Origin of the sequence: Saccharothrix algeriensis (assembly GCF_016907655.1) — a bacterium.
GTDB lineage: Bacteria > Actinomycetota > Actinomycetes > Mycobacteriales > Pseudonocardiaceae > Actinosynnema > Actinosynnema algeriense.
On the sequence record NZ_JAFBCL010000001.1, the window covers coordinates 3,411,558 to 3,468,159 of the forward strand.

Genomic DNA, 56,602 nt, shown 5'->3' on the forward strand with positions numbered 1-56,602 from the left:
CCCGCTCCGGCGGTCCCGCCTCAGGAGCCCGGCAGCGCCGGGGGCTGCACCGGCTTCCCGTTGTGCACACCGCCCGTGCACTGCCAGGTGGCGCCGTCCTGGCCCGGCAGCGGCAGCCCGCCGCCCAGGAAGCACTGCAGCGGCGTCAGCTCGGCCTGCTGCGCCACCGCGGGCGCGGCGGCCCCGACCGCCACGCCGAACGCCAGCGCGGCCGCCGCCGCCATCGTCGTCACCCGTCGCACCATGATCGCTCCCGTCCCCGGCCGCGTGTCGGCGGACCCCGGCTACCCGCTCCGGCGGGACAACTGCGCGACTTCACCCGCACGTGTGACGCCCGAGCACGCCGGCGCGGGGAGCCCCCCGGTCAGACCGGGACGGGGGCCTCGCGCCGCGGCCGCAGGCGCAGCACCCGCTCGTCCGGCGCGCCGTCGAGGAACCCGCCGCACGGGTCGTCGTCGCCGGCCCGCCGCACCAGGTCCCGCGACGGCCGGTAGACCTCCCGCACGACCAGCACGCACAGCGCGACCACCGCGACGTCCCGCACCACCACCGCGCCCAGGAACCAGTCGATCGGCAGGCCCTTGTTGTCCGTGCCCAGGTAGAAGAACATCCGCGGCACCCAGACCAGCGCGTCCACCACCATCCACGCCAGCAGCAGCCGCCAGCGCGGCAGCGCCAGCACCGCCAGGGGCACCAGCCACAGCGAGTACTGCGGGCTCCACACCTTGTTCGTCAGCAGGAACGCCGCGACCACCAGGAACCCGAGCTGCGCCAGCCGGGGCCGGGTGGGCGCGGACAGCGCCACGTACCCGATCGCCGCGCAGCACAGCAGGAACAGCACCGCGCTGACCGTGTTGAGCACCTCCGGCGCCTGGCCCTGGACCAGGCCGGGGTCGAAGCCCTCCCAGCCGGTCCACTGCGCCACCACGTTGTACAGCGAGTCCGGGTCGACCCCGCGCTCGGTGTTGAGCCGGAAGAACTCCCGCCACCCGTCGGGGTAGAGGTAGGCGATCGGCGCGTTCACCGCCGCCCACGTCGCCAGCGCGGTGCCCAGCGCCGTCAGCCCCGCGCGCATCCGGCCGGCCCGCCAGCACAGCAGCAGCAGCGGCCCGAGCAGGAACAGCGGGTACAGCTTCGCCGCGCCGCCCAGCCCGAGCAGCACACCGGCCAGCACGGGCTTGCGGCGCGCCCACGCCAGCAGGCCCGCCGTCGCGAACGCCGTCGCCAGCGTGTCGAAGTTGGTGAACGCGTGCACCACCACCAGCGGCGACACGGCCACCATCGCGGCGTCCCACGGCCTGCGCCGGGCCAGCCGCAGCACCGCCCAGGTGGTCACCAGCCACGCCAGCGCCAGCCACAGCGCGGTGATGTCGAAGTACACCACCACGGTCATCGGGTTGGGCAGCCAGCCGGACTCGGCGATCCGGGTCCAGCCCTGCGCCATCCGCGCGTTGAACCACTGGAACACGCCGGTCAGCACCGGGTACTCCATGTACCGGACGTGCGCGGTCGGCTTGCCCTCGTCGTCGATCCAGGACGTCTTGTAGGGGAACGTCTCCGGCTTGTCCAGGCGCTCGGCCGTGTACAGCGGCACGGTGTCCGAGTAGCACATGGCGGTGAACTGCTTGCTGCCCCGCCAGTCCAGCTGCACGACCCCGTTCTGGTCGACGTACTGCTGGATGCACGGCGACTTCTGCACCCACGCGAACGCCAGCGTCACCACCGCCAGCAGCAGCACCACCCGCAGCGGCGTCCAGAACCACTGCCTGCCGACCGAGGCGTGCCTGCCGACCGGCCCGCCGAACGGCTTGGCCGCCGCCCGGGCCAACGGCTCGGTCCAGGTGGGGCGGACGCGCTCTGCGGGGCTGAGCGAATCGGTGTCGTCGTCGTTCGCCGTCTGCTGCGAAGGGCTGGCCACCTGCCGGATGCTACGGGCCGGGGCGGACAGCCGCGGTGAAGCCGCTCGGGTCGCGCCGGCGCCGGGTTCGGGGCGGAACGGGACGAGGCGCGCACCCCGGGGGTGCGCGCCTCGCCGTCATCGGTCGACCGGGGCTATCTGGTCGGTGGACCGCCGCCGCCGATCGGGTCGGGATCCGGGTCGGGCACCGTCGTCGTCTGGCACAGCCGGCCGATGCACGTCGGCGGCGTCGGCCGCGTCGTCGTCGGGGGCGTCGTCGTCTCCTCGGTGGTCGGCCGCGTCGACGTGGTCGTGGTCGGCTTCTGCTCTTCTTCCTTCTTGGGCGTGGTCGTCGGGACGGTGGTGACGACCCGGCGCTTCTCGTACTCGCCCATCGGGTTGGCCTTCGGGAACTTCTCCGGCTGCGTCCCCTCCAGCGCCCGGTCCATGAACTTCCGCCAGATCTCGCCCGGCAGGTCCGAACCGAAGATCGCCTTGCCGTTGGCGTCCACCAGCGCCTCGTTGCCCTGGTCGCGTCCCATCCAGACCGCCGTGGACAGCGACGGGGTGTACCCGACCATCCACGCCTTCGAGTTCTGCTCGGCCGAGCCCGGCAGCTCGTGGGTGCCGGTCTTGCCCGCGCACTCGCGCCGGCCCGCGCAGTCCAGCTCCGAGTACTTGATGACGGGCTTGAGCGACTCCGTCACGTTGTCGGCGATGTCCCGGCTCTTCTGCTGGTCGTCGCCGAACGCGCTGCGCGTCACGTCCTCGTGCTGCTTGAGCGGCTCGCCGTCGGCGCTGGTGATCTTCTTGATGAAGTACGGCTCGTGGTAGACGCCGCGCGCCGCGAACGACGCGTAGGCCGAGGCCATGTCGAACGGCCGCACCTGCGCCTCGCCACCACCGATGGCGATACCGGTGCCGGGAGGGCCGCCGTTCTCGCCGACCAGGAGCTGCTTCTCCCGGCCGTCGACCTTCACCGTGCGCGGGATGCCCGCCTGGAACGCCGCCTCGGCCACTGCCTGCGGGCCGATCTCGTTGGCGACCAGGTCGTAGAACACCGTGTTCAGCGACATCTCCATCGCCTCGCGCAACGAGCACTGCTTGCCGCAGGAGTTGTTGCGGTCCGACGAGTTGCGGATGACCACGTCGTCGGCCGGACCGGGCCCGCCCGGGAAGGTCTTCGGGGAGACGCCGTCGTAGGTCGAGCCGAGGCCCTTGCCCCGTTGCAGCGCGGCCACCAGGTCGAACGGCTTGAACGACGACCCGGCCTCCTGGACGATGCCGCGCGCGTAGTCGATCCCGTTGCCGTCCATGCCCGCGTGGTAGGCCCTGACCGCGCCCGTGTGCGGGTCGATCGCGGTCAGCGACTGGCGCAGGCCCTCCGTCTGGCCCTCCATCACCTCTTTGATGACTTCTTCCGCGGCGGTCTGCATCTCCGGGTCGATGGTGGTGTGGATCGTGATGCCGGACTGGTGGGCCTGCTTCATGTCCCAGCCCAGGCCGTTCTCCTTGTCCTCCAGCTCGGCGAGGACCTGGTTCTGGATCAGCAGCCGCGGGCCCTCCAGGCCGCTCTGCTGCACCTCGGCCAGCGGTCGCAGCGGCGGCGGGGTCCGCTCCGCCTCCCGGTACTCCTTGGTGATCCAGTTGAACCGCAGCAGCTGGTCCATCGCGTGGTTCCAGCGGAAGGTGACGTACTCGGTGTCCTCGGACAGGCTGGGGCTCTGGATCATGCCCGCGAGCAGGGCGCACTCGGACGGCGTGAGGTCGTTCAGGTTCTCCTTGTTGAAGTAGACCTTCGCGGCCTCCTTCACGCCGTACGCGGAGCGGCCGAGGTAGATGGTGTTCAGGTAGGCGGTGAGGATGTCCCTCTTGTCCTGCTGCTCGGACATCTTGTACGCCTTGACCAGCTCGGTGAACTTCCGGCTCAGCGTGTTGTCGTCCTGCTGGCTGGCCTGCTTCACGTACTGCTGGGTGAGGCCCGAGCCACCGCTGTTCCGGTCGGTCACCTGGTACCAGACGGCGCGCGCGATGGCGGTGAAGTCGAAGCCCGGGTTGGTCTCGAAGGTCGGGTCCTCGACCGCGAACACGGCCCGCTTGAGCTGTTCGGGCAGGTCCTCGTACTTGACCAGGGTCCGGTTCGCGCCCGACGGCGCGATCTTGGTCATCACGGACTCGTCGTCGTAGAGGATGGTGACGACCTTGGCCTGCTCGGCCGCGACCTGCTCCGGGTTCGGGACGATCACCAGCTGGTAGGCGATGGCGAACGCGACGATCGGCCCGAGGATCAGCAGGAACAGGCCGACGTAGCCGATGCGGCGCACCCGGCGCCAGACCTTGCGCCGGCGGAGGGCCTTGGCCTCCTCCGGGGTCGGCTCGTCGTCGTACTCGTCCTCGTAGAACGGCTCGATCGCGATCTCGTCCTCGCGGTGCGTGAGGAGTTCGGGCTCGCGGGCGACGGTCTGGTGCACCGGGGGGAGCAGGTCGGTCGGCTCCTCGCCGGGCCGGCGGGGGCCGCCGGGCACGGCCGGGCCGCCCATCGGGGGGCGGCCGGGCGGGACGGGGCCGTGGGGCCGGCGGATGCCGCCGGGGGGCGTGCCGGCGCGCCCGGCGCCCCTGGGCACCTGCCGCGTCGCGTTGGGGTCGGCGCCCGCCGCGCCGGGCGGCGGGGTGTTCGGGCCGCCGGGGCGGGCCGGGCCGCCGGGCCTGCCGCCCGGCGCGCCGGGGCCGCCCTGCTCGGGGCGACGACCGGGGCCGCCCTGGGGGATGCCGCCCGGCGGGGTGCCCGCGCCGCGGGGACCGCCGCCCTGCGGGATCCCGCCCGGCGGGGTGCCCGGCGGGCGACCGCCCTGCGGACCGCCGGGGGGCGGGGTCCGGGGGATGCCGCCGGGGGGCGTGCCGGGGCGGGGACCGCCCTGCGGGCGCGCGAAACCACCTGGTGGGGTGTTCGGACGCTCCGGCTGATCCCCGGCTCCGCGGCGTGGTGCGTGCGCTCCGCCGTCCGGGTCCTCCCCGGTCGGCCACTGCGGCTCGCCGCCACGTTGCCTGTCGTCATGCTGGTCGTTCACGAAAAAGCCTCCCAGACCGGCGTGCCGTCGCACGCGGTTCGGTGGTCGTACGCCGTCGCCCTGGTGGACGACGCCCGGGGTCGGGAGTGGTTCACTCCGCCGCGGTCCTCCTCCGTGGCTTCCGAGAGCTCACGCCACGCGTTCCCAGGACGTATGACTGCACCAGGTGGTTCCAACTGCATGTGCGGCAAACTTCCACGACGTACACGGTGAACTCCTCGAAGAGGCTCGCCATGCGCGTCAGCTCGTCGACGGTGCGCGCGGAGCCGGCCGCGTGCTTGAGCTCGTCGCCGTAGACCCAGGACACCAGGGTCAGGGGTTCCTTGCGGCACACCGGGCAGGTCACGTCGCTCGGCCGGCCGTGGAACTTCGCAGCTCGCAGCAGGTACGGGCTCGCGTCGCAGACCTCCATGGTGCCCACTCGGCCCGCGTAGACCTCCGCCAGCAGCGCTCGGCGCTGCAGCGCGTAGTCCACGACCTGCCGTTGGGTCAGCACGGGACCAGAGTACGTGGCGGCCCGTCACCTTCGTTGGGCCGTTCAGGGCAGTGGCCGTGATCACGGTGTGACCTGGTGCGATGCGCCACTTCTCGAGTCGTGGGCGGATGTATCGCACCGATATAGTCGGGACACCCATCGGCGGTGCGTGCGAGGAGGTGTGCGTGCTGGAGTTCGCGATCCTCGGCCTGTTGCACGAGGCGCCGATGCACGGCTACGAGCTGCGCAAGCGCTTGCACGAGCTGTTGGGCGCGTTCCGCGCGTTCTCCTACGGGACGCTCTACCCCACGCTGCGCCGGTTGCAGCGCGAGGGGTGGATCGCCGAGGAGGCGCCTCAGGAGGCCCGTTCCTGGGGTCGCCGCGCGCGCAAGGTGTACGAGCTGACCGCCGAGGGCAAGGAGCGGTTCGGTGACCTGCTGGTCAACGCGGGGCCCCAGACCTGGGACGACGACTCGTTCGGCGTCCACCTGGCGTTCTTCTCCCGCACGCCCGCGGAGATCCGGGTGCGGATCCTCGAAGGCAGGCGCAGGCGGGTCGAGGAGCGCCGGGAAGGGCTGCGGACGGCCTTAACGGGCGCGAGCGAGCGGATCGACCGCTACACGCGCGAGCTGCACCGCATGGGGCTGGACAGCACCGAGCGCGAGGTGCGGTGGCTCAACGAGCTGATCGCGCACGAACAGGCAGAACTGCGCGAGCGGGACGAATAGCCCACTGGGCACTGACGTAGAGAACAAGAAGGAGGACTCGGCATGGGCGACAACCGCCGCACTGTTCGAGTGGCCATCGTCGGGGTCGGCAACTGCGCGGCGTCGCTGGTGCAGGGCGTCCACTACTACCGCGATGCCGACCCGAGCGGTCGGGTGCCCGGCCTGATGCACGTGGAGTTCGGCGACTACCACGTGCGCGACGTGGAGTTCGTGGCCGCGTTCGACGTCGACGCCAAGAAGGTCGGCGTCGACCTGTCCGAGGCGATCGGCGCGAGCGAGAACAACACGATCAAGATCGCCGACGTGCCGCCGCTGGGCGTCACGGTGCAGCGCGGGCACACGCTCGACGGGCTGGGCCGGTTCTACCGGGAGACCATCGAGGAGTCCGACGAGCCGCCGGTCGACGTGGCCCGGGCGCTGCGGGACGCCGAGGTCGACGTGCTGGTGTCCTACCTGCCGGTGGGCTCGGAGGAGGCGGACCGGTACTACGCGCAGGCGGCCATCGACGCGCGGGTGGCGTTCGTCAACGCGCTGCCGGTGTTCATCGCGTCCGACCCGGAGTGGGCGCGCAAGTTCGAGGAGGCCGGCGTCCCGATCGTCGGCGACGACATCAAGTCCCAGGTCGGCGCGACCATCACGCACCGCGTGCTGGCCAAGCTGTTCGAGGACCGGGGCGTCCAGCTCGACCGCACCATGCAGCTCAACGTGGGCGGCAACATGGACTTCCTGAACATGAAGGAGCTGGAGCGCCTGGAGTCCAAGAAGGTCTCCAAGACGCAGGCGGTCACCTCCCAGGTGGACCGGGACATGGGCAAGCGGAACGTGCACATCGGCCCGTCGGACTACGTGTCCTGGCTGGACGACCGCAAGTGGGCCTACGTGCGGCTGGAGGGCCGGGCGTTCGGCGACGTGCCGCTGAACCTGGAGTACAAGCTGGAGGTGTGGGACTCGCCGAACTCGGCGGGGATCATCATCGACGCGGTGCGGGCGGCGAAGATCGCGCTGGACCGCGGCGTGGGCGGCCCGATCCTGTCGGCGTCGTCGTACTTCATGAAGTCGCCGCCGGTGCAGTACTCGGACTCCGAGGCGCACGAGGCCGTCGAGGCGTTCATCCGCGGCGACGCGGAGCGCTGACCCGGCGCCGACGCGTTCCGGGCGCGTCCCCCGCACCCGGCCCGCCGCCGGCCGGCCACCCCACCGGACCCCCTCGTCCCCGCGCGCCGAGGGGGTCCGGTCGTCCCCGGGGTCACCCCGCCGTCGCGGCGCGCGGTGTTCCACCCGATCGGCGGGTGTGCGGTTGGACGGGGCACGCGCGGGCACCCCGGCGCCACCGGTGCCGTCCCTCACACGCGTGGTGCCGGTACCACTCACAGCGGTGGGTGGGTCCGAGGTGGGTGGCGGGCGCCGTCACGGGCCGCAGCACACCGGGCATGATCGGCATTTGTGCTGGTCAGCGCGTTTTTCCACCGAGCGGTAGACACAGCGGGTGCCGGAGCACCCGATGGCTCCGGGTTGTCCGTCCCTCCGCTCGGAAGGGGTTTGCCCCATGGTTTCCACCGCTCTGCGCCTGGCCCTGGTGGCGCCGGTGCTCGCCTTGGCCGCGGTGCTGCTGCCCGTCGTGACCGCGCAGGCCGCCCAGCCGCCCGGCGCGGCCGACCCCGGCCCCCCGACGCCCGCGATCACCCGCTGCGACGCCCCGAACGTCTGCGCCTGGACCAAGCCCAAGGGCCTGGGCACCGGGTGGCAGCGCAGCCAGTCCGGCTGCCACAACACACCGTGGGCGGCGTTCTCGGTGAGCAACCAGTCGAACAAGTACGTCACCTTCTACGAGGGCAAGAACTGCAACCCCGCGACCAACTACTTCGGGCTGAACGCCCGCACGTACAGCGACTACGCCGGTGGCCTCAAGACCGGCGTCAAGAGCTTCTACATCCCGTAGCGAGCCCCGGGGAACCCCCCGGTGCGCCGTCCCACGGCCGCGCACCGGGGGGTTCGCCGCATCCGGGCGCCGCCCCCCGAAGTCCGACGCCGGGAGGTTCACCTCATCGGGCGCGGCACGGCCCCGTGCGCGGGGCGTCGCCCGGCGGGTCGGCGGAGAGGGTCCCCCGCGGGGGCGGCGTCCGCGCCACTCACAGCGGTGGGTGTCCGCCGAGCGGGGCAGCGGGCGTCGTCACGGGCCGCAGCGCTGCCGCTGCCGGCACATCGGCGCTGGTGAGCGGTCCGCACGGGCGGGCGGTAGACACAGGGGCGCCGGGGTCCCGTCGGCTCCGGGAGTCCTGTCGCCACTCTGAGGAAGGGTTCTCCGATGACCTCCACCGCCCTCCGCTCGGCCCTGCTGCTGCCGGTGGCCGCGCTCGCGGTCGTGCTCGCCCCCGCCGCGCAGGCGCAGTCCGCCTCCCCGCCGGAGACGACACCCGGACGGGTCGTGCCCTGGCCGCCCAACGCCTGCGAGAGCGGCTACACCTGCGTCTGGTCCGGCACCTACGGCTCGGGGAAGAAGTGGAAGACCGGCGCGGCGGGTGATCACCACGTGGCGCTCGCCGACCGGCTCGGGAAGGACGTCCCCGCGCGCTCGGTCTACAACAACTTCCCGAAGAGCACGAAGAAGGTCGTCACCTTCTTCGCGGGCTACGACGCCAAGGCCAAGAAGTGCAGGGGCAGCAGCTTCACCCTGGGCCCGGGGCACGGCAGCGGCGAGGCCGGCGGCGCGCCGATGGGCTCGAAGGTGCTGTGCTTCCGCGTCCCGTGACGGGGACGACCGTGTGAGCACACTTACTTAGCTACCCTAATCAAATTCTGTTAGGGTGGCTAAGTGAATTTCCTCGACCAACCCCGTCAGGTGTGGGTCACGGCGTTCGCCGCGGTCATCGCGTTCATGGGCATCGGGCTCGTCGACCCGATCCTGCTGTCGATCGCGGAGGGCCTGCACGCCACCCCGTCCGAAGTCACCCTCCTGTTCTCCTCCTACCTCGGCGTCCAGGTGCTGGCCATGCTGTTCACCGGGGCGGCGAGCGCGCGGTTCGGCGCGAAGCGCACGCTGGTCGCCGGCCTGGCGCTGATCGTCGTCGCGACCGCCCTGTGCGCGCTCGCGTCGGACATCACCCAGCTCGTCGGCCTGCGCGCCGTCTGGGGCCTGGGCAACGCCTTCTTCATCGCCACCGCGCTGAGCGTCATCGTCGGCGCCGCCACCGGCGGCCAGGGCAGGGCGATCCTGCTCTACGAGGCCGCCCTCGGCCTCGGCCTCTCCGTCGGGCCGCTGCTCGGCGCGCTGCTGGGCAGCTTCTCGTGGCGCGGGCCGTTCATCGGCACCGCCGTCCTGATGGCCGTCGCGTTCGTCCTGTGCTCGGTCTTCCTCGCCGGCGACGGGCCGCGGAGCCCGATCGGCCTGCTCGACCCGCTGCGCGCGCTGCGGCACCCCGGCCTGCTGCGCACGGCCCTCGGCTCCGCCCTCTACACCGCCGCCTTCTTCACCGTCCTGGCCTGGTCGCCGTTCGTGCTGCGCTGGGGCGCGGTGGCGATCGGGCTGGTCTTCTTCGGCTGGGGCGTGGGCGTCGCGGTCTCCAGCGTGTGGCTCGCGCCGAAGCTGGCCGACCGGTGGGGCGAGCGCCGCGCGACCATCGCCGCCGTCCTCGCGTTCGCCGCCCTCATGCTGGTCATGGCGGTGCCGAGCAAGCCGCTGCTGGTGGTCGCGGTCATCGTCAGCGGTGTGGTGAGCGGTCTGCTCAACACCCTGTTCACCGGCACGGCGATGAGCGTCAGCCCGGCGCCCCGCCCGGTCGCGAGCGCCGGCTACAACTTCCTGCGCTGGCTCGGCGGCGCGCTGGCGGCGACGTTCGTCAGCCACCTCGCCCAGCCGTTCGCGGTCGCCGCGGTCGCGTGCGCGCTGGCCGCCGCCCTGCTGGCGGTCGGGCGCACCCGCGAGCGGCCGATCACCGCGCAGGACGTGCTCGTCGGCGAGGACGTGGTGGGCTGACGGCGCCGCCCCCGCCGCGGGACCCGGCCCCGGCACGTGCCGTGACCAGCCGGTTCCGGGCGGCAAGGCGGTGAGGTGTTCGCCTGCCGTTCACCTCGCCGTCCGCTGGACGAGGCGTTGCCGACCTACGGTCGCCGGGTTCCCACCGAGCGACCCCGGAGGTCCGCGTGTCCTCATCCACCGAACGGGGGCGGCGCCTGCTGCCCCTGCTGACCGACCACCCCCTCGGGCGGTCGGCGATCACCTGCAAGTACCGGTGCGGCGACGCCTGCGCGCACGAGGCGCCCAACACCTCCGACAACGCCTACTTCGGCGACGTCGTGAGCGAGGTCGTGCGCCGGCGCGGGCTGCTCAAGGCGGGCGCGGTGCTCGCCGTCGCGGGCGCGGGCGTCGGGCTCGCGGGTGCGGGCACGGCCGCCGCGGCCCCCGAGGTCGAGGCGGACCGCGACCTCGGCGGCGGTCGCCGGCGGGACGGCCTGAACTTCGCCCCGGTCGCGCCGAACACCGAGGACCGCGTCGTCACGCCGGAGGGCTACGAGTCGGCCGTCGTGATCCGCTGGGGCGACCCGGTGCTGCCGGGCGCGCCCGCGTTCGACTTCGACGCGCAGACCCCGGCCGCGCAGGCCCGGCAGTTCGGCTACAACAACGACTTCTGCGGCCTGGTCCCGCTGGACCACTGGAACCGCTGGCTCATGGTGAGCAACCACGAGTACACGACCGAGGAGTTCCTGTTCCGCGGCTGGGACCCGGACAACCCCACCCGCGAGCAGACCGAGATCGCGTGGGCCGCCCACGGCCTGTCCGTGGTGGTGGTCGAGCGCGACCGCCGCAGCGGCAGGCTGACGCCGAAGGTGGACCGCCACTTCAACCGCCGGATCACCGCCACCTCGGAGTTCCGGGTGACCGGACCGGCGGCCGGCTCGCAGCACCTGAGGACCTCGGCCGACCCGACCGGCACGAAGGTGCTGGGCACGCTGAACAACTGCGCGGGCGGCGTCACGCCGTGGGGCACGATCCTGTCCGGCGAGGAGAACTTCAACCAGTACTTCGCCAACGCCGGCAGCATCACCGACCCGGTGCAGAAGGCCCGGCTCGCCCGCTACGGCCTGTCCGGCGCGGCGACGACCCGCAAGTGGGAGCGGTTCGACAAGCGCTTCGACGTGGCGCAGGAGCCCAACGAGCCCAACCGCTTCGGCTGGGTCGTCGAGATCGACCCGCTGGACCCGAAGTCGACGCCGGTCAAGCACACCGCGCTGGGCCGCTTCAAGCACGAGGGCGCCAACGTCATCGTCGCCCGCGACGGCCGGGTCGTCGCGTACATGGGCGACGACGAGCGGTTCGACTACATGTACAAGTTCGTCTCCGACGAGCGGTACAAGCCGGGCAACAGCCGCCACGCCCGCGAGCACAACAAGAAGCTGCTCGACAAGGGCACCCTGTACGTCGCGAAGTTCACCGGCGACAGCCCGGCGGCCGAGGTCGACGGCAGCGGCAGGCTCCCGGCGGACGGCGAGTTCGACGGCTCGGGCCAGTGGATCCCGCTCGCCTCCGGCGACAAGTCCTTCGTGGACGGCTTCACGGCCGAGGAGGTCTACGTCTTCACCCGCCTGGCGGCGGACAAGGTCGGCGCCACCAAGATGGACCGCCCGGAGGACGTGGAGCCCAACCCGCGCAACCGCCGCGTGTACGCCGCCCTGACCAACAACACCGACCGCGGCAAGGCCGGCAAGGAGGGCGCGACCGAGCCCAACCCGCGCCTGAACAACCGGCACGGCCACGTGCTGGAGCTGGAGGAGCGGCGCGGCGACAACACCGCGCTGACGTTCTCGTGGAAGCTGCTGCTGGTGTGCGGCGACCCGGCCTCCCCGGACACGTACTTCGGCGGCTACGACAAGACCCAGGTGTCGCCGATCTCGTGCCCGGACAACGTGGCGTTCGACCCGCAGGGCAACCTGTGGATCTCCACCGACGGCAACGCCCTGAAGTCCAACGACGGCCTGTTCGCCGTCCCGGTGGAGGGCCGCTACCGGGGCCGCGTGAAGCAGTTCCTGACCGTGCCGAAGGGCGCGGAGACCTGCGGCCCGGTGGTCCAGGACGACTTCGTGCTGGTCTCCGTGCAGCACCCCGGCGAGATCGACGGCGCGTCGGCGGACAACCCGCTGTCCCACTGGCCCGACGGCGGGACCACCCAGCCCCGGCCCGCCGTGGTCGTGGCGTGGAAGAAGGACCGGGGCCGCATCTGTGGCTGACCGCCCGGAGCCGGGGCCGGTGGCGGGAGGGGGCGCCGCCGGCCCCGGCGGCGGTTGGCGCGGGGCCCGGGTCGGCTCTTAAAGTCCAGCCATGAGCGATCGACCCGTTGCCCTGATCACCGGCGCCTCCCGGGGGATCGGCCTGGCCGTCGCCCGGCGGCTCGCGGACACCCACGACCTGCTGGTGGGCGGTCGCAGCGCGGCGGCGCTCGCCGAGGCCGCCGCGCTGCCCGGGGCGCGGGCGTGGCCGGTCGAGCTGACCGACGGGCGGGCGCTGGCCGCGGCGGCGGGGGCGCTCACCCGCCTCGACGTCCTGGTCCACAGCGCGGGGATCGCCGAGCTGGGGCCGCTGGCCGAGGTGGACGCCGACGCCTGGCGGCGGGTGCTCGAGGTCAACGTCGTCGCCGTCGCCGAGCTGACCCGGCTGGTGCTCCCGCTGCTGCGCGCCGCCGCGGGGCACGTGGTGCTGATCAACTCCGGCGCCGGGCTGCGGGTCAACCCCGGCTGGGGCGCCTACGCCGCGAGCAAGTTCGCCCTGCGGGCCTACGGCGACGCCCTGCGCGCCGAGGAGCCGGACCTGCGCGTCACGTCCGTGCACCCCGGCCGCGTGGACACCGACATGCAGCGCGGCGTCCGCGCCCACGAGGACGGCGACTACCAGCCCGACCGGTACCTGACCGCCGACTCGGTGGCCAAGGCCGTCCTCGCCGCCGTCCTGGCCGACGAGGACGCCCACGTCACCGACGTCGTGCTCCGCCCGCGCCCGCGCTAGCCGCGCAGCCGCCGCGACACCGCCGCGACCCCCGCCTGGGCCGCGCGCCGGTCCACGCGGGTGGTCTCGCCGTCCGCCACGACCTGCTCGCCGGCCACCCACACGTCCTTGACCCGGCGCGTGCCCGACGCCCACACGAGGTTCGCCAGCACCTGGTCGTCCGGCGCGTCCAGGCCGGTGGCGAAGGCCGGGTCGTCGACGTCCACGTGCACCACGTCGCCCCAGCGACCCACCTCCAGCGCGCCCAGGTCGTCCCGGCCCAGCGCCGCGGCCCCGCCGCGGGTGGCCAGCAGCAGGGCGTCCGCCGCGCGCAGGGCCGTCGCGTCCATCGACGTCACCCGCGCCAGCAGCGCCGCCAGCCGCGCCTCCTCGAACAGGTCGAGGTCGTCGTTCGAGGCGGGCCCGTCGGTGCCCAGCCCGACCGGCACGCCGGCGTCCAGGTACGCGCGCAGCGGCGCGATCCCGGACGCCAGCTTGGTGTTCGAGCCTGGGCAGTGCGCGACGCCGACCCGGTGCTCGGCGTAGAGCGCGACGTCCTCCGCCGACAGGTGCACCGAGTGGGCCGACAGCACCCGCCCGCCGAGCACCCCGGCCTCCGCCAGCAGCCGGGGCACGGAACCGTGCGAGGCCCGCTGCGCCCGGTCCTCCTCGGGCGACTCGGCCACGTGGACCTGCAGCAGCGCGCCCCGCTCCCGCGCCTCGCCCGCGACCGCGGCCAGGGCGTCGGGCGACAGCAGGTACGCCGAGTGCGGGCCGTAGGACAGCTCGACCCGCTCGTGCGGCCCGAAGCGGAGGCCGTCGGCGTCGATCCAGCGCGAGACCTCGTCGGTCATCGGCCGCCACGGCATCCCCGGCAGGTCCATGATCGCCGCGCCGAACAGCACGCGGGAGCCCGCCCGCAGCACCGCGTCGACCAGCTGCGGGCCGTGGAAGTACATCTCCGCGCTGGTGGTCACGCCGTTGCGCAGCATCTCCACCGCGCCGAGCAGCATCCCCGCGCCGATGTCCGACGGCGTCATCCTCGCCTCGGCCGGCCACATCGCCTCCCGCAGCCAGCGCAGCAGCGGCAGGTCGCCGCCCAGCCCGCGCAGCACCACCATGGGGCTGTGGGCGTGGGCGTTGACCAGGCCCGGCAGCAGGATGCCGCCCAGCTCGCGGACTTCGCCGGCGAACTCCGGCGCGTCGGCGGCGGCGCCCACGTGGGCCACCCGGCCGTCGACGACGTCGACCACCGCGTCCCGCAGCACGGTGCAGGACGGGTCGCACGGCAGGACGACGGGGGCGTGCAGGCGCAGTGGCATGATCCGATCCTGCCGCACCGGGCGCGCCCGCGGCACCCCGCGGTGGCCGGGCCCGCTCACCGCGCCGGCGGGCTCACCGCGTCTCGGCGACGGGCAGCTCGGCCCGCACCTCCCAGCCGCCCGCCTCCCGCCGCCCGGCGGAGAACCGGCCGCCCAGCAGCTCCACCCGTTCCCGCATCCCGACCAGGCCGAACCCGCCGGAGCCGCCGACCGGCGCGGCCTTCGGGGCGCGGCCGTCGTCGGTGACCACGACGTGCACCACGTCCGAGGCCGCCGACACCGAGACCTCCACCCGGGTGACCCCCTCGGCGTGCTTGCGGGTGTTGGTCAGGGACTCCTGCACCAGCCGCAGCACCGAGCGCCCCAGCGCCGGCGGCACGCCGGAGGGCAGGTCCAGGCTCAGCCGCACCGGCTGGCCGGACTGCGCGACCACCTGCCGCACGTCGTCGGCCAGGTCGCTGGACGCGGCGGGCGCGTCGGTCTCCGAGCCGCGCAGCGTGCCCACCAGCCGCCGCATCGCGGTCAGCGCCTCGGCGCCGCTGCGCGCGATGACCGGCAGCACCTCCCCGGCGGCGCCCGGGACGGCCTGCGCCGCCTGGGCGTGCACGACGATGCCGGTCACGTAGTGCGCCACCACGTCGTGCAGCTCGCGGGCCAGCGCCATCCGCTCGGCGTGCTGCGCCGCCGCCACCTCGGACCGCAGCAGGGTGGCGCGCTCGCGGTCGCGCGCCCGGAAGTACAGGCCGGTGCCGACGGAGAGCAGCAGCAGGAACCCGCCGGCGATCAGCTGGCCCCACGTGGTGGGCCCGTCGTAGCCGAGGTCCCGGTAGTGCCGCTCCCAGTACGACGGCCGGACGACCTGCGTCACCGCCGACGACGCGACCAGCGCCGCGGTGCCGGCGACCGCCCGCCAGGCCGGCTCCTGCCGCACGACGACCGCCACGACCGCCATCACCGCGGCGGCCTCGGACAGCGCCAGCCCGGCCACCATGGGCACGGTCGGCGGCTGGTCGGCCAGCCGCAGCAGCACCGAACCCGCCAGCACGGCGGTCGCGCCGGCCAGCGCCGCGTCCAGCGGCCGGCGCGGCGCGAGGACCGCCAGCGCGCCGAGCACGACCGTGCCGGGCGCCTGCCACCACGTCTCCGCGGCGAGCGCTTCGGTGCCGATCAGGAAGAGCAGGGCGCAGGCCAGCGGCCACTGGCGGCGGGTCAGGGTGCGCCAGCCGAGGTGAGTGCTCTCCACGGGAGGTCACGGTATGTCCTCGGGGCTGATCCCGCGTCGTTCCGCGGTAGTGGGGCGCGTCATCCGGGGGACTGACCCGATCGCTACCGGAAATACCCCGCTGGCCGATGTCGGATGACCTTTTCGGGGGTGACTCTGAAGTGGTAGTCGGGGAACGGAGGAACGTGATGTTCAGCGTGGTGGCGACGTGGGCCGGAGCGGTGCTCGGCCTGGTGGTGCTGGCCCTGATGGCGCTGGCCGGGGTGCTGGTCGATTCGCAGCGGTGACGGCGGGCGCCCGGCGCGGCCGGCGGCGCGGTCGCGCGCGGTGGGTCGGGGAATGCGGCCGGGGGGTTTCCGCCGGCGGCGCCGGAAAAGCGCGGCGGGCCCGATCGGCGGCGTGGTCGCGGCCGGCGGGGCGGTCCGGCGGGTCCGGTCAGGCGGGGCGGTCCGGCGGGTCCGGTCAGGCGGGTCCGACCCGCTCGAAGACCAGGTCGTGGCTGGCCCGGTCCTCCTCGACCGCGCGCTGCTCGAACTTGGTGACCGGCCGCCAGTCCGGTCGCGGCGCCCAGCCGGCGTGCCGGTTGCGCAGCAGCGGTTCGGCCGAGCAGACCGCCAGCATCTGCTCGGCGTAGTTCTCCCAGTCGGTGGCCAGGTGGAGGGTGCCGCCGGGGGCCAGGCGGGTGGCGAGCAGGCCGACGAAGGCGGGCTGGACCAGCCGGCGCTTGTGGTGCTTCTTCTTGGGCCACGGGTCGGGGAAGAAGATGCGCACGCCCGCCAGGGAGCCCGGGGCCACGTGCTCGGTGAGCAGGTCGACGGCGTCGCCGCGCAGCACGCGCAGGTTGTCGACGCCCAGCGCCTCGGCGCGCATCAGCAGCTGCGCCAGGCCCGGCTTGTAGACCTCGACGGCCACGTAGTTCAGCTCGGGCGCGGCGGCGACCAGTCGCGCGGTCGTCTCGCCCATGCCCGAGCCGATCTCCAGCAGCACGGGGGCCTCGCGGCCGAACCACGCGGCGAAGTCCACGGGACCGGCCGGGAGCGCCTTGACCTCGCGGCCCAAGCGCTCCCAGTGGCGGTCCCACGCCCGCTGCTGGCCCACCGTCATGCGCTCACCGCGTTGCACGTAGCTCACGACGGACCGGTGGTGCGGCGGGTGCTGGCTGGACGTCGTCACGGGCGTACAGCCTAAGCGGTCGGTCAGGCGGGGTTCTCCAGGTCCTCGATCCGCTCGCGCAGCCCCGAGGGGGTCAGCTCGACCGGTCGGGGCAGACCGGGGCCCCGGTGCGCGGGCAGCAGGTCGACCCAGCCGGGGTGGCGGTCGGTGAACTGCACGGTGGTGGGTTCGGCGGGGCCGTACACGCCGCTCTCCGACGGCACGAACTCCCAGTAGCCGACCTCGCCCTCCTCCGCCCAGGGCACGAACACCCAGCCGGGTCGGGCGGCGAGCAGGTCGGTCACCTCGTCCTCGACGGCGAAACCGGCCGCGCGGGAGGGCAGCCGACCCCGGTCGAGGGCCCTGAGCCACCAGGGAGCGGGTGCGCCGCCGCCGACGGCGCGGTAGAGGGTGAGCACCTGCTGCTCGTCGGCCCGGTGGATCCAGGCGCGGCGGGCGTGGGCGGGTGCGGTGGCGATGCCGGCGGAGCCGGCGGGTTCGATCGCGTGCGACCACTCCAGCGCCATCATCGGTACGACGCGAAGGGTGTGGTCGCGTTGCCGTGGCAGTTCCGGGGACCGGGTCGCCGGGAAGCCGGTGTTCAGGTTCGGATCGAGCACCGTCACGGGTTCACCTCCGGTGGGTTCCTTGACGGGGGTATCCGAATTCACGTGCGACGCGGCGCCGCCTCGCGATTCGGTGCTTTCCATCTGACCTGGTTCGGCGCGGTTTGTCATGGAGCTGTGCGAGAGTTCACGGGGTTGTGACGAACCCCCTGCTCCGATTGCCACATCGCACGCCGTTGAAACATGAATGATACACGGAATATTTGTGACGTCAACCACAGGGGGATTTCCGTGGCGCTTCGAACGGGTATCGCCGCGATCGCTTCGGCGATATTCCTGTCGACCTCGGCGATGGGGCCGGGAGTGGCGCACGGGCAGCCGACCGCGGAACAGCGGTGGCATTTGGCGGAGTTGGGCGTGCCCGCGGCGCACCGGGTCGCGCGCGGCGAGGGGGTGGTGGTCGCCGTGGTCGACTCCGGGGTGGACGACGCGGTCCCGGACCTGGCCGGCGCGCTGCTGCCGGGCGCCGGGTTCGGCTCGGCGGAGGGCACCGACGGCACCCGGGACGCCGGCGGGCACGGCACCGCGATGGCCGCGCTGATCGCCGGGCGCGGGGTGCCGGGCGGGGTGCTGGGCGTCGCGCCGGCGGCCCGCGTCCTGCCGGTCTCGGTGGGCGCGGACGGCGCGCGGTTCACCACCGAGGCGGTCGCGGCGGGCATCACCTGGGCCGTCGACCAGGGGGCCGACGTGGTCAACCTGTCCCTGACCACGGAGGCGGCGCAGGCCCCCGAACTGGTGCGGGCGGTCGACCACGCGTTCGAGCACGACGTCGTGGTGGTCGCCGGCACCGGCAACGCCGGCGTGCCGCGCATCGGCGCGCCGGCGAACGTCCGCGGCGTGGTCGCGGTGGCCGGGACCCGACCGGGCGGGCTGCCGTGGCCGTCGTCCAACACCGGTCCGGAGACCGTCCTCGCCGCGCCCGCCGAGGGCGTCGTGACGGCGCTGCCGCGGTCGGTCCCCGGCTCCGGGTTCGCGGCGGTGGACGGCACCTCCGCCGCCGCCGCGCTGGTTTCCGGGGTGGCCGCGCTGGTCCGTTCGCGCTATCCGGGAATGGACGCCGGGAACGTCGTGAACCGGTTGATCGCCACGGCGGTCGACCTCGGCGGAACCGGTCGCGACGACACCACCGGTTTCGGTCTGGTGGACGCCGCGGCGGCGGTCGATTCCGCGGTGGCCCCGGTGGAGCGGAATCCGCTGGCGCCGCCGCCCCGCACCACGACCCCGCCGGCCGCTTCCGCGCCGCCGCCCGCCGGCGATTCGCGCGCGACCGGGCCGGGACCGGTCGCGGGCGACGGGATCCGGGTCGCGGTGGCGCTCGGCGGCCTGTTCCTGGGGGTGGTCTCGGCCGTGGTGGCGGGTGTCCTGCCGGCGCGCCGGAAACGGCCCCCGGCGACCCGCCCACCGCCCGCCGACGGGTCCCGGCGGCGGTGAGCGGCGCGCCCGGTCACTCGTGCGCGTGGTACTCGACGGATTCCCGGGTCAGCTGCATGAAAGCCTCCTCCAGCGAGCCCAGCTGGGGGCTCAGCTCGTGGAGGGTGATGCCGTTGGCCGCCGCCAGCTCGCCGATGCCGGCGGCCGCCACGCCGTGCACGACCAGGGCGCTGTCGGCGGCCGAGTCCTCGACCCGGGCCGACCGGGCGGTCAGCAGGTCGCGCAGCCGGTCCAGCTGCGGGGACCGCACCTTCACCGCGTCCTCGGTGGCGTCCTTGATGAACCGCTCGGTGCCGGTCTGGGCGATGAGCCTGCCCTTGCCGATGACGACCAGCTCCTGCGCCGTCTGCGCCATCTCCGACAGCAGGTGGCTGGAGACGAGGACGGTGCGGCCCTCGTCGGCCAGGCGGTGCATGAACCGGCGGATCCAGAGGATGCCCTCCGGGTCCAGGCCGTTGACCGGCTCGTCGAACAGCAGCACCTTCGGGTCACCCAGCAGCGTCCCGGCGATGCCGAGGCGCTGGGACATGCCCAGCGAGAACCCGCCGGCGCGGCGCTTGGCGACCTTGGTCAGGCCGACCAGGTCGAGCACCTCGTCCACCCGCCGGTCGGGGATGCCGTTGGACCTGGCCAGCCACTGCAGGTGCGCGCGCGCCGAGCGGTTGGGGTGCACCCACTTGGCGTCCAGCAGCGCGCCCACGGTCAGCAGCGGGCGGCGCAGGTCCTGGTAGCGCCGGCCGTCGACCAGCACCGAGCCGCCGGTCGGCCGGTCGAGGCCGAGGATCATCCGCATGGTGGTGGACTTGCCCGCGCCGTTGGGGCCGAGGAAGCCGGTGACCCGGCCCGGCTCCACGGTGAACGACAAGTCGTCCACGGCGACGGTCCGGCCGTAGTGCTTGGTGAGCCCGGTCGCTTCGATCATGTCCGCTCCCGTCTGGTCCCGCCTTGCCCGAACGTGGACGACGGGAGCTCGGGCCACCCCCCGAAGGTGACCCGAGCTCCCCTCCTCTCCCCCTGTTCGCCCGCGGGGTCGGCCCCGACCCCGGCCCCGCGGGCGGACGACCTAGGCGTCGCGGCGCTTCACGACCACCAGCGAGATGACGTAGACCGCGATCGCGACACCCGCGAAGTAGGCGAACGAGCCCCACGGCGACAGCTCGCCGATGGCCGGCGGCCCCGCGCCCTCCGGGATGGCGCTCGCGTCCGGCTCGCCGAAGATGAACTTGGCGACCACGGTGAACGGCATCCACTTCTGGATGTCGTCGCCGATGTTCGGGATGAACCCGACGACGCTCTCCAGGACCAGCGCGAACACCAGGATGATCGACACCGCGCCCGCGGTCTGGCGGACCAGCGCGCCGACGCCCAGCGCGAGCACCGCGCCCGCCGCGTAGACCAGGCCGACGCCGGCGACGTGCCGCCAGTCGTTCGCCGTGGTCAGGCCCAGCTGCGAGGTGTCGTCGGCCAGCAGCAGGCTGATGCCCCACGACCCGAACGACGACGCCAGGCCCACCAGGCCGGCCAGCGCGGTCACCACGACCGCCTTCGCCACCAGCGGCGAGATGCGGTCGGGCGCCGCCTGGAAGGTGGACTTGATCGTCCCGAACCGGTACTCGGTGGTGACCGCGAGCGCCGCCATCACCATGACCACGTAGAGCCCGAACGTGTGGGTGAACACCGCCGCGATCACCGGCATCGGGGCGTTGTCCCAGTTGGCCGCGATGATCGCGGTGATGCCGACCGTCAGGCCCAGCGCGAGCAACATGCACCACCACGGCGACCGCGTGGTGAAGAGCTTGATCCGTTCAACAGCGAGCAGAGTCATGTCACTTTCCCGTCTCGGCCGCGTGGTACTCGACAGAATCACCGGTGAGCTGCATGAACGCCTCTTCGAGCGAACCGCGCTGGGGGCTCAGCTCGTGCAGCACCACGCCGCTGGCGGCTGCGATGTCACCGATCTGGTCACTGGTGGCACCCGACACGGTCAACGACGAGTCGGCGTCCTCACGGACGGTGAAGCCCTTGTGGGCCAGCAGCGCGCCCAGCTTGTCCGCGTGCGGGCTGCGCACCCGCACGGTGTTCTCCGTCGACCGCTCCACGAACTCGCTGGTGGTGGACTGCGAGATCAGCCTGCCCCGGCCGATGACGACCAGGTCACTGGCGGTGAGCGCCATCTCCGACAGCAGGTGGCTCGACACCAGCACGGTGCGGCCCTCGGCGGCCAGGCCCTGCATGAACCGGCGGATCCAGAGGATGCCCTCCGGGTCCAGGCCGTTGACCGGCTCGTCGAACAGCAGCACCTTCGGGTCGCCCAGCAGGGCGCCCGCGATGCCCAGGCGCTGGGACATGCCCAGCGAGAACCCGCCGGCGCGGCGCTTGGCGACCTTGGTCAGGCCGACCAGGTCGAGCACCTCGTCCACGCGGCTGCCGGGCAGCCCGTTGGACTTGGCCAGCCACTGCAGGTGCGCGCGGGCCGAGCGGTTGGGGTGCACCCACTTGGCGTCCAGCAGCGCGCCGACCGTCCGCAGGGGGCGGTCGAGCTGCGCGTACGGCCTGCCGTCGATGAGCACCTTGCCGGACGTCGGCCGGTCGAGGCCGAGGATCATCCGCATGGTGGTGGACTTGCCCGCGCCGTTGGGGCCGAGGAAGCCGGTGACGCGACCCGGCGCGATGGTGAACGTCAGGTTGTCCACCGCCACCGTGTTCCCGTAGCGCTTGGTGAGGCCGATCGCCTCGATCATTGGTTTCTCTCCCCTGGACGGCGCATCCCCCGATGTCGACGACCACTGTCCCGCGTGGAAGGGGTCGACCACATCGTTCTGTAGTTGACTGGACGGTGCGACTTCAGTCTGATCGTGTCAGCTACCTCGGGTGCAGTAATCCGTGATCACCCTGAGTCGCACCCCCGGGGTGAGGTCCGGGGTCCTCGGGGTGCGACCGGCCCCGCGGTGGTGCCACGGGTCGCGCCGAAGCCCTGAGGGGCGTCCCGGTCACCCCGGCGCGCACCGGGCCGAGCGCAACGGCGGGTCGGGCTCAGGCGCCGAACCAGCGGTCGAGCTCGCGGGCCGCGCCGTCCTCCAGCACGGTCCCCGTCACGTCGTCCGCGACCGCCCGCACGGTCGCGGGCGCCTGCCCCATGGCGACGCCGCGCGCGGCCCACCGGAGCATCTCGACGTCGTTGTGCCCGTCGCCGAGGGCCAGCGTGTCCTCCGCCGGCACGTCGAGCAGCTGCCGCAGCTCCTCCAGCGCCGCCCCCTTGGACACCCCCGACGGCGAGACGGTCAACCACGGCTCCACGTTGTCCACCCACCACATCACGCCCGGCAGCTCCACGTCGGCCACCCGCAGCGCGACCTCCTCGGGGGTGTGGTCCACCCACCGCATGACCAGCCGCGACGTGGGCTCGGCGGTCAGCTCGGCGGCGGACACCTCGCGCACCTCGCCCCACAGGTCGCCCTCGGGGAACCGGCCGAGCGACAGGTTGCCCCGCCCGGTGACCTCGACGGCGAACACCGCGCCGGGGAACAGCTCGCGCAGCGCGGCGACCGTCGCGCCGGTGTCGAACCCGGTCCAGCGGACCACCTCGCGACTGGTCGTGTCCCACCAGACCGCTCCGTTGGAGCAGATCGCGGTGGTGCCGCGCAGGCCGAGGTCGTCGGCGATCGGGCGGGTGCCGATGAGGCTGCGGCCGGTGGAGAGCACCACGTGGGCGCCGTGGTCGACCGCCCGGTGGATGGCCGCCCGCACGGCCGGCGCGACGCCCTCCTCGCCGACGCGGGTGATGGTTCCGTCGATGTCCAGGGCGACGAGGCGCGGTCTCCAACTCACTGGCCTCACCCTAATGGACGACATTAGTGAATCGTGGTTCACTAACGTCGTGGCACGACCGAGGACCATCGCCGACGAGCGCCTGCTGGCGGCGGCGGGCCGGGCCATCGGCCGCCGGGGGCCCGGGTTCACCATCGCCGACGTGGCTGCCGAGGCCGGGGTCGCGGTGGGCAGCGTCGCGCGGCGGTTCGGCTCGAAGAGCGGCCTGCTCCAGGCGCTGACCAGGCAGGCGACGGCCGACGTCGAGCGCCGGATGCGGGCGGCGGCCGAGGGCCTCCCGCCGCCGGCGGGGTTGCGCGCCGCGCTGCTGACGTGGTTCGCCGACGTGGCCGACCCGGCGGAGGCGGCCAACCACCTCGCCCAGCTCGGCGTCGACCTGGTCGACCCCGCGCTGCGCGCGCTGCTCGCCGGGCACTTCGCGGCGACCGAGCAGGTGGTGCTCGACCTCGTGCGGCGGGTCGACCTGCCGCGCGCGCCCGTTCCGGAGCGCGCGGCGCGGGTGCTGGTGGGCCTGCTGCTCGGCGTGTCGCTGGACTGGTCGGTCCGGCCGCGCGCCGCGCTGGCCGACCGGCTGGAGCAGGACGTGGACGCGGTGCTGACCGCGTGGAAGGGGAGTTGAATGTCGTTGCAGGGCAAGGTGGCCGCGGTCACGGGGGCGACGCGGGGCGCGGGTCGGGCCATCGCGGTGGAGCTGGGCGCGGCGGGCGCGACGGTGTTCGTCGGCGGGCGCTCGACGCGGGAGCGGCGCTCGCCCATCGGGCGCGCCGAGACGATCGAGGAGACCGCCGAGCTGGTCACCGCCGCGGGTGGCCGGGGCATCCCGGTGCGGTGCGACTTCACCGTCCCGGCGGACGTGGACGCGTTCCGGGCGCGCATCGAGGCCGAGGCGGACGGCCGGCTCGACGTGCTGGTGGACGACGTGTGGGGCGGCGAGGAGGCCGCCGACTTCAAGGTGTTCTGGGAGCAGGACCTGGAGCAGCAGCTGGGGATGTGGCGCAACAGCGTCCAGGCGCACCTGGTGGCGCTGCACCGCCTGGTCCCGCTGGTGATCCGGCGGCCGGGCGGGCTGGTGGTGGAGGTGACCGACGGCGACGACGAGGCGCCGTACTCCGGGATGCTGGCCTACGACTCGGTGAAGGTCGCCATCCGGCGGTTCGGCGTGGTCCTGGCGCAGGACCTGGCCGGGCACGGCGCGACGTCGGTCTCCGTCACGCCGGGGTTCCTGCGGTCGGAGCAGATGCTGGAGCACTTCGGCGTGACGGAGGACAACTGGCGGGACGCCATCGCGCAGGAGCCGCACTACGCGATGTCCGAGACGCCCCGGTACGTGGGGCGCGCGGTGGCCGCGCTCGCCGCGGACCCGGAGCGCGGGCGGTTCGGCGGGCGGGCGCTGGCGTCGTGGACCCTCATGCGGGAGTACGGCTTCACCGACGTGGACGGCTCGCGGCCGGACTGGGGCCGCTGGTACGACGAGGTGGTCAAGCCGGGCCTGGACCCGACGGCGGTGGACGCGTCGCGGTACCGCTGAGCCGGCGCGGGTGACTACCGAGGGTGGCCGGGCGGGGCCCGGCCACCCGTTCCGTTTGCCCGTACCGCTCACGCGCGCCGCCGACCCGCCCTGGTCGCCCCGCCGGCCGCCACGCCTGCCCAGGCGTGGCGGCCGGCGGTTCCCATTCACTTTGCTGAAACACTTTCGCGCTAATCGACCGTACCGACGAGGGCATTCCTCCCCGGTCGACCGGCGGCACTTCTAGGGGTTCATTACCGTGGAGGTCGGGCGGTGGTCGCGCGACTCGGAAGAGTCCGCAGCACCGCCCTCCACGCCGTGAGCGGAGACGCGAACGGGCAGGTCAAGCGGCTGCTCTTCTGCCTGTTCGTGGCGCTGGGCATGTCGGTGGCCGAGTGGTGCAGACCCGATGACCAAGGGAAGTCGACGATGGCGCTCTCCAACTCCCCGCGATTCCGCGCGCGATTGTTCCCGCACCTCTCCGAACGCTCGGGTGTCGCCCGGAGAGGCGTCATCGCAATAGTGGTGCTGATTCTCCTCGGGCCCGCTCCGGCATCGGCCGACGACCGCTACCCGGCGCGCGTCCAGGTGTTCGTGGCGAACAGCGGCGGTGACTCGGTGACGGTGTACGACACGCGGATGGGCGTCGTGCGGGGCACCATCCCGGTCGGCCGCACACCGGTGGGCGTGGGCGCGGCCCCGGACGGTGACCGGGTGTACGTGACCAACGAGCAGTCCGACACCGTGTCGGTGATCGACCCGCGCACCCTCGCCGTGGTCGCCACCGTGCCGGTCGGGCGGCACCCGTTCGGCGTCGCGGTGACCCGGTCGCACGCCTACGTGACGAACTTCGGCTCGAACACGGTCACCGTCATCGACGTCGCGACCAACACGCCCGTCCTCCAGGTCCCGGTCGGCCGGTTCCCGCACACGCCCGTGGTGAGCCCGGACGGCCTGCTGGTCTACGTCACCAACAACGGCGGGCGCAGCGTGACGGTGATCGAGACCGCGGGCCACCGGCCGGTCGCGACGATCCCCGTCGGCCTCTTCCCGGCCGGCATCGGCATCGGCCCGGACGGCGAGCGGGCCTACGTGGCCAACACCGGCGACAACTCGGTGACCGTGGTCGACGCCCGCGCCTTCCGGCCGATCCGGACCACGGCGGTCGGCCGGGCGCCGATCGGCGTGGCGGTCACGCCCGGCTACCGGGTGCACGTGGCCAACGCGGGCTCGAACACCGTCTCGGTGCTCGACCGGGCCGGCCTGCCGGTCGACCCCGCGGTGCCCGTCCCGCCGCTGCCGGAGGGCGCCGCCGCCGCGCCCGACGACAGCTTCGTCTACGTCACCAACACCGCGGTCGACACCATGTCCATCCTGGACGCCCGGGTGGCCCGCCTGGTCGGGACCGTGCCGGTGGGGCGGGAGCCGGAAGGGCTCGCGGTCACGTCCTAGGTCGCGCGCCGGTCCGGACGCCGAGCCCGGCCCGGACGCCGAGCCCGGCCCGGACGTCGTGCCGGTTCGGGCGTCGGCCGGTTCAGACGTCGCCGGGCCGGACCAGCCCGGTCTCGTAGGCCAGCACCACGGCCTGCACCCGGTCCCGCAGCTCCAGCTTCGCCAGGATGCGCCCGACGTGCGTCTTCACCGTCGCCTCGGACAGGAACAGCTTCCGCGCGATCTCGGTGTTCGACAGCCCCTTGGCGATCAGCACGAGCACCTCGCGCTCCCGCTCGGTCAGCGCCTCCAGCACGGAGGCGTCGCGCAGCTCGCCGCCGCTCTCCCCGAGGAACCGGCTCAGCAGCCGCTTGGTCACCGAGGGCGAGACGACCGCGTCCCCGGACGCGACCGCCCGCAGCGCCGACACCAGGTCGCCCGGCGGCGTGTCCTTGAGCAGGAAGCCCGACGCCCCGTTGCGCAGCGCCGACAGCGCGTACTCGTCCATGTCGAAGGTGGTCATGACCAGCACCTTCGCCGTGCCGGCCGAGGTGATCCGCTTGGTGGCCTCCACGCCGTCCAGCACCGGCATCCGGACGTCCATCAGCACCACGTCCGGCCGCAGCGAGGCCGCCAGGTGCACGGCGTCGAGCCCGTCGCCGGCCTCGCCCACCACGTCGACGTCCTCCTGGGCGCCGAGCACCATCCGGAAGCCCATCCGCATGAGTTCCTGGTCGTCCACCAGCAGCACTCGGATCACGTCGACCACCCTATGACGGCGCCAGCGGCAGCACGGCGCGAACCCGCCAGCCGCCGCCGGGGTTCGGCCCGGCCTCCAGCGCGCCGCCCAGCACGCCGGCCCGCTCGCGCATCCCGATAAGACCGTTCCCGCCGGACACCGCGACCAGGTCGTGCGGCGTGCCGAACCCGTCGTCGGCCACCTCCAGCTCCACCTGCTCGCCCACCTGCGCGACCCGGACCACCGCCGAGGCGCCCGAGCCGGCGTGCTTGAGGGTGTTGGTCAGCGCCTCCTGCACGATCCGGTAGACGCCCAGGCCCAGCCCGGTGGGCAGCGCGGAGAGGTCGCCGGCCACCTCCAGCCGCACCGGCAGGCCCGCCACCCGGAGGTTCTCCACGAGGTCGGTCAGGTCGGCGGCGCCGGGCTGCGGCGCCCACTGCGTGCCCGACCGGTCCTCCGACCGCAGCACGCCCAGCAGCCGCCGCAGCTCGGTCAGCGCCTGCCGGCCGGTGTCGGCGATGGTCCGCATGGCGGCCTCGGCCATCGCCGGGTTCGACTTGATCGCGTACCCCGCGCCGTCGGCCTGCACGACCATCACCGACACGGCGTGCGCGACGACGTCGTGCAGCTCCCGCGCGATCCGCGACCGCTCCTCGCCCACCGCCAGCCGCGCCTGCTGGTCGCGCTCGATCTCCAGCAGCCGCAGCCGCTGCTCCAGCTCCTGCTGGTAGGCCCGGCGCGCGCCGACGAACTCGCCGAGCGCCCAGCTGAACCCGAAGGTCACGGCGATGAGGAACAGCAGGAAGGCGGCCTCGACGGTGGACCCGATCCGCCACCCCGCCCAGAGCGCGGTGCCCAGCGCCAGCCAGCCCGCGTAGACCAGGGCCCGCCGCCGGCCGACGAACGCGACCATCGTGTAGAGCGCGACGGCCAGGGAGAGGTCGGCCGGCCGGATGGGGAGGCCGCCGCTGATGTCGCCGTGCGTGAACAGCTGGACGACGCCGCCGAACAGGATCGCGTAGCTGCTGGCGACCGGGTGCTTGCGGCGGAACACCAGCGGGGCGATCAGCAGGAAGAACACCAGGAACACGGCGGAGGGCGCCACGTACCCGATGGCGGTGACCAGCGCGCCGAAGTCGAACAGCGCGAGCAACCCGGCGATCAGGGAGTCCCCGAACACCGGGTGGGCTCGCATCCACAGGCTCAGCCGCCGCACGTGGCCAGGGTAGGCAGGGGGACTCCCGCCGCGCGTCGCGCCACGGTCTGACCCGGACCTAGTCCTCCAGGCGGATGGCCCCTCAGCGGGTCGTCTTGATCTGCGACGGCAGCGTCCGGGCCGGCTCGACGGGCGGCTCGGCGCGGGGCGCCTGCGGGGGCACGGCGTGCTCCCGCTCGAACTGCCGGTGCTCCTCGGCCATCTCGTCGGCGAGCTGCTGCTGGAGCTGGCGGTCCCGGATGCGGCCGAGGATCATCATGGTCACGCCGTGCACCAGGGCCAGCAGCAGCAGCACGAGGCCGAGCTTGAGCACCACGTCCTTCACCGCGTCGCCGGTGTCGACCCGGACGATCGAGACGATCGCCAGCAGGCCCAGCACCACGAGGTGGAACAGCACGGTGGCGAGGGCGGTCATGGACTTGGCCGCCTCCGGGTCGCCGTACGCGCGGTTCATGTAGGCCCGCCCGCTCCGGTAGATCAACTGGCCGTCGATCAGCACCAGCACCACGCCGAGCAGCAGGAAAACGGCATAACCCTGTTCCATGACGTGACCTCCCTCTCGGCCCGTGGAATACCCCGCGGCCGTGTTCCGAAACCGCCGCCGGGCCCGGCGTGGCACCATCTCCGACGTGACCGCCCCGGCCCCGCAGCTGCCCGGCCCGCTCTCGGCCGCCGTGGCGGACCTGTGCGCCGGGCTGCGGGCGCAGGTGTCGCCGGGCACCGCCGCGGGCTTCCGCGAGGTGCTGCGCCGGCTGTCCGCGCCGCTGCAGGTCGCCGTCGCGGGCCGGATCAAGTCCGGCAAGTCCACCCTGGTCAACGCCCTGATCGGCCGCCGGGTGGCGCCGACCGACGTCGGTGAGTGCACCCGCCTGGTGACCCGGTTCCAGTACGGCACGGTGGACCGGGTCGAGGTCGTGTTCACCGACGGGCGCAAGCAGGTGCTGCCGTTCGACGCCGGCGGGAGCATCCCGGCCGACCTGGGCGTGGCCGTGGACGAGGTCTCCCACATCGAGGCGTACCTGACCAACGCCGTGCTGCGCGACCTGACCGTGATCGACACCCCCGGCCTCGGCTCGCTGGACGCCGCGTCGGTGGCCCGCACCGAGGCCCTGCTCGGGGCCGAGCTGGACCCGGTGTCGCGCAACGCCGTGGCGGGCGCGGAGGCCGTGCTCTACGTGGTGACCCAGGGCGTGCGCCACGACGACCAGCAGGCGCTGGCCGCGTTCACCGCCGCCACCGCGAGCCGCGAGGCGGGCCCGGTCAACGCGATCGCGGTGCTGAACAAGGCCGACACGATCGCCGCCGAGACCGTCGAGGGCGCGGACGGCGACACGTGGAAGGCGGCGGTGCTGCTGGCCGAGCGCCAGGCCCACACCCTCAAGCCGCGGGTCGCCGACGTGCTGCCGGTGATCGGCCTGGTCGCCGAGTCGGTCGAGACCGGCGGCTTCACCTCCGCCGACGCCGACGCCCTGCGCCGGCTCGCCGAGCTGGACGAGGCGACCCGCGAGACGATGCTGATCTCGGCGGACCTGTTCGTCACCTGGGAGTGCGACGTCCCGGTGGGCGTGCGCACCCGCCTGCTGGAGAAGCTGGACCTCTACGGCGTCCGCTGCGCGCTGGCGGCGCTGGACGCCGAGCCGGCGATCACGGCGGGCGCGCTGCGCCGCAGGCTGCTGGACTCCTCCGGCCTGGACGGCGTGCGCGGCAAGCTCAACGCCGTGTTCCGGTCGCGCGCGGACGGGATCAAGGCCGCCGCCGCGCTCGCCTCGGTCACCGCGCTGGCCGCCGCCTCCGGCGACCCGGACGAGCGCCGGCGCGTCCACGACGCCATCGAGGTGCTGCTCGCCAAGCCCGAGGCCCACCAGCTGCGGCTGCTGGAGGCGCTGACCCTGGTGGCGTCCGGCGCGGTGGCGATGCCGGCCGACCTGGCCGAGGAGGTGCTGCGGTTCGGCACGTCCCCCGACGTGGCCGAGCAGCTGGGCCTGGTGGGCCGGCCGCCGCAGGAGCTGGTCGCGCACGCCCTGGAGCGCGCGGGCTGGTGGCGGTCGTTCGCCTCGTTCGGCGCCACCCCCGCGCAGAGCCGGGTCGCGCACGTGGTGCACCGGGCTTACTTCCTGATCTGGCAACAACTGCGGGGGCGGCGATGACGGACGGAACGGAACTGCACCGGCAGGCGTCGGATGCCGACGTGGACACCATCGTGGGCGGGCTGCTGGACCAGGCCCTGGCGGAGCGGCGCGCCCTGGTGCAGCTCTGCCTGTACGCGCTGGACCGCGCCCGCAGCTCCGGCGTGGTCGAGCGCCTGGAGGAGGGCCTGGCCGGGATCGGCGTGACGGCGCTGCGCCCGGACGGCGAGCGGTTCGACCCGGCGGTGCACGAGGCGGGCGGCACGGTGCCGACCGACGACCCGGCGCTGGCCGGCCTGGTCGCCGAGACCGAGGTGGTCGGGTTCGTGGACCGGGGGCGGACGCTGCGGGCGCCGATCGTGACCGTGTACACGACCCGATGAGCACCCTGCCGCAGACCGTCCGGCAGACGCGGGAGCGCCTGACCGCGCTGGTGCGGGGCATCGACCCGCGGGCGGCGGCGTTCGTGGAGACCCGGCGCGGCGGCCCGGCGTCGGTCGTCGTCGTGGGCGAGACGAACCGCGGCAAGAGCTCGCTGGTCAACGCCCTGCTCGCGACACCGGGCCTGTCGCCGGTGGACGCCGAGGTCGCCACCGCGACCTACCTGGTGTTCCGGCACGGTGAGCAGTGGGCGGCGCGCGCCTGCTACCCGGGGTCGGTGTCGCCGGTGCCGTTCGACCGCTCGGAGCTGGTCAACTGGGTGTCGGCCGCGCACGAGCTGCCCGAGGGGATGCTGCCGCCCCGCTACGTCGAGGTCGACGCCCCGATCCCGCTGCTGGAGCGGCTGTCCGTGGTGGACACGCCGGGCGTCGGCGGGCTGGACGCCGCGCACGGCGAGCTGGCGGCCGAGGCGGCGGCGTCCGCCACGGCCCTGCTGTTCGTGGTCGACGCGTCCGCGCCGTTCACCCGCGGCGAGCTGGACTTCCTGGCCTCGGTGGGCGAGCGCGTCGAGACCGTGGTGTTCGCGCTGACCAAGGTCGACCAGTACCGGGGCTGGCGCGCGGTGCTCGAAGCCGACCGGGCGCTGCTGGCCGAGCACGCGCCGAGGTTCGCGGGCGCGACGTTCCACCCGGTGTCGTCGCGGGTGTTCGAGCTGGCCGCGAAGGCGCCCAACCCGGACGCCGCCGCCATGCTGCGCGAGCGCTCCGGCATCGGCGAGCTACAGGCCGCGGTGCAGGAGCTGGTGGTCGGCCGGGCCGCGATGCTCGGCGAGGCCAACGCGCTGCGCGCCCTGGCGACCGTGCTGGACGAGCTGGTGGCGCGCGGCGAGGCCGACAAGCGGGCGCTGTCCGCCGGCGAGGAGGAGGCCGAGGCGCTGCGCGAGCGGCGCGACGAGCTGAACGCCCTGCGCCGCTCGTCCACCCGCAGCTGGCAGGTGCGGCTGCGCGGCGAGGTGCAGCGGGCGCGCGTCGAGGGCGGCCACGAGGTCAGCCGGCAGATGCGCGACGTGCAGGCGTGGTTCCGCTCGGCGATCGAGGCGGCGGGCCGCGAGCAGCTCGCGGCGCTGCCGCAGCAGGTGGACGCCGCGCTCCAGGCCGTGTCCGGGCGGATCAGCGCCGGGCTGGCGGTGCGGCTCTCGCGCGTCGCCGACGCGGCGCTGGCCGACCTGTTCCCGCCCGAGGAGCTGGCCGTGATCCGGGGCCAGTTCGCCCGCGGCGCGACGCCGCCGATCGTGCTGCGCCCGCCGGAGAAGCGCGCGCCGACGGCCGAGGACAAGCTGCTGGTGTTCATGGGCGTCTCCGGCGGCCTGGGCGCCGGGCGGCTGGCCGCGATGCCGCTGGCGGGCCTGGGGGTGGCCGCGCTCAACCCGGTCGTGCTGCCGGTGACGATCGTGCTCGGGCTGGGCGCGGGCTGGTGGATGGCCCGCACGCGCAAGCACTCGGCCGACAAGCAGCACCTCAAGCAGTGGCTGTCGGACGCGATCGCCGACGCCCGGTCCACTGTGGACCAACTGGTGGCCGAGCAGCTGATCGAGGCGGAGCAGCAGCTGTCGCTGGCGCTGGACGACGCGCTGGGCAAGCGCGTGGACGCCATCGAGGCCGAGCTGCGCGAGGTCGACAAGGCGTTGCGGATGGGGGCGGGCGAGCGGTCCAAGGCCCTGGGCGCGGTCACCCGCAGGCTGGCCGAGCTGACGGCCGGGCGGGCGAAGGTGGACGACCTGCTGGCCCGCATCCGCGCCCTCCGGGACCGGGCCTGAAGGCCCGGACCGGCCCGCGGTAGTCGTGTCCTGACAAAGGGTGACGCGGGTTCCGCGAGGGAACCGAATCGGCATAACGTGAGTCCTACGGGTACTTGAGCGCAGGAGGTGGGGACCCGGTGTACGTCGATGAGACAGGCGCTACCGACGGCGAGCTGAAGGTCACCGTCGAGGACGAGGAGTACACCGCCGAGGCGACGTACGACCTGGACGACGACGGCGTCGACGAGAGCGCCGTGGTCGAGACCGACGACGGTGGCCACCTGGCGTTCAGCGACACCGACGGCGACGGCGACGCGGACCTGATGAGCACGTTCGACAAGGACGGCGAACTGGTCGGGCAGGCGCGCTTCGACGAGGGCTCCGGCGAGTGGGTCGCCGTCGACCCGTCGGACGACGACGACCGGAAGACCGGCACCAGCGCCTCCAAGTCGATCGTGGTGGACGTCGACGGCGGTGCGGACCAGAACGTCGGGCCGGCCACCGAGGACACCGACGGCGACGGCCGGGCCGACACGGCGGTGGTGAAGGACGAGCAGGGCGACACCTGGCTGTTCACCGACTCGGACGGCGACGGCCGGGCCGACCTCGCGACCGAGATCACCGCCGAGGGCGAGGTCACGATGTCCAGGCACACCGGCGAGGACGAGTGGACCGAGGTGGAGCGCGGGCGGATCGACGAGAACGGCAAGTACGTGCCGGACGGCCGCACCGGGCTGGACAGCGACGAGGTGTGGGCGGGCTCGGAGTCCTCGGGGGCCGGTGAGTCCGGCGGCTTCAGCGGGTCCGGTGGGTCCGGTGGGTCCGGCGAGAAGGTGACGGTGTCGGGCGTCGTGCGCATCGACTCCGTGACCGGCCAGTGGATCAGCCCCAACTGACCGCTTGCTCCGGTCGGCCGCGAAGTCGTCGGAGGTCGTGCCCGCCTCGGGCCGATGGTCTGCTCTGCAGGGCTGTCACGCCCTTGTGAGTCATCCCGAGTGGCGTTCTCTCGCACCGGATTCACCTCGATCCACAGGGTTGTCCACACCTGTGGAAGGTCGAACAAGCGTTCGATACGCGTGGTTCCCGGTGGGTCGGCGCCGAGGCAGGGGCGCCCCGGTTGACACCGCTGGGAGGGCGGTTGGCTGCCGGGCGTGGCGTTGGCTGCCGTCCCCGGCGCGGTGGGGTTGACGTCGATGTGGGCGCGTTGCGTGCTGTTCCCGGCTGTGTCCAGGACTTCGGTGGTCCGGTCGCCTTGGGTCGTGGTCCCTCTTCGGCCGGTCGCTTTGCGTTCGGGCTGCGGGTTCGTGCGTCGGCCGGCGGGAGCTGGTGGTCTAGCGGCGGGCGGTCGAGGCGAGGAACGAGTGCCAGGCCCGGGTGGTGAGGGTGAACTGCGGTCCGGTGGGGTTCTTGGAGTCGCGGATGTACGCGGTGGTGTCGGTCAACCGCACCTCCACGCAGCCGTTGCTGCCGCCTGAACTGTGGCTGCTCTTGAACCACCCGGTGTCGTGGGTCATCTCCTGCCCTCCTCGATCCTGTTGATCAGCAGCGCACGGGTGTCATCACGGCTCAACGCCAGCTCTTCGACGCGTCGGAACAGTCGCTGCATCGGCTCGATGTCCCTCGGCTGATCGTAGAAGGTGTACGGGCCGTGCAGAACCGCGGCAAAGGTCACCGGTGTCGCGTGGGGGAAGTTCAGCACCACCAGACCACCGCCGAGCGCCGGGTTGTCCACCGCCGTGGTCGGCACGATCCGGATGCTCAACGTCGGATGGCGCTCGGCCAGTTGGAGCAGGTGCAGCACCTGACCTCGCATGACCGAAGGGCCGCCGATGACGTGGTCCAGCGAGTCCTCGGTGAACACCACGCTGATGTCCTTGGGTTCGCTCGCCTCCAGCACCCGGCGCTGGTGCTCCTGCCGGTAGGCGATGCGCTCGCCGGTCTCTTCCGCGGAGTCTTCCCAGTGGATCGAGTTCGACAGCGCCATGATCGCGCGGACGTAGTCGGGTGACTGGACCAGCCCCGGGATGACGCCGCACTCGTACCAGTCGATTTCCCGTGCGGCGGCTTGGAGTTCGCTCAGCCGCTGGAACGGCTCGGGCAGGTTGTCCACGTACGCCCGCCTGGGCGCTCGCCGTCGGGCCGCCGCCCCCAGCGCCAGGATCGTCTCGCGCTCCGGCCCTCGCACCCCGTAGAAGTCGAGCAACTTGATCAGCTCATCCGGGCCGAGGCCACCCTTGCCGTTCTCGACCTGGCTCAGCCGCCCACCGCTGCGCCCGATCGCTTCCGCCGCTTCGCCTTGCGACCGGTTCGCGCCGGTGCGGAGGCGGGTGAGGGCGAGACCGAGTTGCAGGCGCTCGATAGTCGGCCTCGCGGTACCCATGATCGCTCCACTCCATCGGGTTATCGCTCACAGCTCGCCCGAAGTCTAAAGTCATAGACATAACGCACTGTGGTCGATCACATACAACCAGGTAGGGAGTTCATCGTGGGCAACGAGGCGTCCGAGCGTCGTGAGTGGTTGGTCCGCTGTGCCACCGATCGGGGTGGGCCGGCGGTGTGTTCGATCGAGGTGTCGCGAGGTGTGATCGAGGTGTTCGGGCCGGGGGACGGCTTCTGCTTCGGGCTGGACGGGGAGCTGATCGCGGAGTTCCGCGCTTCGCTGGACGAGGCGGTCCGCCGGGTCGAGGCGGACATCGCCCTCGCCTGACCGCCCACCTTCCTCGCTGCGGGTTCGTGCGTCGGCCGGCGGGAGCTGGTGGTCTAGCGGCGGCTGGCCGAGGCAAGGAACGAGTGCCAGGCCCGGGTGGTGAGGGTGAACTGCGGCCCGGTGGGGTTCTTGGAATCGCGGATGTACGCGGTGGTGTCGGTCAACCGCACCTCCACGCAGCCGTTGCTGCCGGCCGTGCTTCGGCTGCTCTTGAACCAACCGGTGTCGTGTTCCACAGCCCCACTCCTCATGGCATTCCGACCAGCAGGGAGCGGGTGTCCTCCGCGCTCAGCGCCAACTGGCGGACCCGCTCGAAGATCCGGCGTATCGGTTCGGCGTCCGAAGGCTGATGGTAGTAGGTGTGCGCCCCGTACAGCGACGACACGAAGGCCACCGGAGCCCTCTGCGGGAAGTCCAGCACCACCAAGCCCCGCCCAGCGTCGGGTTGTCCGGCACGGAGTTCGGCACACCCGCACGTCCAAGGCCGGGTGGTCCGGTCGCCTTGGGTCGTGGTCCCTCTTCGGCCGGTCGCTTTGCGTTCGGGCTGCGGGTTCGTGCGTCGGCCGGCGGGAGCTGGTGGTCTAGCGGCGGGCGGTCGAGGCGAGGAACGAGTGCCAGGCCCGGGTGGTGAGGGTGAACTGCGGTCCGGTGGGGTTCTTGGAGTCGCGGATGTACGCGGTGGTGTCGGTCAACCGCACCTCCACGCAGCCGTTGCTGCCGGCCGTGCTTCGGCTGCTCTTGAACCACCCGGTGTCGTGGGTCATCTCCTGCCCTCCTCGATCCTGTTGATCAGCAGGGAGCGTGTCCTCGGCGCTCAACGCCAAATCCTTGACCTGCTTGAACATCCTGCGCATCGGGTCAAGACCGTGGGGTTGATCGTAGTAGGTCGACGTAGACCCGACGGGGTTGTCGCTCGCGATCCACCGTCGCCAGGGCGAAGACACGGTAGCCCGCTCCTCGGCCGGCACCCCGTGGAAGTCGAGCAGCTCGGCCGGCTCCTCGTGCGCCAGGGAGCCCCGACCGTGCTTCACCAGGCCGATTCGACCGGTGGTGCGACCGGTTGGGGTGTTCGGGCCGGGGGACGGCTTCCGCTTCGGGCTGGACGGGGAGCTGTCGCGGAGTTCCGCGCTTCGCTGGACGAGGCGGTCCGCCGGGTGGAGGCGGACATCGCCCTCGCCTGACCCCGCCCCGCTGTGCGATCCTTTGTAACAAGGGGTCGGTACAAAGAAGGGGGCAGGGCATGGGGACGGCGCTGTTACACGGGCTGATCGGGCTGGCGGTCCTGCTCGTCCTCTGGCCGACCCGGTCCGCCGCCGCCCGGTTCCTCCGGTCCTGGGGCGTCGCGAACCCCACCGAGGCGCAGGCGGAGCACGCCGTCCGCTACCTCCGCCACCGGCGCCTGCTCTACCCGCCGCTCTTCCTGCTCGTCCCGTCCGCCGGGGCCGGCATCTCCTCCCTGCTCCGCCTCCCGGAACCGGCCGACAACTTCCTCGCGCCGGTCATCGTCGCCCTGCTGATCGCGGAAGCCGTGGCGGCGTTGCGGCCGGTGCGCGGGCCCCGGGTGGCGGCGCTGACCCGTCGGCGGTGGCGCGACCTGGTGCCGCGGTGGGCGATCGGGCTCCTGCTGGGGTTCGCCGGCGCCGCCGCCCTGCTCGCCGGCGTCGGGCTGACCGCGCGGTCCTGGGCGTTGCGGGCGGTGGCTGCGGAGGGGCACACCCACGAGCACCGCGCCGGGATCGCCCAGCCGGTCGAGGTCGTGGTGCTGGTCGGGGCGGTGCTCGGGCTGGCCGCCGTGCTGGGGGTCGTCCGCTTGGCGGTGCGGCGGGGCTCGGTGGCCGACCCGGTGGCGGACGCGGCGCTGCGGACGCGCAGCGCGCGGGTGGCCGTCGGCATCGGCATGGCCTGGCAGGCTTGGATGGTCAACATCGCCTTCAACCGGCTCGTCACGCTGAGCGGCCTCACCCACCGCCGGGGCGACGGGCCCGGCTGGCTCGCCCTCGTCCCGCCTTCGGGCCTGGTCAACGTCGCGCTGCTGCTCGTCGCCGTCGTGGGGTGGATCTGGGTGGCGAACGCCTCGGGCCGCGTGCCCTACGTCGCCGCCGCGGAGCCGCGCCGATGACGTGGATCTCCGTCGACCCGGACAGCGGCGTCGCGCCGTGGCGGCAGGTGCGCGACCAGCTCGTCCACCTGATCCGGGCCGGTGAGCTGCCGGCCGGCTCGGCCCTGCCGCCGATCCGCCAGCTGGCCCGCGACCTCGGGCTGTCCGCCGGGACGGTGGCGCGCGTCTACCGGGAGCTGGAGACCGCCGGCCTCCTGAGCACCGCGCGCCGCCGGGGCACCGTCGTGGCCGCCGCGCCGCCGCCGAGCACCGCGGCGGACGTCCCGGCCGCGCTCGCCGCCGCCGCCGAGCGGTACGCCGCCGAGGCGCGCGCCCTGGGCGTCGACCCGGACCGGGCGGTGCGGGCCGTGCGCGACGCCTGCGCGCCCCGGTGAAATCCGGACATTTTCCACGCAATTCTTGCGCTCGTCCATGAGAGCGCTCTCACATCGTTGCGAAGTCGCAACCTCGCCGTGTGGCGGTCGACGCACCGCTCAGGTCTTGCATTCCGCCCACTAAAGCCCAGGTCACAGCGGGGTTTGTGATGATCGGGTGCTGAATCGATTCCAGAATCGGTTTTGTGAGAGAGCCGACAGGTCAGACGTGCGTTACCGAGGATTAACCCGGCTAACCTCCGTCTATCCCTTAAACGGCACGCCCTCCTCCGGGGCGGGCGGAGCCATTCCCGAGGACGTCCCACCCGGACAACGGCGTCCACCGTGGGCTGGCGCTCAGCTAGGAGACGAGACGAGATGACGGCAGTGACCATTCCCGGTCTCGACCAGGCACCGACCAACCACGCGCGGCTGCTCTCCTGGGTGCGCGAGGTTGCCGAGCTGACCTGCCCCGACGAGGTCGTCTGGGCCGACGGTTCCCAGGACGAGTGGGACCGCCTCACCGCCAAGCTCGTGGCCGCCGGAACCTTCGTCCCGCTGAAGAAGAAACCCAACTCGTTCTGGGCCGCCTCGGACCCCACCGACGTGGCGCGGGTGGAGGAGCGCACGTTCATCTGTTCCGTGGACGAGGCCGACGCCGGCCCCACGAACAACTGGATGGACCCCGCCGAGATGAAGGCGATCATGACCGAGCTGTACCGCGGCTCGATGCGCGGTCGCACGATGTACGTGATCCCCTTCTGCATGGGCCCGCTGGACGCCGAGAAGCCCATGCTCGGCGTGGAGATCACCGACTCCGAGTACGTCGTCGTCTCGATGCACATCATGACCCGCATGGGCGCCAAGGCCCTCAACCGGTTCGGCGAGGACGCCGACTTCGTCAAGGCGCTGCACTCGATCGGCGCGCCGCTGGAGCCGGGCCAGGCCGACGTCGCGTGGCCGTGCAACGAGACCAAGTACATCACCCAGTTCCCCGAGGAGCGGACGATCTGGTCGTTCGGCTCGGGCTACGGCGGCAACGCGCTGCTGGGCAAGAAGTGCTACTCGCTGCGCATCGCCTCGGTGATGGCGCGCGACGAGGGCTGGCTCGCCGAGCACATGCTGATCCTCAAGCTCACCTCGCCGGAGGGCAAGGCGTACTACATCGCCGCCGCGTTCCCGAGCGCCTGCGGCAAGACCAACCTCGCCATGCTGGAGCCGACCATCCCCGGCTGGAAGGTCGAGACCCTCGGCGACGACATCGCGTGGATGCGCTTCGGCGCGGACGGCCGCCTCTACGCGGTCAACCCGGAGAACGGCTTCTTCGGCGTCGCGCCCGGCACGGACTACCACACCAACCCGAACGCCATGCGCACCATCGAGAAGGGCAACTCGCTCTTCACCAACGTGGCGCTGACCGACGACGGCGACGTGTGGTGGGAGGGCATGGGCGAGCCGCCCGCGCACCTCACCTCGTGGAAGAAGCAGGACTGGACGCCGGACAGCGAGGAGCTGTCCTCGCACCCGAACTCGCGCTACTGCACGCCCATCGCGCAGTGCGACATCAAGGCGCCCGAGTGGGAGGACCCCAACGGCGTCCCGATCTCGGCGATCTTCTTCGGCGGTCGCCGGGCCACCACGATCCCGCTGATCACCGAGTCGCGCGACTGGCAGCACGGCGTGTTCATGGGCGCCACGCTGTCCAGCGAGACGACCGCCGCCGCCGTCGGCCAGGTCGGCGTCGTGCGCCGCGACCCGATGGCGATGCTGCCGTTCATCGGCTACCACGCCGGCGACTACTTCCAGCACTGGATCGACACCGGCAAGTCGGCCGACGCGGACAAGCTGCCGAAGGTCTTCTACGTCAACTGGTTCCGCCGGGGCGAGGACAAGCGCTTCCTGTGGCCCGGGTTCGGCGAGAACGCGCGCGTGCTGAAGTGGGCCATCGAGCGCATCGAGGGCAAGGCCGCCGCGCAGGAGACGCCGATCGGGCACGTGCCGACCGCCGACGAGCTGGACCTGACGGACCTGGACGCGGCGCGCGAGGACGTCGAGGCCGCCCTGCGGTTCGACGCCGACGAGTGGCGCGCCGAGATCCCGATGATCGAGGAGTGGTTCGCCAAGATCGGTGACAAGGTGCCGACCTCGCTGCGCGACGAGCTGGAGTCGCTGAAGCAGCGCCTGGGCTGAGCCCACCCCGCACGACCAGGGGCCCGGTGGACGATGACGTCCACCGGGTCTCTTTTTGATCACCCTCGGTGACACCGGCCGGGGTGGCGGGTACCAAGGAGGGGTGACCCAGCGGGACGACTTCCTGGGGGGCCTGAAGTTCGACGGCCCCCGCGACGCGCAGGTCGGACCGCAGACCGGGATCGTGCGGTACTACCCGGTCGGCCCGCCGCCGGAGCCGCGCGCCTCGCCGTGGTGGCGCCTGCTGGGCGCGGTGGCGGGCGCGGCCGGGGTGGTCGTCGCCGCCTTCGCGTGGGGCCACGGGCTCGACCGGCTGGTGGACGACCGGGCGCGCGGGCTGGTGCTGCTGGGACTGGCGGGCCTCGTGGTGGGTCTGGTGATCTCGGGTCGGCTGTCCCCAGCCGCGCCGCTGGCGGCCGGCTCCGTGGCGGTGGCCGCCGCCGTGGCCTACGAACTGGGCGCGCTCCCGGTCTTTCCCGTGCTCAAGGCGGTGTTCGACAGCGGTGTCCCGATCGGGGCGGGGGTGCTGCTGATCGTGCTCGGCCTGCGCCGGCAGTAGTTGTCCACAGGTTGTGGATGAAGCTGTGCACAGGCTGTGGACCCTGTGGATGACCGTCAGGCCGGCAGGTCCTGCGTGCCCAGGCCCCACAGCCGGCCGGTGAACGGGCGGGTCGCCTCGGCGTAGCAGACGACCGTCGTGTAGCCCTCGGACCAGGCTTGGCTGCCGAACGCGCGCCAGGAGGCGAACACGTCCTGCCGCCGCGCGCCGACGTACCCGGCGACGGCGGTCGCGCAGTGCTCCCCCGCGCGGGCGTCGACCTGCTCCCCGGACGGCGTCGGCTCGCCCGGCTCGCCCAGGTCCAGCACGCCCGGCACGGCCTCGGCGAGGTGCGGGCCGTCGCAGGCGGTGATGCCCGGGTCGGCCTCCTCGGCGGGCGAGCGCTGCGCGCACAGCTGCACCTGGGCGAACCCGGCGGCCTTGAGCAGGTCCTTCACCGGGCCGGTGCGCTTGCGGCGCTGTCCGTCCGGGGCCAGTTCGACCACCGTGCACAGCCGCCAGCGGTCGCCCCTGGCCCACCCGTCGAGGCTGGGCCAGAGCACCCTGGCCTGGAGCCGGGTGGCGTCGTGGTCGCCGCTGCCCAGGTAGCCCGCCATCGCCGCCCGGCAGGCGGGCAGCGCCTGGCGGCGCAGGTCGCGCTCACCCGGGTGGGCACCGCCCATCCCGGTGAACTGGCCGATGCCGACGACCTCGCCCTCGTGCGGCTGGGCGCAGTCGACCACGCCCAGGGCGCCGTCCGTGCACTGGCCGGTCCCGGGCAGGTCGTCGGCGCGGGGCAGGATCGAGGGCCGGACGACCTCCGCGTCCGGCACGCCGGCGACGGACGCCGTGCAGCCGGTGAGCAGGGCGAGCGACAACCCGAGCACCCCGACCGCCGCCCGCCTGCGCCGCACGGGGATCAGCCTACTGCGACGGGTGCGGCGGCCCGCCCGGGTGATCGACCGCCGCCCGGCCGGGTGCGCGGAGCCGAGGGCGCGCCGGTCGGGCGCGGGGTGACCGGCCCGCGCGGTGCGCGGGGAAGGGTCACGATTCAACTACGCCACCGGTCCACGGACCACCGGACCCGGTGACGACCCTCCCCCTACGGGCCTAGCATCGCGCGACACCCAGTCACCAGGTCCACACGGAGGGCACCGATGCCTCGACCACCCAGCCTGCGCTGGAGCAACTGGAACCTGCTGCTGCTCGTTCCCCTGCTGATGCTCGTCACGCCGTGGTTCAACTCCGACGAACCCCGGCTGTTCGGGCTGCCGTTCTTCTACTGGTTCCAGTTCGCCTGGGTGCCGGTCGGCGTCGTGTGCGTCGGCCTCGTCCACGTCAAGACCAGGGACGAGCCCGTCACCAGGGGCAGACCGGACCTGATCGGCGTGGACGACCTGGACGAGGGGGCGAAGTAGATGCGGTGGACCGAACTGATCGTCTTCAGCGCGCTGTTCCTCCTGGTCACCGTGCTGGGGTTCGTCGCGGCGCGGTGGCGGGCCGGCTCCACGCTCGACCACCTCGACGAGTGGGGGCTGGGCGGCCGCAAGTTCGGCTCGTGGATCACCTGGTTCCTGGTCGGCGGCGACCTCTACACCGCCTACACGTTCGTCGCGGTGCCCGCCCTGGTGTTCGGCGCGGGCGCGACGGGCTTCTTCGCCCTGCCGTACACGGTGGTCCTGTACCCGATCGTCTTCCTGCCGCTGGTGCGGATGTGGTCGGTGTCCCGCGTGCACGGCTACGTGACACCCGCCGACTTCGTGCGCGGCCGGTACGGCTCGCACTGGCTGGCGCTGCTGATCGCGGTCACCGGCATCGTCGCGACCATGCCCTACATCGCGCTGCAGCTGGTCGGCCTGGAGGCCGTGCTGCGCACCATGGGGCTCAACGGGGCCGGCGTGCTCGGCCACCTGCCGCTGCTGATCGCGTTCGTGATCCTCGCGCTGTACACCTACCAGTCGGGCCTGCGCGCGCCGGCGCTGATCGCGTTCGTCAAGGACACCCTGATCTACCTGGTGATCCTGGTCGCCGTCGTCTACCTGCCCGCCAAGTTCGGCGGCTGGGGCGCCATCTTCGACACCGCGCAGGCGAAGTACGACGCGTCGCCGCAGAAGTCCGACGGCATCGTGCTCAACGGCAACAACCAGCTGCAGTACGCGACGCTCGCGCTGGGCTCCGCGCTGGCGCTGTTCCTCTACCCGCACTCGCTGACCGGCATCCTCGCCTCGCGGGGCCGCAACGTCATCAAGCGCAACATGGTCGCCCTGCCCGCGTACTCGCTGCTGCTGGGCCTGCTGGCGATGCTGGGCTTCGTGGCGATCAGCGCGGGCGTCGTGCCGATCACCAACCAGGCCACCGGCCGCGGCGACACCAACACCATCATCCCGGTGCTGTTCGGCGCGGAGTTCCCGGCCTGGTTCGCGGGGATCGCCTTCGCGGCCATCGGGATCGGCGCCCTGGTGCCCGCCGCCATCATGTCCATCGCGGCGGCGAACCTGTGGACCCGCAACATCTACAAGGAGTACCTGAAGAAGGGCGCAACGCCGAAGCAGGAGGCGAAGCAGGCCAAGATCGCCTCGCTGGTGGTGAAGTTCGGCGCGGTCGCGTTCATCGTGTTCATCGACCCGCAGTTCTCCATCGACCTCCAGCTCATCGGCGGCGTCATGATCCTCCAGACGCTGCCCGCCGTCGCGATCGCCCTGTACACCAGGTGGTTCCACGTCTACGGGCTGGTCGCCGGGTGGGTCGTCGGCATGGGCTGGGGCATGTGGCTGCTCTACCACATCAGCACGCCGGACGTGCGCGACCAGGCCACCGGCAAGCTCGTCACGGCGGGCCGCCCGCACTTCGCCGGTTCCGCGCTGGCGCTGGACGAGCTGTCGCTGTTCGGCTGGCAGCCGTTCGCCGGCTCGACCGTGCAGGTCTACGTCGGCGTGGTCGCCGTCGTGGCCAACCTGCTGGTCGCCGTCGTCGTGACGCTGGTCGCCAAGCAGCTGCGCGTCTTCAACGGCACCGACGAGACCTCCGCCGACGACTACCACGTGGACGAGGACAGCAAGCGGGTCAAGCCGGTCGCCGCGCACTGACGCGCCGCGCCGCACCGGTCGCGCGGCCGGTGCGGTGCGGTGCGGCCGGTGCGGTGCGGCCGGCGGGACCGGCCGCGCGGTACGTCCCGGTGGGCGCGGGCCCGGTCGGGCCGCCCCCCGGCGGGCGGCCCGACCGGGCCCCGGCGGTCACCCGGGCCGCAGCACCAGCGCCGCCGCGCCGACCAGCCCCGCGAGCCCGCCGAGCCGGGCCGGCTCCACCCGCAGACCGCCCAGGTAGGACAGCCCGCAGTGCTCGGCGACGGTCCGGCGGACCGGGCCCAGCAGCAGGTCGCCCGCCTGCGCCACACCACCGCCGACCACCGCCAGGTCCAGGTCGCACAGCGCCGCCGCCGCCGCGATCGCCAGCCCCACCGCGCGCCCGGCGCGCTCGAACGCCGCCCTCGGCAGCTCCTCGCCGACCGACGCCGCCGCCGCGAGGTGCGCCGCGTCCGCGTTCTCCGGGCCCTGCCACCCCTGCCGCCGCGCCCACGCCACCAGGCGCGGCCCGCCCGCGACGGTCTCCGCGCAGCCCCGGCCGCCGCACGAGCAGGGCTCGCCGCCCGGCTCCACGACGACGTGCCCGATGTGCCCGGCGTTGCCCGAGCGCCCGCCGAACGGCCGCCCGTCCAGCACCAGCCCGCCGCCGACCCCGGTCGACACCACCAGCCCGACCATGAACCGGCTGCCCCGGCCCGCGCCCAGCCAGTGCTCGCCCAGGGCCATGCACGCCCCGTCGCCCGCCAGCTCCACCGGCACGCCGGGCAGCAGCTCGCAGACCCGGTCGCGCAGCGGGAACCCGCGCCACGCCGGGACGTTGATCGGGCTCGCGGTGCCCGCCGCGGCGTCCACCGGCCCCGCGCACGCGATGCCGACGCCCGCGACCGGCTCGCCCCGCAGCACCTGCTCGACGACGTCGACCACCGCCCGCCACGTCCGCTCGGGGTGGTCGGTGGGCGTCGCCACCCGGACCTCCCGCCGCACCGCGCCGCCGCGGTCCACCAGCGCGCCGGCGATCTTGGTGCCGCCGATGTCCACTGCCAGCACCAGGTCCGTCACACCAGCACCCTAAGCCGTGCCCGGCCGATCGCGAAGCGGCGCGGGACCGGGCCGGAGCGCCCCGGTCAGCGCTTGAGCATCCGGGTCAGGCCCGCCGCGACCGTCGTCGCCAGCACCCACCCGGTGACGATCAGCGACGCCGCGATCCACTGCGACGGGCCGCCGGTCTGCCACCGGTTCTTGTTGCCCAGGTCGACGATCGGCACCACCAGGTCGATGGTGTAGAGCCACGCGTTCCAGGACAGCCGGTCGTCGGAGTTGATCACCTCCAGCGGCCCGGCGGTGGTGAACCACAGGCTGCCCAGCACCCACGACACCACCAGCCACGCCAGCGCGCGCGCCGGCCGGTAGCCGTAGCCCACCATGGACCGCTGGAGCCAGCTCCACAGCAGCACCAGCGGGCGCAGCCAGCGCCGCCCCTCGGCCACCGCCCGGTACCGCAGCCGCTGCTTCTCCACCAGCACGGTCGCCGCGTGCTCGTCGGTGCCGCTGGCCCGCAGCATCTCGGCGAACTGGTCGTAGGGCCCCGGCCGGTAGGTGCGCCGCATGGCCTGCCGCAGCCACCGCAGGCGGCGGTCGACCTCCTCGTCGTCGCGCAGGTCGATCGGGTGCCGCAGCGAGTCGTAGCGGAACTCCTCCAGGTCGATGTACCCGGTGGCCGACCAGAACGCCTCGTTGTCCTCCAGCGAGGTGCAGCGCACCTGCCGCAGCGTCACGTCGCCGCGCGGCGGGCTGACCGGGGTGAGCACCAGCTCCTGCACCTGCATCCCGAGCAGGTTCAGCGCGTGGCTGTCGAGCTTGTCGCCGAGCACCGCGCCCGCGAAGGTCGCCATCCGCCCCACCTGCGCCCGGCGGGCCCGCACGCCGCCGTGCGCGACGAACTCCTTCGCGCCGCGCGCGCAGATCAGGTCCCGGCCGATCACCGCGCCGCCGACGTCCAGCGACGGCTTGCCCGCCGGCATGTGCCGGTAGCGGCCGGGCCGGGTGACGCGGCTGCCGCGCAGGTCGAGGTTGGCGCCCACGTGCACGCCGCGCAGCTCCACCCCGCCCGCGACCTCCACCTCGCGCAGGGTGAGGTTGCTGCCGACCTGCGACCGGTTGCCGAGCACGGCGTCCGCCCGCGGGTTGTCCAGCGCGGACCCGTCGAGCGTCAGGCTGCCCTTCACCCGCAGGTCCACCATCCGCACCTGGCCGCGCACCCGGGCCCGGCGGCCGATGACGTCGCCGCCGACCTGCGCGCCGTCCAGGTGCAGCGCCCGCCCGTGCCCGGTCGGGTCGGTGCCGCCGGGCGCCTGGAGGGCGTCGAACCGGCCGTCGGACAGCGAGAGCGTCCCGCCGAGCGAGGCGTTGACCATGCGGACGGTGCCCGCGCTGCCGAAGCCGCGGTCCAGGTGCACGTCGCCGGTCACCGCGCCGCGGTCCAGCACGAGGGTGGACGTGGGGTCCGCGTGCGGGTCGAGCGCGGTCTCCTCGTCCTCCCGGCCGTCGGACAGCGCGGCCCCGCGCAGCGTCAGCTCCGACTCGACCCGCACGCCGGCCAGCAGCACCGTGCCGCGGATCGCGGCGTCGTTCAGCAGCAGGCTGCCGCCGACGTGGGCGTTGGTGGCCTGCACCGCGTGGCCCGCCGGGTTGTCCAGCACGGCGTTCGCGAAGTTGCAGTAGCCGCCGACCTGCGCGCTGGCCAGCCGCAGCTCGCCGGCCACCACCACCCGCTGCGCCAGCAGCGCGCCCGCGAGCTTGACCCGGTCCGCCTGCACGGCCACCCCGCCCGGCACGCGCAGGGTGCAGTCCCGCAGCGACAGCGACGCGGCGATGTCGGCGTCGGTGAGGTCCACCAGCCCCTCGACCGTGCTGCCCGCCAGGGAGACCTCGTTGGCGCTGCCGAGGTTGCGCGCCGACAGGCCGGGCAGCCGGCAGTCGGCGAACTCCACGCCGGCGAGCTTGGCCTGCCGCAGGTCCGGTGGCTCCTGGAACCGGCAGCGCACGAACTCCAGCAGGTAGTTCAGCTCGACCGCCCGCAGGTCCAGCGGCCCGGTCAGGAACTTGTCGGCCACCCGGACCACCGGCGTCGCGTTCGGCCTGCGCCGGGGCAGCAGCCGCCCGCCGTCGGCCTCGGTCAACCCCCGCAGCACCTCCGCCGCGGGCATCCAGTGGGCGCGCGGCGGATCGGGGTCGAACACGTCCAGCCCCTGCCCGCCCGTCCCGGTCATGTGATCGACAATGCGGGTTGATCAGCCCACCCGCAAGGAAAACCGGCGGAACGACGGCGGCGCCGGCGGCGGAAGATTCCGCCGCCGGCGCCGCGGCCGGCCGTCGGGCCCCGTCGTCGGGCCCCGTCGTCGGGCCCCGTCCCCGGCCGTCAGGCCGCGGGGCCCTGGTGGGTCGGGTCGAGCACGCGGGCCAGGAACGACCGGGTCCGCTCGTGCCGCGGCTCGCCGATGACCTGCGCCGCCGGGCCCTCCTCCACCACGTACCCGCCGTCCATGAACAGCACCCGGTCGGCCACCTCCCGGGCGAACTGCATCTCGTGCGTCACCACGAGCATCGTCATGCCCTCGTCGGCGAGCTGCCGCATCACGCCCAGCACGTCGCCCACCAGCTCCGGGTCCAGTGCCGAGGTCGGCTCGTCGAACAGCATCACCGACGGGTCCATGGACAGCGCCCGCGCGATCGCCACCCGCTGCTGCTGCCCGCCGGACAGCTGCGCCGGCATGGCGTTCGCCTTCTCCGACAGGCCCACCCGCTCCAGGTTGCGCAGGGCGATCCGCTGCGCCTCCTCGGGCGGGCGCTTGAGCACCTTGCGCTGCGCGACCGTCAGGTTGTTCAGCACGTTGAGGTGGGAGAACAGGTTGAACCCCTGGAACACCATCCCGATGCCGGTCCGCGCCCGGTCGATGTCGACGTCCGGGTCGGTCAGCTCGACGCCGTTGACGGTGATCCGGCCGTCGGTCGGCTCCTCCAGCAGGTTCACGCACCGCAGCAGCGTGGACTTGCCCGAGCCGGACGGCCCGATGACGCACACCACGTCGCCGCGCCGGACGGAGACGTCGATGCCCTTGAGCACCTCCAGCGCCCCGAACGACTTCTTCAGGCCCGTGATCCGCACGGCGAGGTCGTCGGGGACCTCGGGAACTGCGGTCATCGCACTACACCCCCGTCGATTCCGGCGTGCTGATCTTCCGTCCGCCCGTCCGCCGCTCCAGGTGGCGCGACAGGTGGCCCAGCGGCAGCGTGATGATCAGGTAGCACAGGCCCACCACCAGGATCGGGGTCAACGACGGCGACCGGCTCAGCGTCTCGCGGCCGAACTTGGTCAGCTCGTACTGCTCGCGCGCCAAGCCGATGATGTAGATCAGCGACGAGTCCTTGGTGAGCAGGATCAGCTCGTTGGTCAGCGGCGGCAGGATGATCCGGAACGCCTGCGGGATCACCACCGTGAGCAGCGTGCGGCTGTGCGACATGCCCAGCGACCGGGCCGCCTCGACCTGGCCCTTGGGCACCGCCTGGATGCCCGCGCGGATCGTCTCCGCCATGTACGCCGCGCCGACGATGCCCAGCGCCAGCATCACCGTGGAGTAGATGTCGAACTGGATCTGGAACGCCAGCGGCACGCCGAAGCTGAGCGCGATGAACACCAGCAGCGCGGGCACGCCGCGGAAGAACTCGATGTAGATCGTGGCCAGCCACCGGTAGGGCGCGACCGACGACAGCTTCATCAGCGCCAGCACCAGGCCGAGCACGAGGCCGAACGCGAAACCCAGCGCGGTGTAGACGATCGTGTTCTTCAGCGCCACCGTGATGACGCCGGGGAACATCGACGCCGCGATGTCCAGGTTGAAGAACGCGCGCTTGATCTCGCCCCAGTCGGCGACCAGCGCCAGGACGGCGATGACCACGACCAGCAGCGCGTACTGGCCGACGCGGAACACCTTCGCGCGCTGTCGCTTGGAGAGTGCCATGTGGATTCCTCGCGGGGAGTGGGGACAAGGGGCGGGGCCGGCCCCGTGTCGGGTGCCGGCCCCGCGTCAGCCGACTACTTCTTCTCCGGCTTCTTGCCGAACCACTTCTCGTACAGCTCGTCGTACTTGCCGCTGTCCCGGGCCTTCTTGAGCACCTCGTCGACCTTCGCCTTGAGGGCGGTGTTGCCCTTCTTCAGGCCGATCCCGTACTGCTCCTCGGTGTCGAACTCGGCGACCACCGCGGTGTCGGGGAACTCCTTGGCGTAGTCCAGCAGCACGCCGTTGTCGTTGATCGCCGCGTCCACCGCGCCGGTCCGGACGGCGGTCTCCATCAGCGGCAGGTCCTCGAACTGCACGACCGTGTAGCCGAACTCGGCGGCCTTCTCGTTGGCGTAGATCTCGCCCGTGGTCTCCAGTTGGACGCCGATCTTCTTGTCCCGCAGGTCCGTGAGACCCTTGACCGGGGAGTCCTTCTTCACCAGCAGCGCCTGCTGGGCGTCGAAGTACGGCTCGGAGAAGTCGATGACCTCCGCTCGGTCGGGCTTGATGGTCATGCCGGCCGCCGCGAGGTCGCACTTGTTGGTGTTGAAGACCTCGCCGGAGGTGATGGTCTCGAACGGCGTGTCGAAGATTTCCTGTTCGACGTTCAGCTCCGCGGCGACCAGGTCCACCAGGTCGACGTCGAAGCCGACGGTCTTGTCGCCCTCGCTGTACTGGAACGGCTTGTAGGAAAGGTGCGTGCAGGTGACCAGCTTGCCGCTCTTGACCAGGGTGATGCCGGACCCGCTGTCCTGCGAGCCGGTGTTGACCTTGGTAGCGCACGCCGTCATCGCCAGCGCGAGCGCCGGGAGCAGGGCGAGCACTGCGTGCCTGGTAGGGGCCACGGCGCGTCACTCCTCGTAACTGTGTAGGTCGAGTTCCCGGCATACTGCCACCTGGGTGACGTGGTGCACAGCACGTGAGTGTTACAGCGCGACCTGGCGCACGAATCTTGCGTTACAAACGCCATTCGGGCGCAAGATGTTCGGATCTTTGGGTTAAATCACACAATAGATGCACCCAGAGCGCCGGTTTGGCGACGATCTGTCAGCAGGCTGGCCACCAGCGCCGTCCACCCGGTCTGGTGCGTCGCGCCCAGCCCTTCGCCGGTGTCGCCGTCGAAGTACTCGCTGAAGGTGACGTGCTCGCGCCACAGCGCCGAGTCGGTCGACTCGATCCGCTTGCCGTCGGCCGGCCGGCGGCCGTCGTGGTCGGGCAGGAACAGCGACACCAGCCGCCGGACCAGCTCGTCCGCCGCCTGGCCGGCGGTGACGTGGCGCTGCGAGCGGGTGGGGAGTTCCACGTGGAACCGACCGCCGTGGAACGACCCGATCGTCCGCAGCGCCTCCACCAGCAGCGCGTTCGTGGGGAACCAGACCGGGCCGCGCCAGTTCGAGTTGCCGCCGAACATGGGCGTGCGGGACTCGCCCGGCTCGTAGCCCATCCGGTGCTCCTGGTCGGCGACCTGCACCTCCAGGCCCTCGCGGTGCGCGGCGGACAGGCTGCGGATGCCGTGCGGCGAGAGGAACTCGCCCTCGTCCAGCATCCGGCGCAGCACGCGGCGCAGCTTGGGCTCGTCCAGCATGGACAGCAGCACGCGGCCGTCCCGCCGGGTCAGGAACTGGGCCAGCTCGGGGCGCCGGGCCAGCAGGTGCTCCAGCCGCCGGCCGAAGCCGGGCAGCTCCTCGAACACCCACGGCTCGAGCACCGCGCACGCCAGCACGGGGATCAGGCCGACCATCGACCGCACCCGCACCGGCTTGGACTCCACCGAGCCGTCCGGCAGCCGCCGCGACACCACGTCGTAGCAGAAGCCGTCGGTCTCGTCCCACAGCCCGCGCCCGCCCGAGCCGAACCGGGTGGACGCCTCGGCGATGCTCAGGAAGTGCTCCACGAACTTCGTGGCCACGTCCTCGTACGACTCGTCGTGCCGCGCCAGCTCCAGCGCCATCCGCATCAGGTGCAGGCTGTAGGCCGCCATCCACGACGTCGCGTCGGACTGCTCCAGCCGCCACGTCCCGAGCATCGGCTCGGACCGGTTGACCGGGCCGATGTTGTCCATGCCGAGGAACCCGCCCTCGAACAGGTAGCTGCCGTCGGCGTCCTTGCGGTTGACCCACCAGGAGAAGTTCAGCAGCAGCTTGTGGAACACCTTCGCCAGGAACTTCCGGTCGTGGTCGACCTGGAAGACCTGCAGCGCGGCCCACGCGTGCACCGGCGGGTTGACGTCGCCGAACTCCCACTCGTAGGCGGGCAGCTGGCCGTTGGGGTGCATCATCCACTCGCGGCACAGCAGCAGCAGCTGCTCCTTGGCGAACGCCGGGTCCACCATCGCGAACGGCACGGTGTGGAACGCCAGGTCCCAGGCCGCGAACCAGGGGTACTCCCACTCGTCGGGCATGGAGATCACGTCGGCGACGTCGAAGTGCCGCCAGTGCGCGTTGCGGGCGTGCGGCGACCGCCGCGACTTCGGGGCCGCCGGCTGCGCCGGGTCGCCGTCCAGCCACTCCCTGGTGTGGAACCGGTAGTGCTGCTTGGTCCACATCAGGCCCGCCAGCGCGCGCCGGACGACCTTGGCGCGCATCGGGTCCAGGTCGGTGCGGTGGAAGGCGTCGGCCTCCTCGCGGCGGTCGTCCAGCGTGGCCTGGAACGTCGGCCCGAACGCGTCGACGTGCCCGTCGCCCTCGACCAGCCGCAGCCGCACGGTGACCGACTCGCCCGGCTCCACCGGGTCGTAGGAGTACCAGGCCGCGGCCTTCGTGCCCGGCGCGCTCTCGTCGTCCGGACCGGTGACCTGGCAGGCCGGGGTGTCGCGCCGGACCACGTACCGGTCGATGCCGTCCTTGGTGTAGCGGGTCGGGTTGCGCACGGCGCCGAACAGCTCGACCTCGTTGGTCTCGTTGTCGGTGACCAGCAGCGTCGGCGAGCCCTCGACGTGCAGCGTGTAGCGGCCCAGGGCGCCGTGCTCGGCCGTGACGCGCCGCCAGCCGTCCCGGGTGGAGGCGACCAGGGCGGGCCGCCGGTCGTCCCGGCCCCACGCCCACGTGTTGCGGAACCACAGCTGGGGCAGCAGGTGCAGGGGCGCGGGGTCCGGGCCGTGGTTGGTGGCGGTCAGCTCGACGCAGATGTCGGTGGGCGAAGCCTTGGCGTAGGTCACCCGGACGTCGAAGAACCGGTTGCCGTCCAGGACCCCGGTGTCGGACAGCTCCGGCTCACGGGCCTGCCGGCCCGCCTGGGCGGCCATCCGGCGCAGCTCGCGGTAGGGGAACTCGGCCTGCGGGTACCGGTAGACGACCTGCATCCACGAGTGGGTCGGCGTGCCGTCGGTCACCCACCAGTGCTCCTTGACGTCCTCGCCGTGGTTGCCCTCGTTGTTGGTCAGGCCGAAGTACCGCTCCTTGAGGATCGGGTCGCGGCCGTTCCACAGCGCGATGCCCAGGTTGAGGAAGCCGTGCACGTCGCAGATGCCGGCGATGCCGTCCTCGCCCCACCGGTAGGCCCGCGACCGCGCGTGGTCGAAGGGGAAGGAGGTCCAGGCGTCACCGCCGGCCGAGTAGTCCTCGCGCACGGTGCCCCACTGGCGCCCGGCCAGGTAGGGCCCCCACAGGCGCCAGGGCGAGGTGGGGGAGCCCGCCTCCCCCAACCGCGCCCGCTCCGCCTGCTGCCGATGCTCGTTCACTGGGCCAGTGTGCGGCATCGGTTCAGTAAACCGGTTACCGGCGGGTTGGCCGCACACCCCGCCGGGTACGGCTCACTTCCGGGTGTGCGCGTCCAGCACGAGGGCCACGGCCTCGGTGACCCGCGCGGCGTGCGCCAGGTGCAGCCACTCGTCGGGCACGTGGCAGTTGCTGTCCGGCCCCACCACGCCCGTGACCAGGAACTGCGCGTCCGGGTACGCCTCGTGCAGCAGGCTCATGAACGGGATCGAGCCGCCCAGCGACACGGTCCGCCACGGCGCGCCGAACACCTCCTCGCCGACGCGGTCCAGCGTGGCCCGCAGCCACGGCGCGAGGTCCGGCGCGTTCCAGCCGTCGGCGTGCTCGACGCGGCTCAGCTCGACCACCGCGCCGTACGGCACGTCCGTCGTGACCAGGCGCCGCACCGCCTCGACGGCCGCCGCGGCGTCGGCGGTCGGCGGCAGCCGGAAGCTGAGCACCAGGGTGGTGAACGGCCGCAGCACGTTGCCCGCGTCGTCCGGGGCGGGCAGGCCGTCCGCGCCGGTCACCGACAGCGTGGGGCGCCAGCCCGCGTTCAGCGCCAGCTCGACCTCGTCGTCGGCCACCGGCCGCACGCCCGGCGCCCACGGCACCGGGTCGGTCAGCGCGCCCGGCGCGCTGGCCACGGCCGCGCGCACCTCGGCGAGCCGGTTCGCCGGCACCTCGACGTGCATCTCGGGCACCAGCAGCTCGCCGGTCGCGGAGTCCTCCAGCCGGTCCAGCAGCTGCCGCGCGACCCGGAACGAGCTGGGCACGATCCCGCTGGACATGCCCGAGTGCAGGCCGCTGCCCAGCACCCGGACGGTCATCGTGACCTGCGCCAGGCCGCGCAGCGACGTGGTCAGCCACATCCGGTCGTAGTCGCTGCCGCCCGAGTCCAGGCACACCACCAGCGACACCTCGCCCAGCCGGGGCCGCAGGTGCTCCAGGTAGGCGGGCAGGTCGGGGCTGCCGGACTCCTCGCCGGTCTCCAGCAGCACGACGCACCGGGCGTGCTCGCCGCCCGCCGCGCGCACGGCCTCGACGGCGGCGACGGCCGCGTACCCCGAGTAGCCGTCGTCGGCCGCCCCCCGGCCGTAGAGCCGCCCGTCGCGCACGACCGGCGTCCACGGGCCCAGGCCCTCCGACCAGTTCGCCACCGGCGGCTGCTTGTCCAGGTGGCCGTAGAGCAGCACGGTGTCCCCGGTCGCCGCGGTGGCGGGCACGTCCACCAGCAGCAGCGGCGTGCGGCCGGGCAACCGGACGACCTCGATCGCGACGCCGGGCAGGTCGCGGGTGGCGAGCCAGGCGCGCACGTGCTCGACGGCGGCGGCGAGGTGCCCGTGCTCCGCCCACGCCGGGTCGAACGCGGGGGAGACGGCGGGCAGGGCGACGAGGTCGGACAGGCTCGGGAGGATGTCGTCGTCCCACAGCCCTCGGACGGTACGGGTCAGCGCTGAACGGTCCATGGGGGCAACTTAATTGCCCGCGCCGGTCATCACGCCGTCGGAGTGGGTACCGGGTCGTGGGCACCGGCGGTGGGGCCGACAGTCGGGCGTCCACGGGTGAGCGGGGACCCGGCCGGGGGAACCAGGCTGGTCGGCCGAGCGGCCCCGCGTCGACCGACCGTGCCCGGAGGCGCACGGACAGTCGTTAACGATCGGTAACCGGGACACGGCCGTTCGGACGTCGAACGTCTCGCTCGGACTGCCGAAGATTGGCCTTCCTACCGTTGTCGCTGTTCAGGAGGGTGCGCGCTCGATTACAAAGTGGGACGGGGCTCACCATGTCGGGTGAGCGCGTGTCAGGATGTGGATGAGAACACCGTCAGCGCCGACGGTTGTCCGACCTCCCTCACCAGGGCGGCGGCGACTGGCGGTGCCGCCGCGCATGGTCGTCACGAGCGACTTGGCGGCCTCGAAGACGAGGAGTAAGGCGCAATGTCGTCCCCAGAGAAATGGACGCAACCGGGGCCGGACAGCCCGCCGGCCACCGCCGCCAAACCGACCGCGGAACAGGTGATCGCAGGCTTGCGAGCGACCGACGAGGGCGGCGCCGACCTGGTGCAGCTGCTCACCCCCGAGGGTGAGCGGGTCCAGCACCCGGACTTCGACATCGACATCACGCCCGAAGAGCTGCGCGGGCTGTACCGCGACATGGTCCTGGTGCGCCGGATCGACCGCGAGGCCAACGCCCTGCAGCGCAAGGGCGAGCTGGGCCTGTGGGTGCCGCTGCTGGGCCAGGAGGCCGCGCAGATCGGCGCCGGCCGGGCGCTCAAGCCGATGGACATGGCCTTCCCCAGCTACCGCGAGCACGGCGTGGCCTGGTGCCGGGGCGTCCAGCCGGGCCAGATCCTGAGCATGTTCCGGGGCACCGACAACGGCTCGTGGGACCCGGTGGAGCACCGGTTCCACCCGTACACGATCGTCATCGGCAACCAGGTGCTCAACGCGGCCGGGTACGCGATGGGCCAGCGGTTCGACGGCAAGGTGGGCGACGCGGACAGCGAGGCCACCATGGTCTTCTTCGGCGACGGCGCGACCAGCCAGGGCGACGTGCACGAGGGCTTCGTGTGGGCGGCGGTCTACGACGCGCCCCTCGTCTTCTTCTGCCAGAACAACCAGTGGGCCATCTCCGAGCCCACCGAGCGCCAGTCCCGCCTGCCGCTGTACCAGCGGGCGCGCGGCTACGGCTTCCCCGGCATCCGGGTCGACGGCAACGACGTGCTCGCCTCGCTCGCCGTGTCGCGCTGGGCGCTGGAGGAGTGCCGCCAGGGCAACGGCCCCATCCTCATCGAGGCTTTCACCTACCGGATGGACGCCCACACCACCTCCGACGACCCGTCCCGCTACCGGCTCTCCGACGAGCTGGAGCTGTGGAAGCTGAAGGACCCGATCGAGCGGGTGAAGGTGCACCTGGTCAAGCAGCAGTGGGCCGACCAGGCGTTCTTCGACTCCGTGGAGGCCGAGGCCGAGGAGATCGCCGTCGAGCTGCGCGAGCACTGCGTCACCCTGCCCACCCCGCCCGCCTCGCGGATCTTCAGCGAGGTCTACGCGGAGGGCAACCCCGTGCTGGAAGCCCAGCGCGACGAGTTCCTGGCCTACCACGCGGGTTTCGCCGGAGGTGAGCACTGATGGCCGCTCCGACCGTGGACCGGTCCGCACCCGCCGCGCCGGCGGCCGTGCAGACGATGACCATCGCCAAGGCCATCAACAACGGCCTGCGCGCGGCGATGGAGGCCAACCCCAAGGTCCTCGTGATGGGCGAGGACGTCGGCAAGCTCGGCGGCGTCTTCCGGATCACCGACGGCCTCCAGAAGGACTTCGGCGAGCAGCGCGTGCTCGACACGCCGCTGTCGGAGTCCGGCATCATCGGCACGGCGGTGGGCCTGGCCATCCGCGGCTACCGGCCGGTGTGCGAGATCCAGTTCGAGGGCTTCATCTTCCCCGGCTTCGACCAGATCGTCAGCCAGGTCGCGAAGCTGCACTTCCGCACCCAGGGCCGGATCAAGCTGCCCATGGTGATCCGCGTGCCGTTCGGCGGCGGCATCGGCGCGGTCGAGCACCACTCGGAGTCGCCCGAGTCGTACTTCGCGCACACCGCCGGCCTGAAGGTCGTGTCGTGCTCGAACCCGGCCGACGCGTACTGGATGATCCAGCAGGCGATCGACTCCGACGACCCGGTGCTGTTCTTCGAGCCCAAGCGCCGCTACTACGAGAAGGGCCAGGTCGACACGACGGCCGCGCCCGGCCCGCTGTACGCGTCGCGCGTGCTGCGCACCGGCACGGACGCCACCCTGGTGTCCTACGGCCCGATGGTGCGCACCGCCCTGGACGCCGCCGCGGCGGCCGAGGACGAGGGCCGCTCGCTGGAGGTCGTGGACCTGCGCGCGCTGTCCCCGCTGGACCTCGGCCCGGTGTACGAGTCGGTGCGGCGCACCGGGCGGCTGGTCGTGGTGACCGAGGCGCCCAGCGAGTCGTCCATCTCCAGCGAGATCGCGGCCAAGGTGCAGCAGGAGTGCTTCTACTCGCTGGAGGCGCCGGTGCTGCGGGTGACCGGTTTCGACACGCCGTACCCGCCGTCGAAGCTGGAGGAGGAGTTCCTCCCCGACCTCGACCGGGTGCTGCACGCCGTAGACCGCTCACTGGCCTGGTAAGGGGACACCGGGAATGCCGCAGTTCAAGCAATTCCCCCTGCCGGACACGGCGGAGGGGCTGACCGAGGCCGAGATCCTGACCTGGCACGTGCGGCCGGGCGACGCGGTCAAGGTCAACGACATCATCGTGGAGATCGAGACCGCCAAGGCGGCGGTCGAGCTGCCGTGCCCGTGGGACGGCGTGGTGACCGAGCTGCTGGCCGAGGTGGGGCAGACGGTCGAGGTCGGCGTGCCGATCATCACCATCGACGTGGACCCGTCGGGGGCCGCCGTCGCCGCGCCGGAGACCAACGGCGCGGCGGCCCCGGCCGCCGAGGAGGAGGGCCGGGTCGCGAACCTGGTCGGCTACGGGCCGAAGTCCGGTTCGGCCAAGCGCCGGGCCCGCCGGGACGCGCCCGCGCCGGTCCCGGTGACCGCCACCCCGACCCCGGCGGCCCCGCCCGCACCCGCGGTCGCCCCGCCCGCACCCGCGGCCGCCCCGGTCTCCGCCCCGGCCCCGGGCGGTTACGTGCCGCTGGCCAAGCCGCCGGTCCGCAAGCTGGCCAAGGACCTGGGCGTGGACCTGCACGGGCTGTCCGGCAGCGGTCCCGGCGGCGTGATCACCCGCGAGGACGTGGAGCAGGCCCTCGCCGCCCCGGCCGCCCCGGCCGCCGCGGCGCCCGCCTCCTCCGGGGCGCGGGAGCGGCGGGTGCCCATCAAGGGCGTCCGCAAGGCGACCGCGCAGGCGATGGTGGACAGCGCGTTCACCGCGCCGCACGTCACGGAGTTCCTGACCGTCGACGTG

General features: G+C 73.0%; 53 protein-coding genes (1 of these 53 running past the window's edge). 25 read left to right on the forward strand and 28 right to left on the reverse strand.

Translation table 11 applies throughout. The features are described 5' to 3' along the window. Positions 1–20: 20 nt before the first annotated feature. The 4 genes from JOE68_RS15470 to JOE68_RS15485 form a co-directional block, all read right to left on the reverse strand. Positions 21–245, reverse strand: a complete 225-nt coding sequence (locus JOE68_RS15470) for a hypothetical protein (RefSeq protein WP_204843042.1) — start codon at positions 243–245, stop codon at positions 21–23. 119 nt (positions 246–364) lie between these two features. Beyond that, positions 365–1,918, reverse strand: coding sequence for a glycosyltransferase family 87 protein (locus tag JOE68_RS15475; RefSeq protein ID WP_204843043.1), 1,554 nt, complete (start codon positions 1,916–1,918; stop codon positions 365–367). 134 nt (positions 1,919–2,052) lie between these two features. Continuing rightward, a complete protein-coding gene (locus JOE68_RS15480; protein WP_307819698.1) occupies positions 2,053–4,965 on the reverse strand; it encodes a transglycosylase domain-containing protein in 2,913 nt (970 codons plus the stop codon). Between the two features lie 91 nt (positions 4,966–5,056). Beyond that, entirely contained in the window at positions 5,057–5,461 is a 405-nt protein-coding gene (locus JOE68_RS15485) for a DUF5318 domain-containing protein (RefSeq protein WP_204843044.1), read from the reverse strand. Positions 5,462–5,625: 164 nt separating this feature from the next. Here JOE68_RS15485 and JOE68_RS15490 point away from each other — a divergent pair, with 164 nt between their 5' ends. The 7 genes from JOE68_RS15490 to JOE68_RS15520 all read left to right on the forward strand — a co-directional run bounded on the left by JOE68_RS15490 (position 5,626) and on the right by JOE68_RS15520 (position 13,162). Then, positions 5,626–6,168, forward strand: a complete 543-nt coding sequence (locus tag JOE68_RS15490) for a PadR family transcriptional regulator (protein ID WP_204843045.1) — start codon at positions 5,626–5,628, stop codon at positions 6,166–6,168. 42 nt (positions 6,169–6,210) lie between these two features. Then, entirely contained in the window at positions 6,211–7,302 is a 1,092-nt protein-coding gene (locus JOE68_RS15495) for an inositol-3-phosphate synthase (RefSeq protein WP_204843046.1), read from the forward strand. 412 nt (positions 7,303–7,714) lie between these two features. Continuing rightward, positions 7,715–8,107: a peptidase inhibitor family I36 protein gene (locus tag JOE68_RS15500; RefSeq protein ID WP_204843047.1), complete on the forward strand. Its 393-nt coding sequence runs from the start codon at positions 7,715–7,717 to the stop codon at positions 8,105–8,107. A gap of 366 nt (positions 8,108–8,473) precedes the next feature. Then, positions 8,474–8,917 carry a peptidase inhibitor family I36 protein gene (locus tag JOE68_RS15505; protein WP_204843048.1) on the forward strand — a complete coding sequence of 148 codons (444 nt, stop codon included), beginning with the start codon at positions 8,474–8,476 and terminating at the stop codon, positions 8,915–8,917. 63 nt (positions 8,918–8,980) lie between these two features. Beyond that, positions 8,981–10,141, forward strand: coding sequence for an MFS transporter (locus tag JOE68_RS15510; protein WP_204843049.1), 1,161 nt, complete (start codon positions 8,981–8,983; stop codon positions 10,139–10,141). Positions 10,142–10,308: 167 nt separating this feature from the next. Further along, positions 10,309–12,390, forward strand: a complete 2,082-nt coding sequence (locus JOE68_RS15515) for a PhoX family protein (protein ID WP_204843050.1) — start codon at positions 10,309–10,311, stop codon at positions 12,388–12,390. A gap of 91 nt (positions 12,391–12,481) precedes the next feature. Then, positions 12,482–13,162, forward strand: coding sequence for an SDR family oxidoreductase (locus JOE68_RS15520; RefSeq protein ID WP_204843051.1), 681 nt, complete (start codon positions 12,482–12,484; stop codon positions 13,160–13,162). Here JOE68_RS15520 and JOE68_RS15525 read toward each other — a convergent pair. The 4 genes from JOE68_RS15525 to JOE68_RS15540 form a co-directional block, all read right to left on the reverse strand. Next, positions 13,159–14,463, reverse strand: coding sequence for an amidohydrolase family protein (locus JOE68_RS15525; RefSeq protein WP_204843052.1), 1,305 nt, complete (start codon positions 14,461–14,463; stop codon positions 13,159–13,161). The two genes, JOE68_RS15520 and JOE68_RS15525, sit on opposite strands and share 4 nt — an antisense overlap. A gap of 73 nt (positions 14,464–14,536) precedes the next feature. Continuing rightward, on the reverse strand, positions 14,537–15,706 hold the full coding sequence (locus JOE68_RS15530; RefSeq protein ID WP_204843053.1) for a sensor histidine kinase: 1,170 nt from the start codon (positions 15,704–15,706) through the stop codon (positions 14,537–14,539). 441 nt (positions 15,707–16,147) lie between these two features. Then, positions 16,148–16,789: a tRNA (guanosine(46)-N7)-methyltransferase TrmB gene (gene trmB / locus JOE68_RS15535; RefSeq protein ID WP_239563977.1), complete on the reverse strand. Its 642-nt coding sequence runs from the start codon at positions 16,787–16,789 to the stop codon at positions 16,148–16,150. Between the two features lie 92 nt (positions 16,790–16,881). Further along, on the reverse strand, positions 16,882–17,463 hold the full coding sequence (locus JOE68_RS15540; protein WP_204843055.1) for a hypothetical protein: 582 nt from the start codon (positions 17,461–17,463) through the stop codon (positions 16,882–16,884). A 231-nt stretch (positions 17,464–17,694) separates the two neighbouring features. On the opposite strand from JOE68_RS15540, the gene JOE68_RS15545 reads away from it, so the two are divergent. Then, on the forward strand, positions 17,695–18,894 hold the full coding sequence (locus JOE68_RS15545) for a S8 family serine peptidase (RefSeq protein ID WP_307819699.1): 1,200 nt from the start codon (positions 17,695–17,697) through the stop codon (positions 18,892–18,894). Positions 18,895–18,907: 13 nt separating this feature from the next. Here JOE68_RS15545 and JOE68_RS15550 read toward each other — a convergent pair whose 3' ends face one another. The 4 genes from JOE68_RS15550 to JOE68_RS15565 form a co-directional block, all read right to left on the reverse strand. Then, the gene (locus JOE68_RS15550; RefSeq protein ID WP_204843056.1) at positions 18,908–19,816 is read right to left on the reverse strand and encodes an ABC transporter ATP-binding protein; all 909 of its coding nucleotides are present in this window, start codon (positions 19,814–19,816) and stop codon (positions 18,908–18,910) included. Positions 19,817–19,957: 141 nt separating this feature from the next. Beyond that, positions 19,958–20,719 (reverse strand): hypothetical protein, encoded by a 762-nt coding sequence (locus JOE68_RS15555; protein ID WP_204843057.1) that lies wholly within the window; start codon positions 20,717–20,719, stop codon positions 19,958–19,960. Between the two features lies 1 nt (position 20,720). Beyond that, complete coding sequence (locus tag JOE68_RS15560; RefSeq protein ID WP_204843058.1) at positions 20,721–21,635, reverse strand: ABC transporter ATP-binding protein; 915 nt, start codon at positions 21,633–21,635, stop codon at positions 20,721–20,723. A 292-nt stretch (positions 21,636–21,927) separates the two neighbouring features. Continuing rightward, a complete protein-coding gene (locus JOE68_RS15565) occupies positions 21,928–22,722 on the reverse strand; it encodes an HAD family hydrolase (RefSeq protein ID WP_307819700.1) in 795 nt (264 codons plus the stop codon). 49 nt (positions 22,723–22,771) lie between these two features. On the opposite strand from JOE68_RS15565, the gene JOE68_RS15570 reads away from it, so the two are divergent. From JOE68_RS15570 to JOE68_RS15580, 3 genes are all read left to right on the forward strand, one after another. Next, positions 22,772–23,341: a TetR/AcrR family transcriptional regulator gene (locus tag JOE68_RS15570; RefSeq protein ID WP_204843060.1), complete on the forward strand. Its 570-nt coding sequence runs from the start codon at positions 22,772–22,774 to the stop codon at positions 23,339–23,341. Further along, positions 23,342–24,250, forward strand: coding sequence for an SDR family oxidoreductase (locus JOE68_RS15575; protein WP_204843061.1), 909 nt, complete (start codon positions 23,342–23,344; stop codon positions 24,248–24,250). 297 nt (positions 24,251–24,547) lie between these two features. Continuing rightward, positions 24,548–25,681, forward strand: coding sequence for a YVTN family beta-propeller repeat protein (locus tag JOE68_RS15580; protein WP_307819701.1), 1,134 nt, complete (start codon positions 24,548–24,550; stop codon positions 25,679–25,681). Positions 25,682–25,763: 82 nt separating this feature from the next. Here JOE68_RS15580 and JOE68_RS15585 read toward each other — a convergent pair whose 3' ends face one another. From JOE68_RS15585 to JOE68_RS15595, 3 genes are all read right to left on the reverse strand, one after another. Further along, on the reverse strand, positions 25,764–26,420 hold the full coding sequence (locus JOE68_RS15585) for a response regulator (protein ID WP_204843062.1): 657 nt from the start codon (positions 26,418–26,420) through the stop codon (positions 25,764–25,766). Positions 26,421–26,430: 10 nt separating this feature from the next. Then, the gene (locus JOE68_RS15590; RefSeq protein ID WP_346038880.1) at positions 26,431–27,615 is read right to left on the reverse strand and encodes a sensor histidine kinase; all 1,185 of its coding nucleotides are present in this window, start codon (positions 27,613–27,615) and stop codon (positions 26,431–26,433) included. An 82-nt stretch (positions 27,616–27,697) separates the two neighbouring features. Continuing rightward, positions 27,698–28,159 (reverse strand): hypothetical protein, encoded by a 462-nt coding sequence (locus JOE68_RS15595; RefSeq protein ID WP_204843063.1) that lies wholly within the window; start codon positions 28,157–28,159, stop codon positions 27,698–27,700. Positions 28,160–28,244: 85 nt separating this feature from the next. Between JOE68_RS15595 and JOE68_RS15600 the strand changes: the two genes are divergently transcribed. The 4 genes from JOE68_RS15600 (at position 28,245) to JOE68_RS15615 (ending at position 32,816) form a co-directional block, all read left to right on the forward strand. Next, complete coding sequence (locus tag JOE68_RS15600) at positions 28,245–29,762, forward strand: dynamin family protein (protein ID WP_204843064.1); 1,518 nt, start codon at positions 28,245–28,247, stop codon at positions 29,760–29,762. Continuing rightward, on the forward strand, positions 29,759–30,124 hold the full coding sequence (gene grpE / locus JOE68_RS15605) for a nucleotide exchange factor GrpE (protein WP_204843065.1): 366 nt from the start codon (positions 29,759–29,761) through the stop codon (positions 30,122–30,124). The genes JOE68_RS15600 and grpE overlap by 4 nt, the downstream gene beginning before the upstream one ends. Next, positions 30,121–31,938 carry a dynamin family protein gene (locus JOE68_RS15610; RefSeq protein WP_204843066.1) on the forward strand — a complete coding sequence of 606 codons (1,818 nt, stop codon included), beginning with the start codon at positions 30,121–30,123 and terminating at the stop codon, positions 31,936–31,938. Before grpE ends, JOE68_RS15610 begins: the two co-directional genes overlap by 4 nt. Positions 31,939–32,057: 119 nt before the next feature. Then, entirely contained in the window at positions 32,058–32,816 is a 759-nt protein-coding gene (locus JOE68_RS15615) for a hypothetical protein (protein ID WP_204843067.1), read from the forward strand. 435 nt (positions 32,817–33,251) lie between these two features. Here the strand turns inward: JOE68_RS15615 and JOE68_RS15620 are convergent, their stop codons facing one another. Beyond that, the gene (locus tag JOE68_RS15620) at positions 33,252–33,434 is read right to left on the reverse strand and encodes a DUF397 domain-containing protein (RefSeq protein WP_204843068.1); all 183 of its coding nucleotides are present in this window, start codon (positions 33,432–33,434) and stop codon (positions 33,252–33,254) included. Then, entirely contained in the window at positions 33,431–34,300 is an 870-nt protein-coding gene (locus JOE68_RS15625) for a helix-turn-helix domain-containing protein (RefSeq protein WP_204843069.1), read from the reverse strand. The genes JOE68_RS15620 and JOE68_RS15625 overlap by 4 nt, the downstream gene beginning before the upstream one ends. Positions 34,301–34,501: 201 nt before the next feature. Here JOE68_RS15625 and JOE68_RS31830 point away from each other — a divergent pair, with 201 nt between their 5' ends. Beyond that, positions 34,502–34,627 (forward strand): hypothetical protein, encoded by a 126-nt coding sequence (locus JOE68_RS31830; RefSeq protein ID WP_275584724.1) that lies wholly within the window; start codon positions 34,502–34,504, stop codon positions 34,625–34,627. 53 nt (positions 34,628–34,680) lie between these two features. Here the strand turns inward: JOE68_RS31830 and JOE68_RS15630 are convergent, their stop codons facing one another. The 3 genes from JOE68_RS15630 to JOE68_RS32240 all read right to left on the reverse strand — a co-directional run bounded on the left by JOE68_RS15630 (position 34,681) and on the right by JOE68_RS32240 (position 35,658). Then, positions 34,681–34,863 (reverse strand): DUF397 domain-containing protein, encoded by a 183-nt coding sequence (locus JOE68_RS15630; RefSeq protein WP_346038879.1) that lies wholly within the window; start codon positions 34,861–34,863, stop codon positions 34,681–34,683. Between the two features lie 11 nt (positions 34,864–34,874). Next, the gene (locus JOE68_RS15635) at positions 34,875–35,051 is read right to left on the reverse strand and encodes a Scr1 family TA system antitoxin-like transcriptional regulator (protein ID WP_307820034.1); all 177 of its coding nucleotides are present in this window, start codon (positions 35,049–35,051) and stop codon (positions 34,875–34,877) included. 157 nt (positions 35,052–35,208) lie between these two features. Next, entirely contained in the window at positions 35,209–35,658 is a 450-nt protein-coding gene (locus tag JOE68_RS32240; RefSeq protein ID WP_307819702.1) for a DUF397 domain-containing protein, read from the reverse strand. Positions 35,659–35,867: 209 nt separating this feature from the next. On the opposite strand from JOE68_RS32240, the gene JOE68_RS15645 reads away from it, so the two are divergent. The 4 genes from JOE68_RS15645 to JOE68_RS15660 all read left to right on the forward strand — a co-directional run bounded on the left by JOE68_RS15645 (position 35,868) and on the right by JOE68_RS15660 (position 39,848). Further along, positions 35,868–36,746, forward strand: a complete 879-nt coding sequence (locus JOE68_RS15645; protein ID WP_204843072.1) for a hypothetical protein — start codon at positions 35,868–35,870, stop codon at positions 36,744–36,746. Beyond that, complete coding sequence (locus JOE68_RS15650; protein ID WP_204843073.1) at positions 36,743–37,120, forward strand: GntR family transcriptional regulator; 378 nt, start codon at positions 36,743–36,745, stop codon at positions 37,118–37,120. The genes JOE68_RS15645 and JOE68_RS15650 overlap by 4 nt, the downstream gene beginning before the upstream one ends. 357 nt (positions 37,121–37,477) lie before the next feature. Beyond that, the gene (locus JOE68_RS15655; RefSeq protein WP_204843074.1) at positions 37,478–39,289 is read left to right on the forward strand and encodes a phosphoenolpyruvate carboxykinase (GTP); all 1,812 of its coding nucleotides are present in this window, start codon (positions 37,478–37,480) and stop codon (positions 39,287–39,289) included. Positions 39,290–39,392: 103 nt separating this feature from the next. Continuing rightward, positions 39,393–39,848: a hypothetical protein gene (locus JOE68_RS15660; protein WP_204843075.1), complete on the forward strand. Its 456-nt coding sequence runs from the start codon at positions 39,393–39,395 to the stop codon at positions 39,846–39,848. Between the two features lie 56 nt (positions 39,849–39,904). On the opposite strand, the gene JOE68_RS15665 is transcribed toward JOE68_RS15660, so the two are convergent. Next, a complete protein-coding gene (locus JOE68_RS15665; protein ID WP_204843076.1) occupies positions 39,905–40,741 on the reverse strand; it encodes a septum formation family protein in 837 nt (278 codons plus the stop codon). A 243-nt stretch (positions 40,742–40,984) separates the two neighbouring features. On the opposite strand from JOE68_RS15665, the gene JOE68_RS15670 reads away from it, so the two are divergent. Together JOE68_RS15670 and mctP are read left to right on the forward strand one after the other, a co-directional pair. Continuing rightward, positions 40,985–41,245 carry a DUF3311 domain-containing protein gene (locus tag JOE68_RS15670; protein ID WP_204843077.1) on the forward strand — a complete coding sequence of 87 codons (261 nt, stop codon included), beginning with the start codon at positions 40,985–40,987 and terminating at the stop codon, positions 41,243–41,245. Next, positions 41,246–42,913: a monocarboxylate uptake permease MctP gene (mctP, locus tag JOE68_RS15675; protein ID WP_204843078.1), complete on the forward strand. Its 1,668-nt coding sequence runs from the start codon at positions 41,246–41,248 to the stop codon at positions 42,911–42,913. Positions 42,914–43,060: 147 nt separating this feature from the next. Here the strand turns inward: mctP and JOE68_RS15680 are convergent, their stop codons facing one another. From JOE68_RS15680 to JOE68_RS15710, 7 genes are all read right to left on the reverse strand, one after another. Beyond that, positions 43,061–43,969: an ROK family protein gene (locus tag JOE68_RS15680; RefSeq protein WP_204843079.1), complete on the reverse strand. Its 909-nt coding sequence runs from the start codon at positions 43,967–43,969 to the stop codon at positions 43,061–43,063. 65 nt (positions 43,970–44,034) lie between these two features. Beyond that, the gene (locus tag JOE68_RS15685) at positions 44,035–46,179 is read right to left on the reverse strand and encodes a translocation/assembly module TamB domain-containing protein (protein ID WP_204843080.1); all 2,145 of its coding nucleotides are present in this window, start codon (positions 46,177–46,179) and stop codon (positions 44,035–44,037) included. A 149-nt stretch (positions 46,180–46,328) separates the two neighbouring features. Continuing rightward, a complete protein-coding gene (locus JOE68_RS15690; protein WP_204843081.1) occupies positions 46,329–47,111 on the reverse strand; it encodes an amino acid ABC transporter ATP-binding protein in 783 nt (260 codons plus the stop codon). A gap of 4 nt (positions 47,112–47,115) precedes the next feature. Continuing rightward, the gene (locus JOE68_RS15695) at positions 47,116–47,928 is read right to left on the reverse strand and encodes an amino acid ABC transporter permease (RefSeq protein ID WP_204843082.1); all 813 of its coding nucleotides are present in this window, start codon (positions 47,926–47,928) and stop codon (positions 47,116–47,118) included. A gap of 74 nt (positions 47,929–48,002) precedes the next feature. Further along, positions 48,003–48,758: a transporter substrate-binding domain-containing protein gene (locus tag JOE68_RS15700; RefSeq protein WP_204846127.1), complete on the reverse strand. Its 756-nt coding sequence runs from the start codon at positions 48,756–48,758 to the stop codon at positions 48,003–48,005. 212 nt (positions 48,759–48,970) lie between these two features. Beyond that, positions 48,971–51,646 (reverse strand): MGH1-like glycoside hydrolase domain-containing protein, encoded by a 2,676-nt coding sequence (locus JOE68_RS15705; protein WP_307819703.1) that lies wholly within the window; start codon positions 51,644–51,646, stop codon positions 48,971–48,973. A 72-nt stretch (positions 51,647–51,718) separates the two neighbouring features. After that, positions 51,719–53,131, reverse strand: coding sequence for a M20/M25/M40 family metallo-hydrolase (locus JOE68_RS15710; protein ID WP_204843084.1), 1,413 nt, complete (start codon positions 53,129–53,131; stop codon positions 51,719–51,721). A gap of 471 nt (positions 53,132–53,602) precedes the next feature. Between JOE68_RS15710 and pdhA the strand changes: the two genes are divergently transcribed. The 3 genes in view from pdhA to JOE68_RS15725 are tightly spaced (at most 13 nt apart) and all read left to right on the forward strand, a layout consistent with a single transcriptional unit that may run on beyond the window. Continuing rightward, the gene (pdhA, locus tag JOE68_RS15715; protein ID WP_204843085.1) at positions 53,603–54,796 is read left to right on the forward strand and encodes a pyruvate dehydrogenase (acetyl-transferring) E1 component subunit alpha; all 1,194 of its coding nucleotides are present in this window, start codon (positions 53,603–53,605) and stop codon (positions 54,794–54,796) included. After that, positions 54,796–55,818: an alpha-ketoacid dehydrogenase subunit beta gene (locus tag JOE68_RS15720; RefSeq protein ID WP_204843086.1), complete on the forward strand. Its 1,023-nt coding sequence runs from the start codon at positions 54,796–54,798 to the stop codon at positions 55,816–55,818. Before pdhA ends, JOE68_RS15720 begins: the two co-directional genes overlap by 1 nt. Positions 55,819–55,831: 13 nt before the next feature. After that, positions 55,832–56,602, forward strand: partial view of a dihydrolipoamide acetyltransferase family protein gene (locus JOE68_RS15725; RefSeq protein WP_204843087.1) — the 5' portion only. It continues 588 nt past the right edge of the window; the window shows 771 of its 1,359 coding nt (coding positions 1–771); the start codon lies at positions 55,832–55,834; its stop codon lies off the right edge, out of view.

Excerpts from the sequence above, each read along its gene's own strand:
- JOE68_RS15470 (WP_204843042.1), bottom strand. The coding sequence starts at position 245 with ATGGTGCGACGGGTGACGACGATGGCGGCGGCGGCCGCGCTGGCGTTC.
- JOE68_RS15495 (WP_204843046.1), top strand. The coding sequence starts at position 6,211 with ATGGGCGACAACCGCCGCACTGTTCGAGTGGCCATCGTCGGGGTCGGC.
- JOE68_RS15500 (WP_204843047.1), top strand. The coding sequence starts at position 7,715 with ATGGTTTCCACCGCTCTGCGCCTGGCCCTGGTGGCGCCGGTGCTCGCC.
- JOE68_RS15505 (WP_204843048.1), top strand. The coding sequence starts at position 8,474 with ATGACCTCCACCGCCCTCCGCTCGGCCCTGCTGCTGCCGGTGGCCGCG.
- JOE68_RS15520 (WP_204843051.1), top strand. The coding sequence starts at position 12,482 with ATGAGCGATCGACCCGTTGCCCTGATCACCGGCGCCTCCCGGGGGATC.
- JOE68_RS15525 (WP_204843052.1), bottom strand. The coding sequence starts at position 14,463 with ATGCCACTGCGCCTGCACGCCCCCGTCGTCCTGCCGTGCGACCCGTCC.
- trmB (WP_239563977.1), bottom strand. The coding sequence starts at position 16,789 with ATGACGGTGGGCCAGCAGCGGGCGTGGGACCGCCACTGGGAGCGCTTG.
- JOE68_RS15550 (WP_204843056.1), bottom strand. The coding sequence starts at position 19,816 with ATGATCGAAGCGACCGGGCTCACCAAGCACTACGGCCGGACCGTCGCC.
- JOE68_RS15555 (WP_204843057.1), bottom strand. The coding sequence starts at position 20,719 with ATGACTCTGCTCGCTGTTGAACGGATCAAGCTCTTCACCACGCGGTCG.
- JOE68_RS15560 (WP_204843058.1), bottom strand. The coding sequence starts at position 21,635 with ATGATCGAGGCGATCGGCCTCACCAAGCGCTACGGGAACACGGTGGCG.
- JOE68_RS15575 (WP_204843061.1), top strand. The coding sequence starts at position 23,342 with ATGTCGTTGCAGGGCAAGGTGGCCGCGGTCACGGGGGCGACGCGGGGC.
- JOE68_RS15595 (WP_204843063.1), bottom strand. The coding sequence starts at position 28,159 with ATGGAACAGGGTTATGCCGTTTTCCTGCTGCTCGGCGTGGTGCTGGTG.
- grpE (WP_204843065.1), top strand. The coding sequence starts at position 29,759 with ATGACGGACGGAACGGAACTGCACCGGCAGGCGTCGGATGCCGACGTG.
- JOE68_RS15610 (WP_204843066.1), top strand. The coding sequence starts at position 30,121 with ATGAGCACCCTGCCGCAGACCGTCCGGCAGACGCGGGAGCGCCTGACC.
- JOE68_RS15620 (WP_204843068.1), bottom strand. The coding sequence starts at position 33,434 with ATGACCCACGACACCGGGTGGTTCAAGAGCAGCCACAGTTCAGGCGGC.
- JOE68_RS15625 (WP_204843069.1), bottom strand. The coding sequence starts at position 34,300 with ATGGGTACCGCGAGGCCGACTATCGAGCGCCTGCAACTCGGTCTCGCC.
- JOE68_RS15645 (WP_204843072.1), top strand. The coding sequence starts at position 35,868 with ATGGGGACGGCGCTGTTACACGGGCTGATCGGGCTGGCGGTCCTGCTC.
- JOE68_RS15650 (WP_204843073.1), top strand. The coding sequence starts at position 36,743 with ATGACGTGGATCTCCGTCGACCCGGACAGCGGCGTCGCGCCGTGGCGG.
- JOE68_RS15655 (WP_204843074.1), top strand. The coding sequence starts at position 37,478 with ATGACGGCAGTGACCATTCCCGGTCTCGACCAGGCACCGACCAACCAC.
- JOE68_RS15670 (WP_204843077.1), top strand. The coding sequence starts at position 40,985 with ATGCCTCGACCACCCAGCCTGCGCTGGAGCAACTGGAACCTGCTGCTG.
- mctP (WP_204843078.1), top strand. The coding sequence starts at position 41,246 with ATGCGGTGGACCGAACTGATCGTCTTCAGCGCGCTGTTCCTCCTGGTC.
- JOE68_RS15685 (WP_204843080.1), bottom strand. The coding sequence starts at position 46,179 with ATGACCGGGACGGGCGGGCAGGGGCTGGACGTGTTCGACCCCGATCCG.
- JOE68_RS15690 (WP_204843081.1), bottom strand. The coding sequence starts at position 47,111 with ATGACCGCAGTTCCCGAGGTCCCCGACGACCTCGCCGTGCGGATCACG.
- JOE68_RS15695 (WP_204843082.1), bottom strand. The coding sequence starts at position 47,928 with ATGGCACTCTCCAAGCGACAGCGCGCGAAGGTGTTCCGCGTCGGCCAG.
- JOE68_RS15700 (WP_204846127.1), bottom strand. The coding sequence starts at position 48,758 with ATGACGGCGTGCGCTACCAAGGTCAACACCGGCTCGCAGGACAGCGGG.
- JOE68_RS15710 (WP_204843084.1), bottom strand. The coding sequence starts at position 53,131 with ATGGACCGTTCAGCGCTGACCCGTACCGTCCGAGGGCTGTGGGACGAC.
- pdhA (WP_204843085.1), top strand. The coding sequence starts at position 53,603 with ATGTCGTCCCCAGAGAAATGGACGCAACCGGGGCCGGACAGCCCGCCG.
- JOE68_RS15720 (WP_204843086.1), top strand. The coding sequence starts at position 54,796 with ATGGCCGCTCCGACCGTGGACCGGTCCGCACCCGCCGCGCCGGCGGCC.